Source organism: Arthrobacter sp. SLBN-100 (assembly GCF_006715305.1).
Classification (GTDB): domain Bacteria; phylum Actinomycetota; class Actinomycetes; order Actinomycetales; family Micrococcaceae; genus Arthrobacter.
Genome location: NZ_VFMY01000001.1, coordinates 2,859,118 through 2,916,788, shown reverse-complemented (window position 1 = coordinate 2,916,788; position 57,671 = coordinate 2,859,118). Strand labels below are relative to the sequence as shown.

Here is a 57,671-nt window from a genome sequence, read left to right as displayed (position 1 = left end):
CACACCGATGCGCCGATCGACCGGCTCAACGACCTTCCCCCTGCACGTGCAACTTTGTTGAACGTTGCCCCGCAAGGGCTGCTGAACATGGCCGGCCATGCCCTTCCCACCCGCTACCGGGCAGCATTGGAGTCCTTCAGGTACGGGAACGGCTCATGCAAAGTGGACTTCATCCTTTCCGGGCCGGTGCCATGGGCTGCGCAGGAACTGGCCAACGCCGGAACTGTCCACGTTGGCGGCACCAGGGCAGAGGTTGCCCGGGCTGAGAACGAAGTCAGCTCCGGCAAGCACCCGGAACGGCCCTACGTGCTGGTGGCCCAGCAGTCCCGCTTCGACTCCAGCCGGGCCCCCGCCGGCCACCACACACTCTGGACCTACTGCCACGTTCCTGCCGGATCAACGAGGGACATGACGGAGGCCATAACAGCCCAGCTCGAGCGGTTTGCGCCGGGCTTCCGGGACCTGGTGGTGGAGTCCAGGGCCATCACCGCCGCAGGGCTGGCGGAGTACAACCGGAACTACGTGGGCGGGGACTTCAGCGCCGGAACCATGGACATGCTGAACCTTGTCCAGCGGCCCGTGGTGTCCCCGGCGCCTTGGCGAACGCCCTTACGCGGCGTCTACCTTTGCTCCTCCTCCACTCCTCCAGGGCCCGGGGTCACGGGCATGCCGGGGTACCATGCAGCGAGATATGCCCTTCAGGACATATTTGGCCGGCGTATCCCGTCACTGGCGCTGGACGCAGCCTAGTCCCCGCTTCGCCGCCCTGCACCCGGGCGATGGCAAGCGGGCGGCAAAAACCGGGGGATAATGGCGCGATGGGGATATCTGCAAAACTGTCTTTGGGCATCGCTGCCGTCGTTCTTGGAGCATCGCTGGTGGCCTGCGACGACGGCAGGAGCGGCGCCGAAGCCGCGTCCAGGCAGTTTGCCACCGCGGTCTCCGGACTGGACGTGGGATCGGTGCCCTTCGATGGTAAAGACTCCGCAGCCGCCAATGATCAGCTGAAGAGCGTTTTCGCCGCACTGGATCCCCAGAAGCCGACGGTTGAAGCAGGAGAACCGACGCTTGACGGCGAGAACGCCTCAACACCGCTGAACTACACCTGGAACTTCGGCGGTGCCGAATGGAAGTACACCCTGTCCGCGAAATTCAAGAAGTCCGGGGACAAGTGGCTCACCGTCTGGGACCCTGCCGCCCTGGCACCGGGCCTGGCGGACAGCGAGATCCTGACCAAGGGATCACAATCACCCCAGCGGGCGGACATTTTGGGTGCCGGCGACGTACCCCTGGTGACGTACCGCCCGGTGGTGAATGTCGGCATCGACAAACCCCAGCTGGGCGCCGCGGATCCCGCTGATTCCGCCGGCAAGCTCGCGGCCCTCGTCGGGGTGGATCCCGCCGCCTACAGCCAGCAGGTGCAGGCCTCCGGCGCCGATGCCTTTGTGTCCGCGATAACGCTGCGCGAAGAAGGCCGCACCATCAGCAATGAGCAGATTGCAGCCATTCCCGGAGCGCGTGCCATTCCTGCATCCATGCCGCTGGCTCCAACCCGCACCTTTGCCCGCGCCGTCCTCGGCTCCGTCGGCGAGGCCACGGCCGAGCAGATCGAAGCATCGGGAGGTGAGCTGACCGCGGGAGATGTCACCGGCATCGGCGGGCTGCAGCAACAGTATGATGAACAGCTCAGGGGGACGGACGCCGTCGTCATCCGTGCCCAGCGTGCAGACCTGACGAGGGAACAGGTCCAGTCCGCCGCAACGGATCCGCGCCGGGTGCTCTTCGAAGTGAAGCCCACGCCGGGAACACCGCTGAAGACCACCCTGGACCCCACGCTGCAATCGCTGGCCGAGACCACCCTTGAAGGCGTGGAACCTGCCTCCGCGATTGTGGCGTTGCGTCCTTCCACCGGGGCTGTCCTGGCAGCAGCGTCAGGGCAGGGAAGCAACGGCTACAACACGGCAATGCTGGGCCAGTACGCACCAGGTTCCATCTTCAAAATGGTGGACTCGCTGGCGATGTTACGGAATGGCCTGACGCCGGATTCGAAAGTTGAGTGCACACCCACTTTGAATGTGGAAGGGCGGACCTTCAAGAACTCTGAGGGATACCCGGAGAGCTCCCTGGGTTCAGTGACGCTCCGTGATGCCTTCGCCCACTCCTGCAACACGGCCTTCATTGCGGCGCGGGACAAGGTCTCGCAGAGCCAGCTCGAAGCAGCAGCCCTGGCGATGGGGATCGCCGTCGAAGCGCCGACCCTCGGGGCGGATGCCTTCCTGGGATCCGTCCCCGGCGAGGCCGCCGGCACCGAGCACGCCGCGTCGATGATTGGCCAGGGCAAGGTGCTGCTCTCGCCTTTGGCAGCTGCCATGATGGCCGGCTCGGTTGCCAAGGGTGCCCCGGTTGCCCCGCAGCTTGTGGTGAATCCCGACGCCGGCGCTGCCGCCGAGGGAACCACCAGCGGAGCGTCTGTGCCGCCTGCCCAGCCCTCCGCCACGGCGAGTGCAGAGGCACCCTCCCAGGCGTCCGCGAATCCCATTACCCCTGAGGAAGCGGCCAAGCTGGCAGACATGATGCGCGCCGTCGTGACGTCCGGGCATGCGGGCTTCCTTACCAGCGTCCCCGGTGCGCCCGTGGGGGCCAAGACCGGCACCGCTGAATTCGGCAACGAGAATCCGCCCAAGACCCACGCCTGGATCGTGGCCGTCCATGGCGACCTTGCCGTGGCTGTGTTTGTGGAGGACGGGGGCTTCGGGGCAACAACCTCCGGCCCGCTGCTGCAGAAGTTCCTCACCTCCGCCGGCTAAAAATCCTGGAGGGTGCGCCGTGGGAAGATGGATTGCGTGGCCCATATTGACGTTTCCGGTATCGATTACTTCCTCTCCGACGGCACGCAGCTGCTCAACGGAGTGACCTTCAAGGTTCCGGACGGCACTAAAACGGCCCTCATCGGCCCCAACGGTACGGGCAAGACCACGCTGTTCCGGATCATCGCCGGCGACCTGACTGCCGATGAAGGCGTGGTCGGCCGGTCGGGCACCATGGGCATCATGCGGCAGTTCGTGGGCCAGGTCCGCGACGGGTCCACGGTCCGTGACCTGCTGGTGTCCGCGGCCCCGCCTGCCCTGGCTGCCGCAGCCCATGAGGTGGACGACGCCGAGCTGGCGATGGTGGAGCACGACGACGAGCCAAGCCAGATGCGCTACGCCCAGGCCATCGTGGACTGGGGGGACGCGGGCGGCTACGACGTCGAAACCGTCTGGGACGAGGTGTGCATGGCCGCGCTGGGACTCCCCTTTGACCGCGCGCAGCACCGACCGGCGTCGAGCCTGTCCGGCGGCGAGCAGAAGCGGCTGGTACTCGAAGCGCTCTTCGCCGGTCCTGACGACCTGCTGCTGCTCGACGAACCGGACAACTACCTGGACGTGCCGGGCAAGCGCTGGCTTGAGGACAAGCTGAACGAATCCAAGAAAACCGTCTTCTTCATCAGCCACGACCGGGAACTGCTGAACAACGCTGCGGGCCGCATCGTCACTCTTGAGCCCGGCATAAATGGCGCGGGAGCCTGGATCCACGGCGGCGGCTTCGGCTCCTATGTGGAGGCGCGGGCGGACCGGAATGCCCGCTTTGAGGAACTGCGCAAGCGGTGGGATGAGGAGCACGTCAAGCTCAAGGAACTGGTCAATATGTATAAAAACAAGGCCGCGTTCCGCTCCGATATGGCCAACCGGTACCACGCAGCCCAGACCCGGCTGGCGAAATTCCTGGAGATCGGGCCGCCCGAGGCGCTGCCCATGGAGCAGAATGTGCAGATGCGGCTCAAGGGCGGCCGCACCGCCAAGCGCGCCATCGTTGCCGAGAAGCTGGAACTGACCGGCCTGATGAAGCCCTTCTCCACGGAAGTGTGGTTCGGTGACCGCGTGGGAGTCCTCGGGTCCAACGGCTCGGGCAAATCGCACTTCCTCCGGCTGCTGGCCACCGGCGGGACCGATCCCGAGCGGGAGCACGTGCCGGTGTCCGACGTCGAAATCGCCGAAGTGCCGCACGAGGGCACAGTGAAACTTGGCGCCCGCATCCGCCCGGGCTTCTTTGCCCAGACGCACGTGCGGCCGGACCTGCTGGGCAAGACGCTCCTGGAAATCCTGCACCGCGGCGACGAACACCGGTCCGGGCTGGGCCGTGAGGCGGCAGCGGGTGCACTTGACGGGTACGGGCTTGCGGGGCAATCGGAGCAGAAGTACGAATCCCTTTCCGGCGGGCAGCAGGCACGGTTCCAGATCCTCCTCCTGCAGCTGAGCGGCGCCACGCTGCTGCTCCTCGACGAACCAACGGACAACCTGGACCTGCACTCCGCCGAGGCCCTTGAGCGGGCCATCGACCACTTTGAGGGTACTGTCCTGGCTGTGACCCACGACCGCTGGTTTGCCCGCACCTTCGACCGCTTCCTGGTGTTCGGATCCGACGGGAAGGTGTACGAATCGGACGAGCCGGTGTGGGATGAGAAGCGGGTGGAGCGCGCCCGCTGACCCCCAACGCTCTCTCAGTTAATGCGCGTTTTTCGTTCACGCTCTCGCACCGGTGCGGGAACGTCGGTGCTTAAGGTGCGTCAAGTGAGAGAGGATTCGGCAATTAGCCGCATAAAGTGAGAGAGCGTCTGAAGACTTTATGAGCAAATGATCAAAGCTTGTTAGCATTTGATCATGAAGACGGACGAGCGGCACCGCACCATCGCCGAAGTGCTCCGGCAGCGCCACGAGGTGTCGGTGGAGGAGTTGACCGTTGCCTGTGGCGCTTCCGGGGCGACCATCCGCCGTGACCTTGAAGTCCTCGCCGCCAACGGCGTTTTACGCCGGGTCCATGGCGGGGCCCGGAGCCTGATCGGCCATGGTGAGAATCCCGGCTACGGGCAGCGCGAGCTGGAGGACCAGGACACCAAGAAACGCATCGCCGCCGCCGTGGCCAGCCTCCTTCGGGACCGGGAGCATGTCTGGCTGGACAGTGGCAGCACCGCCACCGAGGTGGCCCGGGCGTTGGCCGGGAGGAACCTGACCCTGATGCCGATGTCACTGCGGTCACTCAACGTGCTCACGGCTGAGGAAGCCACGGCCGGAACCCGCCCCGCCCTGCTGTTGCCCGGGGGAAGCCTCGTACCCGCCGAACTGTGTTTCCGGGGTCCGCTCGCGGAATCCAACGTCCGCTCGCTGCGTTTTGACACTGCAGTGGTGACGCCCTGCGCCCTGGACCTCAAGGACGGGCTCCTTGCCCATGACCTGGAAGACGCGGCGGTGAAGCGTGCCGGGCTCGAATCAGCGTCGCGCGTGGTGGTGGCGGCCGCCGCAGCGAAATGGGAAGCACATGCCCGGGCCCTTGTGGCAGGCCTGAACCGTGTGGACATCATGGTCACGGACAAGCGGTTCAGCCCGGACGAACAGCGACGACTTGACGACAACTCTGTGGAAGTAGTGAACGTATGAGCATCAACACCGGCACGGCAGAAGAAGCTGGACTTAAGGCAGCCGCGGCTGCCACTGTTGTTGTCTTTGGCATCAACGGACTGGTTTTCGCCAGCTGGGCGGCCAGGATTCCCGCGGTTACCCAAACACTGCAGATCACGTCCGGACAAATGGGCACCCTGCTGCTGTGCACCGCCGTCGGTTCACTGCTGGCACTGCCCACTGCCGGATGGGTGGTGGGACGACTCGGTACAGCGAACACCGTCCGCCTGGGCGGACTGCTGGCCTCGGCCGCAGGGGCGGGAATCGCGTTCTCGCTGTCCATCGAGTCCATCCCCGGCACGGCCATTTCCCTGTTCTTCTTCGGTATCGCCATCGGCCTGTGGGACGTGTCGCAGAACATCGAAGGCGCTGATGTGGAACATAAGCTGCGGCGCACCATCATGCCCCAGTTCCACGCTGCCTTCAGCGGCGGGGCCTTCGTGGGCGCCCTCATTGGCGCGGGTCTGTCAAACCTCGGTGTCGACCTGCCGCTGCACCTGCTGGTCATCGTGGGCATCGTGCTGCTGGTGACCATGACCGCGCCACGCTACTTCCTCCCGCACGCCGCCGTTCCGGCTCCCGCGGAAGGCGCCAAGGCTGTCAAAGGTCCCTCGGCGTGGCGGGACAGCAGGACCGTGCTCATCGGCGTCGTGGTCCTCGGGGCCACCTTGACCGAAGGTGCGGGCAATGACTGGATTGCCAAGGCATCAGTGGACGGGCTGGGAACCTCCGAATCCACCGGTGCCCTGATGTTTGCCCTCTTTGTCCTGGCCATGACGGCGATGCGCTTCTTCGGTGGCCGCGTCATCGACAAGTATGGCCGGGTTGCCGTCCTCCGGGCCAGCATGGCCGCAGCCGCCGTCGGACTCTGCCTCTTCGTGCTCGCCGGGAATGCCTGGGTGGCCGCAGGCGGTGCCGCACTCTGGGGCGTTGGGGCTGCCCTGGCCTTTCCGATGGGAATGTCCGCCGCCGCTGACGATCCCCGGCACGCCGCAGCGCGGGTCTCCGTGGTGTCCACCCTGGGATACATCTCGTTCCTGGCCGGTCCTCCCCTGCTGGGTTACCTGGGTGACCTCACGGGAATCCACAAGGCACTGCTGGCCATCCTTGCGCCCATCCTCCTGGCGCTCCTGCTGGCGGGTGCGGCCAAGCCATTGAAGGTCAAGTAAACCGCGACGCCGGACCAAGGGCGGCTGCGCCGCCGCGTTGCTTCCGGCGGTAGGGTGAGGGCATGCAGAGCAAATGGCGCCAGAGCCATCGATGGATCAGCCGCACTGACAGGTACCTGGTCCGGCATGTCTCCCGTTTGCCCGGCGGAAACCATGATGATTTCTTCCGCAGGCTTTCCGCGGCCGCGAACCACGGAAAACTCTGGATGGGTGCGGCAGCCCTCATCGCCACCATTCCGGGCAGGCCCCGCCGTGCTGCCCTTCACGGACTGATCGCCCAAGCAGTGGCTTCCGCCGTAACCAATGGAGTCTTCAAGACGCTGTTGCCCCGCGCCCGCCCGCTCCCGGAACACCTGCCGGTTTTCCGGTTTGTGCATCCGCAACCTAAAAGTTCCTCCATGCCGTCGGGGCATTCTGCCTCGGCAGTAGCGTTCGCAGTGGGAGTCGGACTCGTGAAGCCTTCGCTCGGGTTTGCGCTGGCCCCGGCAGCACTGGGAGTTGCCTACTCCCGCGTTCACACCGGCGCGCACTGGCCCTCCGATGTGCTTTTTGGTTCGGCGATCGGAGCCGGTGCGGCCCTGGTCACGCGGCGGTGGTGGCCGGTCCGGCCGCCCTTTCCCGCGACCACGCGGACCTGGACGGCAGCGCCTGAGTTGCCGGAGGGGGACGGACTGAGCATCGTGGTGAACACCCTCGGCGGGTCCTTCAAAGAAGAGACAGCAGACGCGCTTCTGCAAGTATTCCCAAAGGCGTATGTAAGGACCGTGGAGCCGGAGGAGGATCTCCTTGTGGCGATTGCGCAGACAGCGCAACAGCCAAGTACGCGGGCCCTCGGTGTGTGGGGCGGCGACGGAACCGTGGGAGCAGCGGCCGCTGCCGCCGTGCAGCGTTCCCTCCCCTTGCTGGTGCTTCCCGGCGGAACGCTCAACCACTTCGCGCGGGATGCCGGAACCGGCAGCCTCAAGGAGGCACTTGCCGCAGCATCTAAAGGCGAAGCTGCCCTTGCCGACGTAGGCATTGTCACCGTGGAGCGCGGCCTGGCCGGCAAGCCCGAAACGGCGGAAGTGATGATGCTCAACACCTCCAGCATCGGGCTCTATCCCAACCTTGTGCGGCGCCGCGAACACCTGCAGCCTGCACTGGGGAAGCCCCTCGCCGGAGTCGTGGCCATGTTCCGCACCTTCGCGGCCGGCACCCCCACCACCCTGACGGTGGACGGCAGGCGCCACAAGTTGTGGATCGCCTACGTGGGACGCGGCCGCTACTACCCCCGCGACCACGCGCCGTTGTTCCGGCCTCTGCTGGACGACGGCATCCTGGACGTCCGCATGATCACGGCAGACGAATCCTTTGCCCGGCTCCGCCTGCTCTGGTCGGTGCTGACCGGCACGGTCGCCACCTCACGCATCACCCACCTGACAGAGGCGACGCGCGTCCGGATCGAAGCAGGCGCGTCACCCATGGCCTTGGCTGTGGACGGCGAGGCGGTGGCAGGCGTACGCAGTGTGGAGTACAGGGTACGGCCCCGTGCATTGACGTATTACTCCCCGCGCCCCTGACCTCGGGCGTTGCATCTGGCGGTCATCCAGGGGGACTACCCCGGTTAACCCTGAATCATCCCTGAGACCGGAGAATTCGGGCAGGCGGATCGGTAGCGTTGAAGATAGACATCCGTCCGAGCAACATTTCCCGCAGCGCATGCTGCCGTCCGAAGGAAACAATCCATGATTGAGGCAAAAGGCCTGACCAAGGTCTATGGCGGAAAAACCGCTGTGGCCGGGGTCAGCTTCACTGTGCAACCAGGGCTCGTCACGGGCTTCCTCGGGCCCAACGGTGCCGGCAAGTCCACCACCATGCGCATGGTGATGGGATTGGACCGTCCGACGTCGGGCTCGGTCACCGTCAACGGCCTGCCCTACGCGCGTCACAAGGCGCCACTGCATGAGGTCGGCGCGCTGCTGGACGCCAAGGCCGTCCACACGAGCCGCAGTGCGTACAACCACCTGCTCGCCATGGCGGCCACGCACGGAATTCCCAAGGCCAGGGTCCGGGAAGTCATTGAGATGACAGGCCTTGAGGCTGTGGCCCGCAAGAAGGCCGGCGGGTTCTCCCTGGGCATGGGCCAGCGGCTGGGCATTGCCGCGGCCCTGCTGGGCGACCCGCAGACCCTCATCCTGGACGAACCGGTCAACGGCCTGGACCCGGAAGGTGTGCTGTGGGTCCGGAACCTCGTCCGGTACCTCGCCAACCAGGGCAAGACCATCTTCCTGTCTTCGCACCTGATGAGTGAGATGGCCCAGACCGCAGACCACCTGATCGTTATAGGCCGCGGCCGGATCATCGCCGATGCCCCGGTGAAGGAAATCATTGCCGGAACGCGCCAGGCCAAGACGCTGGTTCGGACGGGCGCCGCACTGCAACTGTCTGCCCTCCTGGCCGGTGACGGGGTCACCGTGGACCAGAGCGAACCGGAAACCCTGGAAGTGACAGGGATGGATTCGCGGCAGATCGCCCAGATTGCCCTGGACAACCAGGTGCTGCTGTATGAGCTCACTCCACAGCTTTCATCGCTGGAAGACGCGTACTTCGACCTCACCAAGGACGAAGTGGAATACCACTCACACCTGGCCGGCGGGCCTGCCCTGGCCGCCCCGGCAGCGGCAGGAAAGTAAGGACGATGAGCGCCATGACTGAAACCCGTAACGCCCCCACCCGTTCCTCCGCAGGTTCACGGGGGGTAACCTTTGGCGGCGTCCTGCGATCCGAATGGATCAAGCTGTGGTCCCTGTTGTCCACCCGCATCCTGCTGCTCCTGACGCTCGTTGCCATCATCGGCGTGGGGGCGCTGGCTGTCCTGATCCGCTACACCTACCTGGACGAGATGATCCGCAACGCCAGGGACAGGGGCCAGACAATGACCCCCGAAATGCTGGAAAAATCGTTCCCTCCAGGCTCCGGCTTTGACCTGTACAACCTGCCCAACGCGGGGCTGCAGATCGGCATCCTGATCCTCGGCTCGCTCGCGGTCCTCTTTATGTCCTCCGAGTACGCCACCGGAATGATCCGATCCACCATGAACGCCGTCCCGCAACGCACACCCGCCTTTGCGGCCAAGGCGATCATCCTCGCCGTCATTTCCTATGTCATCACCACTATTGCCGGCGCAGCCACCTTCCTGATCGCCATGCCGGTGTTCGAGGGCATGGGCTTCGACCTCGACTGGTCAACCGGCGGCGTGCTGTACAGCATCTTCACCGGCGGCCTCTATGTGGCCGGGGTTGCGTTGATCGGCCTATCCCTGGGAACGCTGCTGCGCAACTCCGCCGGCGGCATCACTGTCCTGGTGGCAATATTCTTCGTTCTGTCCATCGCCGCAAGCTTTATGACCCTTATCCCCGGCGAGTTCTGGAAGTACGTCCCGCAGTACATTCCGAGTGAAGCCGGCGGAAGGTTCCTGTCGGTTGGTCACACCGACGGCATCATTGACCCTTGGCATGGCGGGCTGATCTTCCTGGGCTACGTGCTGCTGTTCCTGGTCCCGGCAATGATTGCGCTGAAGAAACGCGACGTATAGGACGGGCCTTGGGCGCCGTGGTTTCCGGCACATGACAGAGTTGCCTTCATGAAAACTTTTGATGCATTCTGCGGCGATTGCTTGGAGCCGCGACCTGCCCTTGCTCATTGTTTATGGTGAATTGCACAAGGCGCCACACGTGAAGGCGGGACTAGGGTAAAACAACGGCGGTGGGGTGGGTCACATTTCTGCCAGTGATCACCACCATCGCGATACCACGACCCATGCCCCAGGCGATTCTCCTACAGGACGGCACCTCCATGCATGCTGAGCAGCAACTATCAAAATCCTTGAAACCCAGGCACCTGTCGATGATCGCCATCGCGGGCGTCATCGGCGCAGGCCTGTTTGTAGGTTCGGGGGCCGCGATCCAGCAGGCCGGCCCGGGCATACTCGTCGCTTACGCGGCAGCCGGGCTGGTGGTCATCCTTGTGATGCGCATGCTGGGGGAGATGGCGGCTGCCAATCCTGAAACCGGCTCCTTCTCGACATATGCGGACAAGGCACTGGGCCGCTGGGCCGGGTTCAGCATCGGATGGCTCTACGCCTGGTTCTGGATTATCGTCCTGGGCATTGAAGCCACAGCCGGGGCAGCCATCATGCACCGCTGGGTGCCTGGCATCGACCAGTGGGTGTGGGCGCTACTGCTCATGGTGCTGCTGACGCTGACCAACCTTGGTTCGGTGAAGTCGTATGGTGAGTTCGAATTCTGGTTCGCGTCCATTAAGGTGGCAGCAATTGTCCTCTTCCTGGTCTTCGGCGCCGCCGCGATCCTGGGCCTGGTACCCGGTGTTCCCGCACCAGGCCTAAGCAACCTGATCAATAACGGCGGCTTTATGCCCAACGGCCCGGGTGCCGTCCTGGCCGGCATCCTCGTGGTGGTCTTCTCCTTCTTCGGTGCAGAGATAGCCACCATCGCCGCCGGTGAATCCGAGAACCCGGTGGATGCGGTGAAGAAAGCCGTCAAATCCACAGTCTGGCGCATTCTGGTGTTCTACATCGGCTCCATTGCCGTGGTGGTCACCCTGCTGCCATGGAACTCGGCGTCCGTCGCCAAGAGCCCCTATGTCGCAGTCATCGAACTGTTCGGCATCCCTGGCGCCGGAACCATTATGGACGTCGTCGTCCTGACCTCGGTGCTTTCCTGCCTGAACTCCGGACTCTACACCGCCAGCCGGATGCTGTTCTCGCTCTCCACACGAGGTGATGCACCGCGCTCCTGGACGCGCATCTCCAAGCGCGGGGTCCCCGCCGCAGCCGTGCTTGCCTCCACGGTGGTTGGCTTTGTCACGGTGGGGCTGAACTACATCGCCCCGGACACGGTCTTCCTGTTCCTGGTCAACACCTCCGGTGCCATCGCACTGTTCGTGTGGCTGGTCATCTCCGCTTCGCAGCTGATCCTGCGCCGCCGGATGGGCGCTGCCGCAAAAGACCTGCAGCTGAAGATGTGGCTTTTCCCGTACCTCACGTGGGCAGCCATCATCAGCATCGTGGCGCTGCTGATCGGCATGGTGATCGTGGAGTCAACCCGCGAATCGCTGCTGCTCTCCCTGGCACTGGCTGCCGTAGTTGTGGCCGTGGGCGTGCTCCGCTACCGGCGGCAGGGTGCAACGGCCGCTGGCCTGCCGGCCACAGTAGAGCGGACGCCGGCGGAGGAAGCCCGGCGCTAGACTCGGGACCATGCCTTTACCCTCCTCCGCCGCAGACCACATCCAGGACCTTGGCGCCTACGTCAGCGCATCGCCGTCGAGCTTTCATGCAGTGCATGAAGCTGCGCGGCGGCTGGGGGAGGCCGGCTTTGTCCGCCTTGATGAGCTGGAACCCTGGGAGGGCGGTGCCGGTTCGTTTTTTGTGATCCGTGACGGCGCGTTGATCGCATGGGTTGCGCCGGAGGGCGCCGGGCCCACTACCGGGTTCAACATCCTGGGAGCGCACACGGATTCGCCCTCCTTCAAACTCAAGCCCAAGCCCACCACCGGCGCATTCGGCTGGCTGCAGGCGGGTGTGGAAGTGTACGGCGGTCCACTGCTGAATTCATGGCTGGACCGCGAACTGCAGCTCGCGGGCCGGCTGGTGATGCTGGACGGCGCCGAGCACCTCACCGCTACCGGGCCCATGCTGCGCTTCCCGCAGCTGGCCATCCACCTGGACCGGGCCGTGAATGATGGCCTGGCCCTGGACAAGCAGCGGCACATGAATCCCGTGTGGGGGCTGGGGAATCCTGCCGATTTTGACCTGCTCGCCGTGCTGGCTTCGCATGTGCCGGATGCTTCCGTGGATCCGGCCCGGATTGGCGGATACGACGTCGTCATTGCAGACACGCAGGCCCCTGCGGTTTTCGGGGGGAACGGTGAGTTCTTCGCGTCCGGGAGGCTGGACAACCTCTCCGCCACCCACGCGGGGCTGGTGGCACTGATCGCGCACGCTTCGGGAACTGAAGCGGGCGCACCGATTGCCGTCCTCGCCGCATTCGACCATGAGGAGATTGGCTCCAACTCCCGTTCGGGGGCCAGCGGGCCCATCCTTGAGGACGTGCTGGTGCGCATCTCTGACGGCCTTGGTGCATCAGTGAGCCAGCGGCGCCAGGCGCTGGCGGCATCGTTCTGTGTTTCTGCTGATGCCGGACATGCGGTCCATCCCAACTATGCCGAGCGGCACGACCCCGTCAACCACCCGGTGCTCAACGGCGGCCCGCTGCTCAAAATCAATGCCAGCCAGCGCTATGCCACGGACGCGTCCGGCGCAGCTTTGTGGGCGCGCCTGTGTGCGGAGTCGGATATCCCGTACCAGGAGTTCGTGTCGAACAACGCGATCCCATGCGGATCGACTATCGGTCCGCTCACCGCCACGCGCCTGGGAATCCGGACCGTGGACGTTGGTGTTCCGCTGCTCTCGATGCACTCGGCGCGGGAGCTGTGCGGTGTGGAGGATCCACGGCGTTTGGCTGCTGTGACAGAGCTCTTTTTCCGGACCTCTGCGTAGTTTTGGCCTGGTTTCCGCCACAAAGCTGGTGCGGATACCCACATAGCGGGTCCCGCCGCCTAGTAGGGCGGTTGGGCTGAGCCTACGGTTGGGAAATACGGAAGCCCTTTGGGTTTGCGGTCCATGGTTCCGGGCTGCAAACGGGCGGGACCTTACGGTCCGGCCACCGAAAGGACCTCTGTGAAAAATGACTGACGCATCAGGCAGGGCGCCAAGCATTGGTGCCTGGCCGGCACGGGGAGTGCAGACCCCGGACTTGGCCGTCGCAGGTTGCGCCGCGACCATGGAGCCAAAATATGACGTCTGCACCTGGAGTCCTTCCCCGCCTGACCAAAAAGTCGAGCACCGCGAGCCCGGTGGTCACGCCGACCGACCTGCTCCCGCCCGCACCGACGCAGCCTCCGGCCACCGTGCGCGCACTTCCCGTGCCCATAAACCTTGGCGGTGCACTGGTCCATTTGACGGCTTTCGAGGAAGCCCTGGAGATCATCATGAAGCGTGCCGGCAGCGAGGAGAAGCCTCTTGCCGTTGCCTCTGCCAACTTGGACCACATCAAGCACTTTGGCCACGGCTCACAGTGGTCCGGCGCCCTGCGGCGGAATGGGCCTGTGGAATGGCTGACCCTCCTGGACGGTGCACCACTGGTGACCCAGGCTGAAAGGGTTACGAAGGTCCGCTGGCCACGGCTGGCCGGCAGTGACCTAGCCTTGCCCATCCTGGCCGCCGCCGCGGAAAATTCATTACGTGTGGGATTTATGGGCGGGCTGGCTGCTACGCATGATCTGGTCCGCGGGCGCCTAAGCCAGGAGCTGGGGACACTCGAAGTTGCTGGCTATTGGGCGCCTGAACGGCAGTCCCTGTCGGATCCAGGGGCATCGGAGGCGCTGGCCGCTGCAATTTCGGCCGCCGGGGTGGACATCCTGTTCGTCTGCCTGGGCAAACCGCTGCAGGAGCTGTGGATCAACAACTTCGGCCATCTCACCGGCGCCAGGGTGCTGCTGGCCTTCGGAGCTACCGTCGATTTCCTGGCTGGCAGCGTTCGCCGGGCGCCGGAACCGCTCCGCGATGCCGGGCTTGAATGGGCCTGGCGACTGGCACTTGAGCCGAAGCGTCTGGCCTCGCGGTACTTGATGGACGGCCCTCCCGCCTATGCCAGGCTCCGGTCTTTCAGTGGGGCCGAGGCCAAGGCTCCAGTCCGTCCGGAGCCGCTGCAACCCGCCTCCCCAGTTGTAGCCGGGATCCCACATTCGCCAGCTCAAAAATTCACGGCAAACGGCGATGCCGCCCAGGTTGCCGTCCTGATCGTGACCTATAACAGCCAGGACACACTTCCGTTGCTGGTGGCAGATCTCCGCAGGGAAACCGGCGAGCAGAGCATCCGGGTCATTGTCGCGGATAATTCACCGTCCACCACAACGGTGGATGCGCTCTCCGGGCAGCATGATGTGGACATTTTCCGGACCGGCGGCAACCTGGGGTATGCGGCGGGCATCAATCTTGCCATGCGACGGGCTGGCTCAGTGGATGCGTTCCTGGTCCTGAACCCGGATATTCGGATGGAGCAGGGGTGCGTGGCCAGGATGCGCACCCGGATGCAGCAGTCGGGCGCCGGCGTTGTCGTCCCCCTGCTGCGCGATGACGATGGCAGTGTATACCCGTCGCTGCGGCGCGAACCAACCGTCGCGAGGGCAGTGGGCGATGCTGTCCTGGGCAGCCGGATCCCAGAGCGCCCCGGGTGGTTGTCCGAAATGGATTTCCACCCGGACAGCTACGCGCGGGCCCACCAGGTGGACTGGGCAACCGGCGCCGCACTGCTGATAGACAGCAGGATTGCCCGAACGGTCGGAGATTGGGACGAGCGGTACTTCCTCTATTCGGAGGAAACTGACTTCATGCGCCGCGTCCGACGTGCCGGGGCCACCGTGTGGTTTGAGCCCACGGCAAGGATGGCTCATTCCCGCGGGGCTTCCGGAGCTTCGGCAGCACTGAATGCGCTTATGGCTGCGAACCGCGTCCGCTACGTCCGCAAGTTCAGGCCGGTCTCCTATGCCCGCGTCTTCCACGCGGCAGTGATCCTCAGTTCCCTGCTTCGGGCGCCCCTGCCGGGCAACCGCGGGGTCCTCGCAACAGTCGCGCACGAATCGCGCTGGTCTGACCTTCCGCATCCTGATTCGGAGCTGGACCCTTCGCTCATGCCAAGGGGGTCCGTCGTCATCCCAGCCCACAACGAGGCTGCGGTTCTTGCGCGCACACTCGATCATCTGGCTCCCTACGCGGCCGCCGGCCGGCTGGAAGTCATCGTGGCCTGCAACGCGTGTGAAGACGGCACTGAAGGAATTGCGCGACGCTACCCGGGTGTACAGGTCCTCGAACTCACCGAAGCCTCCAAAGTGGCGGCACTCAATGCAGCAGATGCACTTGCGACCACGTGGCCGCGGCTTTACCTCGACGCGGATATCGAGATTCATCCTCCAGCCTTGGCCGCACTGTTCTCCTCGCTGTCCGTCGGGCGTCTGCTCGCAGCCCGCCCCGACTTTATCTACGACAGCCGGGGAGCCCACTGGTTGGTCCGCTCATATTACCGGGCACGCTCCAGGATGCCCTCCCAGCGGACACATCTTTGGGGTGCCGGCGCATATGCCGTCAGTGCTGAGGGCCATACCAGATTTGGCTGCTTCCCCGACCTGACGGCCGACGACCTTTTCGTCGATTCGCAGTTCACCTCCGCCGAGAAGACCATCCTGACAACCAAGGCCTTGGTGGTCCGGACCCCACGCACCATCACAGGGCTGAACTCGATCCTGCGCCGCACTTACCGCGGCAATGCGGAGCAAGGGGGCACAATCAGGGTCAGCGGCAGGCTGGCGGAGCTGCTGGCCACAGTGAACGGGCCGACGTCGGCCATGGACGCCGCTGTATATACTTTCTTCGCGGTGCGGGCACGGGTTCCGGGCCGAAAGGCTGGCACGGCAGTCTGGGAGCGGGACGACAGTAGCCGCTGAAGCGGAAAATGGCCGATGGACCTATCAGTGGGATAAGTCCATCGGCCATTGCGGTTTGCGGCTGCCGGCCTGCCGGAAGGCGCCCGACATCCCCTGGGCGCGGTGAGGCCGGATCCCCGTCAGCGCGGTCTACGCGATTGGCCCAGTGATATTTCCTCTGCGCCACCCATTGTTTGCTGCCTGCGCCGGACGGGATATCGGGGTACTCTGCCGGCCACGGCAGCAGCGCCCGTACAAAGACCAAAGGCGAGCAGGACCAGCACCACCGCCGCCGCCGTGGGCCTGGAGGCGTGGTAACTTACGGTTATTGCCGAGGGTGAGCCTTCAGTGGTGATGCGCGCAGTCCCGGCCACCCCCAAGGAGTCCTGTTCCTGAACCGCCGCTGCCGCGACTTTTCCGGTCAGTTCTGCCACCATTTTTTCCACTGTGGCAGGGTCTTCCGCCACGGCTTCAACGGTGACCACGGCCCTGCCGAACGAAGGCTGCCACTGAGTCCCGCCGTTGGGAAGGTACACGGAGTAGCCTTCCCGGATCCCGGTTGAGTAGAGGCTTGCGCCGTTTGTCTTGAGCTGCGGCTCGCTGCCCTTGGCAATGGCCCGGCGTTCGATCACTGCGGCGAACTGGACGATGTCCTGCGAATCCGAGCGAAGGGGGTTTCCTGCCGCTGCCCCCGGAGGTGGCAGGAAAACCACATCCTGCCGGGCCCAATAGACTCCTTTGCTTTGGCTGGCAGCAACGACGAAGGGCGCCATCAGCAGCAATACGGTCAGGGCAGGTGCCCAGTGCCTGATGTTTCCCCATCCGCTTGTGGACCGCAGGCGCGGGAGAGCCGGAAAAGACGCTGACGGCAGGTCCCGCAGGTGCCAGTAAGCGCCACACACGCCCGTCATGAGGAAGAGACAGCCCGCCGCCTGCGGAAACGACAAGACATCGAAGAAAGCAGTCAGCGTTGTTCCGGCTGCGACTCCGGCCGCCAGCGCTGGACCGAGTTGAACATACAGCTCTTCGGTGTAGCGCTTTCGGGCGATGAGGGCAGCCGCGAAGGCCGTGACGGGAACAGCGATTAAGGCAGCCAGGCCCGCGCTACCGGTATCTATCAGGCTGACGAGGTATTGGTTGTCAAGAATCCGGTACTCGGGCAGGAACGTACCCAGGCCCCTGCCAAAGACGGGGTTCATCTGCCAGAAAGTCCACACGATGTCGTAGTTCTCGGTTCTGGATTTCAGGCTGGCGTCCTCCCCGCCGAAGAGGCCCAGCACTGTTCCCATCATTCCTGGTACCACGGCCCACACCGTGACAAGCAGGCCCAGCGCGGCAATACCCGCCTTGCAGCGGATCTGCGGGGACCAGAACGGAAAGAGTACCGCCACCGCCACCGCCAGGCCGATGATTGCCGAACGGGATACGGAGAGCATGAGGGCAAAGGCAATGGCGGCGACGGGGAACCACCGCAGGAAGACATGCCTACCGCGGTCATGCAGTGCAAGGCTGATGGAGACAGGGAAGAGCATGGACATCACGAAGGCGTACTCCAGTGGATTCCGAGCAGTGGCGGAAGGCCGGCTGAAACCGCCGCGTTCCTGAAGGGCCCCGAAATCACTGACCGACAGGCCGGGAATGGCCAGGTCTGCAACAAATGACTGGCCTGTGAAAAATTGCAGGATTCCAAGTGCCGCATACAAGCCGGCGAGGAGGCAGCACCAGCGCAGGAAGCCGATCAACCGCTCCTTGGTGGGAATTCCGTCACTGGCCAAAAACAGGACACTCGCGAATGCGGCGGTCCGGACCAGTCCGAGGTTCAGTCCATTCGTCTCGGTGGGCGTCGCTGCCCGAAGGGCGCCTGCCGCATAACTCGCCATGACACATCCTATGAAGATGAACATCGCCATCCGAACAGGCTGGATGCGGTCCGCGAGGATACGGGCATTCCGCTGCAAGTGGTACCAGCCCCACCACGGAAGAAGCACTAAGGCAAACAGTGCTGCGGGTGCTCCCGCCCCGCCCAGCGCCTCAATGGCCCGGTTGGAGGGCAGCACCAGGAGTATCAGGAAATAAATGATCAGGAAATCGACGGCGTCCCATCCCGTACGGTCCCGTTCGGGACCGCTGGCGGCTATGGAGAGCATGGAGCTCCGCGGGTCAGCGTGTCTGCGCATGCATGCGCTCATGTTCGGGGCCCAGGGTTGGGGTGCCGGGGAAGTGCTGCTGATCTTCGGACGCTTCATCCGCTTTATGAACTTGGGCGGCAACGCTACCAAGGCCTTCGGGCCGCTTACCGTTGCGGGACCCCGCCCTTGCCCGTCGCGTTCCCTTGCCTGCCCGCCGACGAAGGAGGACCTTGTCCAGTTGCCCGGTCAGCAGCAGTGTTCCAGCGATGCCCGCTGCGCCGAAGCTCAGGGTCATCCGCGTCCTGGCACTGTCATCTATCCCGGCTTCCTCATCTGAAGACAACGGCAATGACGTCACGGTGGAAGGCTCGCTGACGTTCAGCGAATCCTGCAGGCTGTTGAGGTTCTGCGGTACAGCGCCAAGGACGTCATCAAGGGCCTTCAGTGCGTCCTCTTCCCTGGCCGCGGTGACCGTAACCAGGACGATGGGCCCATTGGTCGAGGGGTCCCGGCTGGTGGAGTACTCAACTGAGTCGTATTTGCCGACGATACCGCGCTGCACGTCGGGAGAATTCAGCTTGACGGTAAGGACCCCCAGCGCCTGTTCCAGTCCGCCCATGTAAAGGAACGGGTTGTCGCCGGAGATGACGGCAGTCGGCGGGGGCACCAAAGCAACACTGCCGGTGGCCTCGTACCTCACCGGCGCCCGGCCGTAGACGACGAAGGCCAGAGCGGCGGTCAGGAGGACTCCGGCTATGACCAGATACCATCTCCGCCTTAGGCTGGCGAACAAATCACGCAGGAACATCTATCGACTCCTCAACCATCAGCGGCTGGACAGGGAACGGAACCGGGCATTGACGGAATCCTTCAGCCGGTCCAATCCCGATTTTCCGAAGGTCCCGAGAACTGCTGCCTTTGCCAGGGACCGCAACCTGTCCCGGCTCCACCTGCCAGGCCGGGCGAGAGCCAACTCATACAGCAACTCCAGCCCGGAAGGGTCCTTAACCCCGGACAACAGCTGTCCAAAAGCCTTCGGCGCCGCGCTGGCGGCAATCCGGGTCCCATGGACGCGGTTGCTCACGTTGGTTCCGTGGACCACCTGAAGCCAGCCCGCAGGGCCATCGATTTCCAGCACGGGCATAGACTTTCCGAGCCGGGTGTGCCAATCTGCCCAGCAGGTCACGGGCGAGTCCCAGGTTTCCCGAACCGAACAGAACGCATTGGTGCTGTCCCTGTTCGCGTACAGGGCGTCCCCGCTGAGAATCAGGCCGTTGACGAAGTACACGGCCGTCCGGGATGACCCTGTTGGGATCTTCTGGAGCCGTTCTACGAAGTCCGTTGCGAGTGCGTCATCGTTGTCCAAATTACTACTTATGAGCCGTTGCCCCTTGGCGCCGGTGACAGCCCTGATGTCGGAAATCCGTTCGGAATCAGAAATCTGCGACCGGTAGACAGGGGTGAAAAGCCCGCCGGTGTTGAGTTCCGCGAGTCTGGACTTGAGCCATACCGGGCTTTCCGGATCGAGGTAGATAATCCAATGGAAATCGGTACTGGTCTGGGATTGGACGGATGGCAGGCAGAAAGCCTCGAACAACGCCATCCGTTCACGGAGCCAGCCCTCCCTGGCGCGGACCCGGCCTTCTATGCCGGCCGTGGGCACATTGAACCTGGTCAGGATCACATGGTCAGTTGTGTGGTTCATAGCTTCACCTTGTAGACGTGGTAAGCGGATTCATGGGCGAAGGAATCCGAGAAGCGCCCGCGGCCGTCAACCGGAAGGGAACGGCCCTCGAAAAGGACCTCCACGGTGTCCGCCTTGATGTCCGGCGGAAGGGAGAAGTGCCGGCTTCCGGGTACGGACTCCCCTGTGGCCATCGCGAAAATGTAGGCGGCGCCGTCGTAGGTCTTCAGCATGGTGTCCAGACCCTCGCCGAAGGAATAGTCATAGGACTGCGTGTTGAGTACCGGTGCCATCTCATGAATCTGGGAGTTGATGTTCTTCATGCCCTCGATCTGCGGGGCGCCACAGTATTCGGCGGTCACCTGGGCCAGCCGCAGAACGCTGCCGCCACCGCAAGGGCCGGAAAGGCTTTGGTTGAAGTAGATGATGCCCCGGGCTTCATTGATGACCGAACTCATGACCGCCCCCTCCAGCTGTCCCGGGCTGATGTTGGCTACGAAGGGCCCCTCGCCGGGACCACCGTTGAGGTTCTCCACGAACTGCCACAGCGGCTGCAATTTCCCGTCCGCGGCGTCTTGCTGGCGCAAGGCCTCCATCGTCTTCCCATAACTGGACGCAGTCCGGCACGTAGCTTTGTCGACAGGGACCAAGTGGGTGTTCTGATACGGCTCAAGGCTGCAGTAGGGGATGGTGTACCAGTACATGTCCAGGGAGACGGCGTCCGTGTAGCCGTTCACGAAGGCTTGGGCGTCGGTGGCCGGCATGTACTGGCTGATGACCATTTGCGTGAAGTTGGCGTACTTGAAGAGACCTGCAGGGGCTGCATCGGCGAGGCGCTGCAGATGCTCACGGCCGTCCTCGGGGGTGAAACGGCCATCGACTTCGTCGTCCAGGAAGGCACCCACCCAGTTGGTCCCGGAAGGAGTGAAGCTCTCGTTGAGTTTCCCGCCGATCCAATAGACGCCGTTGCGCTCAAAAATTGAGTAGGGAGTGCTGCTGTCCATGCCCATGTAGGTGTTAATTCCGTGCTCTTTGTCGAAGCGCACTTCCTCATCGCTGCTGATGCCGTTGTACCAAATTGCCACAGGAAAGAAGGAGGGTTCGTCCCAACCGGCGGCGTCTGCATTGGTAAAGGATTTCCAGTAGTCCGGGCCGCCTTCCCAAGGAATCCTGGGCAGATTCAGCCCTGCGCCAGTAATGGCCGCAGGTTTCATCTCTTCATTGGTGCCGGGCACCGGAGGAGCCCCTGCGACGGGAGTGCACGCAGCACAAAACAGTCCGATAATTCCGAATATTGCTGCAGCCGTGCTGCGGACGTAAGTGCTCATGGCTTGCCACTTCCTTCAATGATGGACATCAGGCGACGGGCCCGTTCGTGCCAGGAATGTCCTGCGGCGAACGTCCGGCGGTCAGCCTCCGCTGCAGTGTCTGGCGGGGCGGCCAGTTGCTGCTGGACTTGTCGGACAAAGTTTTCGGTCCCATCGCAGACGGTCACCAGGTCTGTCTCCAGCCAGCGGACCGCAGGAAGGTCGGTCGCCACCACCGGTAGACCGGCCGCCAAATAATCGAGGGTCTTGAGGGGAAAAGACGCCCGGTTGAACGCGTTGTCACGGTAAGGGGTCAGGCCCACTCCAGCGGTAGCCAGATGCTCCTGGGTTTCGGGGAGTGGAACCCTGCCCAGCCATGAGACATTGTCGGAGGCCAGGAAAGTATCCAGCCGGCGGCGTACTTCGGGATCACGGTCGGTGCGTGGTCCTATAACCAGGAGCGGAACATCCGCTTCGTCCAATGCCTCCAGCAGGTCCATGTCCAGGCGTTCGTTCAGCTGTCCGACCAGCGCCGCGGTAGGCGTCCGGACGGGTGCGGGCTCTTGGAGGGCTGTAACGGCGCAACCGTTGGGAAGCACTGCGGTCGAATGCCGGTTTGCCTTCATCCGGGAATCAACCAAGGCGGCCAATGCTGGTGAAACTGCTGCCGTGTGTCGTGCTGCAGCCAGGTTGGCTTGCAAGGTCTTTTCCACCAGCGCAGGCGCCAGTCGCATCATTCCCGCGCCCGCCGACCAATCATCTGTCACGTAAAGCATGGTGGGACCTGCGAGCCCGGGCGGGAAACGTGAGACTGGCGAGGACAGCAGGGTGGCCCTGGCCTCCACACCTAGCCGGGCAAGACCAGTCCGGATGTCCGCTGACAGCAGCCGGCTCGTCAAGGGCATCACCAGCCGACGGGTAAATCCGGGCAAAGACACGGACCGCAGGCGCGTGACGCCGTCAGCAACCTCTGAAAGTTCAAGACGGCCCTGGGGGCGGTCAGGCGACCGCAGGGCGTGATGGAACGGCAGGGGCGGATCGACCCAGAGCACCGGAACCAACTCTGCCAGTGCTACGGCAAGGTGGTGGTCGGTGCCACTGACGTTTTCCCAGCGGCTGCCCGGGATGAAAACCAGCACTGCCCTTTCGTTCCTCATCCCCGTACTCCCTTCAGCAAGCGCTGCATGGTGGCCTGGCGCTGGCCGGGCCGTGGTGCGTTGAAGTCGTCCTCCGCGGCGCAACCCCGCAGTTGCCGGGCATGTTGGGCCACCTCATGGGCGACAAACCGGCCGGCAGCTCCCAGATTGTTCCGTAGCTGCACTTCCACCCGCTCCTGCATGGCCCGCCCGTAGCAGGCTTCCTGCAATTCGGCCGCCCGTGCCAGCGAGAAGCGCCGGGTGACTGTCGCGAGGCCGAAGGCGGATAACTCGCGGCGGCGGTCCGGGTTCCGGTGAATCTCCACCAGTAGTCCTGCGAGCCTGCCGGCTCCGGTTTCCGTCGCTGGGCCGGTGCCAAACCACCCCTGCTGCAGGAAAAGCGGCAGGGATTCCGGAGTCAGCAGCTCCCAGAATCCCTGTTCACCCTGGACCACGAGAGGTTTGGCGAAAGACATGGCCCGCAAAGCTGAACCTCCCATGCCGAGGACAAGATCCGCGGTGGCGTAAGCCGGCCGGGGATCATCCAGTTGGCCCACCAACACGACAACCCGGCGTCCTATCCCCTGGTTCAGTTCTTTGGCGGCCGCCTCGACGATGTTGCGCGCGGGGCCGCTGCCAGCAATGAGGTACTGGACGGGAATCTGGTGGGCCACCCTGCCCACTGCCTCGATGGCGGACAGCACGCCTTCCAGTTTCAATTCAACTGCGAGGCGGGTGACTGTTGAAACAATAAAGGATGAGCTTTCCAGCCCCCACTGGCGGCGGAAGGCTTCCACCCCGACGTCGATGCCGGGATTGTTATGGGCAAGGTCAACGGGAGGTTCCATCAGCTCAGCGCGCGTCCTGCCGAAGTTCTGCTCTGCTGCCAGGATGTTGGCCGTTCCGACCATCAGGGGCAGGTGTTTGGGGATGAAAGGAGCAACTGCCATGGACATGACAGTGCAAACGGCCACCGCGCGTGTTTTCCGGGCGGCGAGCACGCATTCAAGAGTGGGCGGCCATTCGTAGCCGTGCAGGACATCGAAATTACGTGAACGGACCAACTGTTTCAAGGCGCCAACGATTGCCGGAGTGGGGCGGTGCGAGGGCCGGGGGGATTCAACGAATTCGAGTCCCAGTTCGCTGATCCGTGCATTGAGTGCACCCCTTTTGCCAAACATGACTACTTCGTGGCCCCTTTGTTGCACTGCAGCCGCTATCTCGATGGCATTGATTTGGCTGCCGCCGATTTCGAGGTCGTGAGGGAAAACCAGAATTTTCATGCGACCGCCCCGGCAGTTTGAGAAGCATTTCCAATGGTGCGCAGGAGTCCCAGCGAGGTTCGGCGCAGGTAGAGCAGGCCCAGGGCAAGGGCTCCTGCGACCAATCCCGAAGATGCAACTGCGGGAAGTGGATCAGGTTGCACCGTTGCCATCAGCCAGGCGAAGGCGCCAGCTGCGAGCCCGGCACTGGCTGGAAGACAGCTGCTCCTGGCCATGGGTGCGAGATTGACGCCTGCTTTGCGCACCTGGCGCAGGTAGCAGGGGAGGACGACGAGGCCCGTGACCAGCGCCTGTGCTGCCGCGAGGCCAGCCAGCCCGAACAGGAGGGCGCCGGAGATAAGCGCGGGTATGAGGACCACCAAGCTCACGGCCTGGATCATGAAGACCGTGCCGGATCTTCCCAGGACCACCAGGAAGTCGTACGCCAGGTCGCAAATGATCTTTGCAAACGCAGCTATGACGAGCCAGGACAGCACGGCGGCCGCTGGGAGCCAGGCCATCCCGTAGAGCAGGTTGACCACCGGTTCGGAGCTGGCGGCAAGGAAGACCATTGGCGGCAGTGTGACGCATAGGAGGACAGAGAAGATGGCACCCAGCGTGTCATTGAGTCTGGACGGGTCATTTTGCAGGGACGAGAACGCGGCGGGCGCCACCCTTCGCAACGGTTGCGCCAGGATGCTCACGGGCCAGCTGGCGAGGTTGAAGGCCAGGACGTAGAACCCCAGCCCTGTTGTTCCCAGCAATATTCCGGCCGTGAGCTGGTCACTGTAGCCCACCGCGAAGAATATTATGCTCGTCCCAGCCAAAGGCAGGCCGAAGCGAAGCAGGGGGCCAACCAGCGTACGGTCCAGGCCAAACCGGTACGGCAGTGGGGAAGCCTTGAGGAACATCACCGCTGAGATGAGGCTCCCCGCAACCCGGCCCACCGCCAAAGCCATGGCTCCCATACCTGCAACTGCCAAGGCGAGCGAAAGGACCGCCCCAACCCAGACATTCGCCTGGTCGATCCCCATTCGGGTTTTCTCACGGAAATCACGCTGGAGCAAAGCGGCCGGCGAGGCCACGATCCCGTTGATAAAGACACTAAGAATCAACACACGAATCACACCGGTGGCGTCCGGGTCGCCGACAGCCGCGGTAAACACCGGTGCGGCAAAAATTGCGGCGGTGCAGAATAGCGCACTGCCGGCAACGGATATCGTGTTGACCGTGGGCACGATCCTGGAAGGGTCCCCTGGCCAACGCACAATAGCCAGTGATACCCCCAGCTCGTTAAAACTGAGGACCGCCATAAGCGCGACCAATGCCACCGCGAAGGTGCCGAAGGATTCAGGTCCCAGGACGCGGGCAAGCACGATTCCGATTCCAAGCGTTCCTATCCGGGACAACACTGTGTTGAGCACGCTCCAGCCGAAGGCGCTGGAAGCGCCGGGGCGGGTGGTGGTACTCGTCACGATGCCTCCAAGGCGTCGCGCAGCGCCTCCACAACCCGCTCCTGTTGCCCGGCGGTGATGTGCGGGTAAAGGGGCAGGGACAGTATCTGTCCGGCGGCTTCCTCTGCAACAGGGAAGGATCCCGGCAGCGAGCCGTCGGAACCGTAGGCCCCACTGAGATGCACCGGAACCGGATAGTGGATCCCGGCCTGGATCCCCGCCGAGTGAAGAGCAGCTAGAACAACATCTCGCTGGGGTACCCGCACCACGTACAAGTGCCAAACATCGACATTTCCGGGCGCCTCGCGAGGGACAACAACACCGGGAACATCAGCGAGCAGCTCCGAATATCGTTCAGCCGCCGCCCGCCGCAGGAGGTTCCAGGACGCTAACCGCTCCAGTTTGGCCTTGAGCACCACCGCTTGAACGGTGTCGAGCCGTGAGTTTATGCCAATAGCATCGTGGCGGTACTTCTCCGAGCTGCCATGGGCACCCAACATCCGCACCCGGGCGGCAACGCGCGGGTCATCTGTCAGCACCGCACCAGCATCACCGGCCGCACCAAGGTTTTTCCCCGGATAGAAACTGGTGCCGGCAGCAAGGCCCAGCGTGCCGGCAGCACGGCCAAAGCGCCTTGCCCCCTGCGACTGGGCAGCGTCTTCGATAATCACAGCCCCGCAAGCATCAGCGATAGGGACCAACCGCTCTACGAACGCCGTCTGCCCGAAGAGGTGAACCGGGACAATAGCCTGGGTCCGGGACGTCACGGCCGCGGCGACGGCAGAGGGATCCATCAGTAGGTATTCCGGGTCCACATCCACCGGAACTGGTACCGCCCCGATCCGGCTTACGGCCTCGGCCGTAGCAATGAAGGTGTTGGCGGGAAGAATGACCTCACCCCCAGGTGTGACACCGCCTGCCCGCAGGGCCAGCTCCAGCGCATCGGTACCGTTGGCCACACCAATGCAATGCCTGGTTCCGACGAACGAAGCGTAGGCAGCTTCGAAGTGGGCCACAGCCGGACCACCTATGAAGGACGCCCCTTTAAACACCTCGGCCAGTTCCGCCATGACCTGCTCGTGGACATCCGCCTGCTGCGCCGCCAGGTCCACCAACGGCACCGTTGAATCAGCCCGGACTTCAACTTCCGCACTCACCGCACACCCCCAAAATGGAAACTTTCCCGTTCAATTTCATGAGCCGGTACACCCACCCAGGTCTCGCCGTCGGGCACATTGCTGAGCACCGCGGCACCCATGCCCACCGTCGCGTACGCACCCACCGACGTCCGTTCACGGACGCTGGCGTTCATACCCAGGTAAGCAGCCCTGCCGATCCGGACTCCGCCGCCCAGGGACACTCCCGCAGCGAACGTGGCAAAGTCCGCCACGTCGTCGTCGTGCGTGAATGTCACGGACGGCATGGCCACCACGTGCGAACCGAGAGTGACCGAGGCAGTCATGGTGACGTTGCGCAGCAGGATGCTCCCCCTTCCGATCCGGCAGCCCTCCGGGTAGTGCACGGAGGGGTCCACCGCCGTGGCGTAGCGCGCCTCATTAAGTCCCATCCCCGTAAGCCTCGACACCACTGCTTCCCGTGACTTCCCCGAGCCGATGCAGACCAGGATCAGCGCGTGCGTGTAGTTGACGGCATCGTCGATGGTCCCAAGCACCGGAGCACCGTCCACCGTTACGCCGGCCATCTCCTTGTCGTCATCCAGCAAACCCACGACGTCGTACTGTCCGCTGGCCCGCACCATCGCCAGGACTTCCCTGGCCAGGCCGCTCGCCGCAATCAAAATCAGCTCGCTCATGTCGCCCCCCCTGTGGCGGTATCGCGGATGGCGCAGATGATCCGGCTGAGGCTTGCATCGTCGAGTTCGTGGAAGACCGGAAGGATCAGCGTCCTGTCGTTGAGCCGTTCGGTGTTAGGCAGCAATGAATTGCCGGTGTCCCGCTTGCGGTACGCCGGCTGCCGGTGTGCCGCCATGATGCCCCTGCGGGCGGAGATGCCCGCTTCCGCGAGGCGTGCCAACAGGCCTTCACGCGTTGTGCCGAAACCGGGCAAGACCTCCAGCCACAGCGACTGGAAGTTGCTGGTCCCGTAGGGCGGGTCGGACACCAGCCGCAGCCCCCGCAGGCCAGCGAGTCCGGCGACATACCGCGCCGCAATGTCCCGGCGACGTTGTACCACCTCGGGCAGCCGCCCCAGTTGCACAATTCCGACGGCGGCCTGCAGGTCCGTCATCCGGTAGTTGAACCCCACCTCAAGGTAGACCTCCGGCATTGCCAGCAGGGAGCCGTGCCGGTCCGTGGCGGACACGCTCATGGAGTGCTCCCGGAGAGTCCTGGCCCGGGCTGCCCAATCGGCCCGGTTGGTGGTGAGCATTCCGCCTTCGCCGGTGGTGAGGATCTTGCGGGGATGGAAGGACCACACCGCCACGTCCGCTCTGGCACCCACCGGCCGGTCCTTGTAGGTGGAGCCAACAGCGCAGGCAGCATCTTCGACGACGGTAATCTCATGGCGGTCACAGAGTTCGCGGATCGGGTCCATGTCCAGGGGTACGCCGCCCTGGTCCACCACGATCACAGCCCGGGTATCAAGGGTCAGGGCCGCGTGGATGGTTTCCGCGGTCACGTTGCCTGTTGCCGGATCGACGTCGCAGAACACGGGGCGGGCCCCGACATAGGTGACAGCGTTCGCCGTCGCGATAAAGGACAGCGACGGCACCACTACGTCGTCGCCCGGGCCGATGCCCGCCACCACCAGCGCCAGGTGCAGGGCAGTAGTGCAGTTGGAGGTTGCGACGGCGTGCCGAACCCCCTGCGCGGCGGCGAACGCTGCTTCGAACTCCTTAACCTTCGGTCCCTGGGCCACCCAGCCGGAGGCAACCACTTCCGCCAGGGCCCTGGCTTCTTCTTCCCCAAGCCAGGGCTTCATGACATTGATCCGGGAAAGGACCGCATCCGTGCTCATTTGGCACCGACCTTCCTTGTCGCCGCGATCTCGTCCCTGAGCGGCTTCCACCAGGCGACGAGCTCCCGCAGTCCTGCCTCGAGGTCGGCTTCCGCCTTGAACCCCAGATCACGGGCAGCCGCGGAGATGTCCGCAAGGCGGCGGACCACGCCGTTGACCTGCCGCGCCTGCCCGTGCTCAACCACCAAATCCGAACCCATGACCCGCAGCAGCGCCTCCGCCATCTCCAGCAGGCTGGTCTCGGTTCCGCTGGCGATGTTGTAGATTCCGTTCGTGACGTCGCTGGCGGCTGCGAGGACATTCGCCCGCGCCACGTCGGCCGTATAAACGAAGTCCATCGTCTGCAGCCCGTCCCCGAAAATCAGCGGGGGCCGGCCGTCCATGATCCTCTCCATCCAGCGCACCAGGACTTCGGTGTACAGCCCGTGGACATCCATCCGCGGGCCATAGACGTTGAAGTAGCGGAGCATCACGAAATCCAGGCCGGTCATTGCGTGGAAGCTGCGGGCCATTCCTTCGTTGAAGGATTTCGCGGCCCCATAAAAGGTATCGTTATTGGCGTGGTGATGGCTTTCGCGGGTGGGAAATTCCTCCGCCATGCCGTACACCGAGGCGCTGGACGCAGCTACCAGCTTGTCCACCTTGTGCTCGGCGGCGGCTTCGAGGATGTTGAAGGTTCCGTCCACCATGACCTCCAGCGCCAGTCGCGGTTCCTCAGCGCACTGGGTGATCCGGATGGCCGCCTGGTGGAACACCAGATCCTTGCCCCTGGTCAGGTCATGGACCAGGTCACGGTCCCCGATGTCTCCGTACACCAGCTCCACCTGCCCGCTGGCCAAGGCTCCGTCCAGGTTGTCCAGGCGGCCGCGGACCAGGTTGTCCAGGACCTCCACGCGTTCAACGCCCGCTTCGAGCAGCGCGTCCACCAATGTGGAACCGATGGTTCCCGCTCCTCCGGTTACCAGGACGTTGGCCCCCTGCAGCCGGCTCACCGCACACCCTCGAGTTCGACGCCGGAAGCTGCGGCCTCTGCTGCACCGGTACCTTCAACAGGGGAGGCCTGGCCGTCCAGACTGAGGCTGCGGCTCACCGCCTCCAGGACGGAAAGGACCCGAAGGCCCGATTCGCCGCCGGTCCGCGCCTCCTGGCCGTTGCGGATGCAGAAGGCGAGTTCGGCGACCACCTGTCCCAGCGCCTCGCGTTCCGGCAGGGCGGGCGACCAGGTGTCCCCGAGCCGGTAGGACACAGCGTCGGATGCCTTCTCCCCGGCCGACTTCGGCTGCCGGTCCAGGCTGACGCCCCGGTCGTACACGCTGAGCCGCTGCTGCGGGTTCAGGTCATCCCACACGAGGGTGCGGAGGGATCCGCCGATCACCATCTGCCGGATCTTGGTGGGGCTGAGCCAGTTCACGTGCACGTGGGCGGTGGCATCATTGGGAAGCCGGAAGTTCAGGTGCCCCACGCAGTCCCGCCCGGTTCCCAGCGGATCGGCGCCGAAAGCCGAGACTTCGGCCGGGTTCAGCCCGCCGGGGAGGACGAAATCGAGGATGGACAAGTCGTGCGGCGCCAGGTCCCAGAACACATCAACGTCCGGCTGGACGAGCCCCAGGTTGATGCGGGTGGAGTCCACAAACAGGATTTCACCCAGGGACCCTGCCTGCACCAGTTCCTGCATCTTCAGCACTGCCGGTGTGTAGCAATAGGTGTGGTCCGCCATCAGCACCAACCCGTTTGCCCGTGCTTCGGCCACCATTTCCAGTCCATGCGCCCGACTGTCTGCCAGCGGCTTCTCCACCAGGACGTGCTTTCCGGCGCGCAGCGCCGTCATGACCGTCCCGTGGTGGGTGCGTGCCGGCGTCGCGATAGCCACGGTGTCAACATCAAACGTGTCCAGCATCTCGTCCAGCGACTCGACCACTGGAATGTCGCCCAGTGTGGCAGCCAACTTGCGGGCCCGCTCAATATCCAGGTCGCAGATCGCCACCAGGTCCCAGTCGGGGCTTGCCTGCAGGTTGCGCGCCAGGTTCGGGCCCCAGTACCCGGCCCCCACGACGGCGATCTTGAGTTTGGGGACGGGTTGCCGGGGGGTAGGGGTGTGGAATGGATTGTGGAATGTCCTCATATCACTTTCTTTCCCGAGGGTGCGGTTGTTTAGTAGGCGCCGGACGGCTTGATGACTGCGCGGAAGGTCCGCCACAGGATCAGCAGGTCGCCGGCGATTGACCAGTTTTCGACGTAGTAGAGATCCAGCCGGACGGCTTCATCCCAAGAGAGGTCGGAGCGGCCGTTGATCTGCCACAGTCCAGTGATTCCGGGTTTGATCAGCAGACGGCGGTGGGTGTGCCGCTCGTAGGCGCTCACTTCGCGGTCCAGTGGAGGCCGCGGACCCACCATGCTCATGTGGCCAAGCACCACGTTCCAGAGTTGCGGGAGTTCGTCGAGCGAGTATTTGCGCATCCAGCGCCCGCATCGCGTCACCCGCGGATCGTCGCGCATCTTGAAGAGGACGCCCGCGCCCTGGTTCTGCCCGTTCAGCTCCGCCAGGCGGGCTTCGGCGTCCACCACCATGGACCGGAACTTGAGCATTCCGAAAACACTTCCGCCCCTGCCGATTCTGTCCTGACGGAAGAACACCGGGCCGGGGCCGTCCAGGTGCACTATCAGGGAAAGCACCAGGAGCAGCGGGGACAGCACCAGGAGGGCGGCCAGGGCCATTGCCACATCCATGACCCGCTTCAGGACATGCTTGGCGCCGCTGTACTGCGGGATGTCCACGTGCATCAGGGGCAGGCCCTCCACCGGCCGCCAGTGGATGCGCGGTCCGGCCACGTTGGTCAGCGTTGCCGCCAGGACCATCTCGGCGGAGCACTCTTCGAGCTTCCAGCCGAGTTCCCGGATGAACCGGTTGCCCCCGGGAAGTGGTCCGGCCACAATCACCGAGTCGGCTTCCGCCAGGCGGACGGCCCGGGCGATGTCGTCCGTGGAGGACAGGACTGGCACCAGGGTGCTGTCCACGCGGAAGCCGGTGCCGCGGCGTGCTCCGGGGAGGCAGACACCGAGGATGTTGTAGACAGGCCCGGACTTCCGCGCTATCTGCTGGACGACATACCGGACGTCTTCCGGGTCACCCACAACCACTGCCCGTGAGAGGTGGCGTCCCTTTGCCTTTTCGGCTGTGAGCCGCCGTCGGAAGAACCAGCGGTTGGCTGTGAGGGATACCAGTCCCAGCGGCAGGGACACTGTGACGAAGGCCGCGGCGCCGTGGACGGAGAAAACAACTGCGGCGATAGCCAGCAGCCCGAAGATCCGCAGGCTTGCTGATGCCACGCGCTTGTATTCGTCGGCGCCCACCCCCAGCACCTTCGCGTCGCGGGTGCGGTAGATCTCCAAGGCGGAGGGCCACAAAAGGGCGACGGCGGCAGCCGTGGCCAGGGTGCCACCATCGCCGGGACTCTCGGACGCCACAACGACACTGGAGAGCTGGTAGCCGGCAAACACGGCTGCCAGGACCAGGAGCGAGTCGGTGGTGCGGAGGAAGTTGATGTGCCTGGCGAGCCATGAGGCCGCCGCCTTGCGCAGGGGAACGAAGGGTGCCTGCGGTGCAGTGGCTGGTGTTCGGGCTGCTGGCCTTCCCGGGATTACAGGTGCTGGAGTGCCCGTTGGCGGCAGCAGGAACCGGGTTCCTGCGGTTTCCGCCGCCGCCAACGGCGCTGTTGACAACCGCTGTGCAGCAGCGGGCGCAACGGGCCAGCCCAAGGCGGGGCGACGGGATCTGGCCACTGGTGTTTCTGCCATGATGTCCTCTTCCCGGCGTGTCCGCCTGTGCTTTGACCGTGGAGCAAAATTAGCCTCGGAATGACTGCCGTAGCGGGGAAAGGAAGGGCGATTGTGGTCTGGCGGACGTACAGTGTGGATACTGCGGGTACCTGCAAAAGCAGGAATTTGCGCCTAAAGTACGGGCAGTACGTACGGTTCGCGGGCCGTACTGTCCTTGCTGGCAGCAAGGGCGGTGAGTTGAGCGCGTGACTCCACGCCGAGCTTGCGGTAGATGGCAGTAAGGCGCACTTCGACGGTCCGGACGGACACGTAGAGGGTGGCAGCGATTTCCTTATTACGCATCCCGCGGGCCACCATCTGCGCCAGCGACCGTTCATGGTCGGCAAGCATCAGCATCGCCGGGTTGCCTTTGGGACGCGAAGGCTCCACGCGTTCGTCCAGCAGCAGGGAATCCACGCGCTGGGCCCAGGCATCGGCTCCAGCCTCATCGAACATGACTTTTGCCCGCAGCATCGCGTCGCGGGCCTCCCGTGCCCGGCCATCGGCGCCCAGCCGCTCTGCGTAGCACAGCATGGTCCTGGCTCGTTCCAGCAGCGAATCGTAGGCATTCCTGCCCTCCAGTGCCTGACTGAAAAGCTGGAGTGACTGATCCCCGTCGGCCAACATGGCCCGGCTCCGGGCAACAGCCGTCATGAGCCAGGGGGACCGCAGCCCCACGGACCGGCTCTCCAGCCGGAAGAGCGCCTGGGTGGCTTCCCGGTGCCGGCCCAGCCGCACCAGGGCCTCCACGAGGTCCCCCTCGCACCGAAGCAGCGTTGGGTTCTCGAACTCCAGACCCAATTCGGCCGCACGTGAGAGTTGGGCGAGCGACTCCGCGAGGTTGCCGCGCATCAGTTCAAAGTGGCCTTGGATGGCTGCGAGCTGGGCGGTGATGGAGTGGTGGCTTTCCGCTCCCGAGAAGTGCTGGGCGTCTGCTGCATATACCCGTGCCAATGCTTCATCACCCAGGGCGTGCGCCCGCCACACGCGGAAGACGCACCGCATCCCGCGGTGGTATTTCATCTCCGGTTCCTGGAGTTCGAGATCTTCGATGAGCTTCACCGCAGTCCGGACGTTGCCGGCGCGGATCTCGTTGTCCACGGCGAGGAATGCGGCGGTTTCCCGCCAGTTGACCTGGCTTGGTTCTGCGGAGTTCCGCACCATGGCGAAGGCCTCCCGGGCGAGGCCGGGATGCTCGGCGTAGCTCAGGGCGCGGCCGTGCACCAGCAGGCCAGCCAATCCGGCCTCTCCAACGGAATCATTCTTGCGCCGGAGGTTTTCGGATTTCCCGCCGATCGATTCGATAAGAAGCCTGGCCCGCTCCGCCACAGCCAGGCACTCGGAGGAAGCCGCGGCGCGGAATTCCTCTGCATGGCGCAGAAGTGCGGCGGCGTCCTTGAGCTCCCAGCGTTCTGCGAAGTGCAGCGCACCGATGGCCAGCAGGTTGGCCGAATACGCCGGGTCATGCTGTCCAAACTCCTTGACCAGCCGCAGCACCATCCTGGCCCGCACTGCAGCGCCCTGCATGAACTCGATTTCAAAGGAGAGACCGGTCAGCCGGAGTATCAGGGCCGGGTTGCGGGTGACCCGCCGGGCCCAGTCCAGGTAGCGCCTGGCGTAGACAAATTCTCCTCGGTTGAACAGCAGCTCCGCCACAGTAGTGAGGCGCGCCGCTGTCTCCGCTTCCCACGGATTGATGGTGAGTGCCCGCTCGATATACTCGACGGCGAAGGACACTTCCCCTGCCCTGATGAGGTTAACGGCGTAGCGGAGGAGGCCAAACGGGGTCTGCCGCTCCAATGCCGTGAAGCTCAGATGCCACCTGCGCGCGTGGGGGTCTGAGTCGGTGGCCGCCTCTGCCAGGGCACGGTGGCTGGCAGTCCGTACGGCCGGCGTCATGGCAGCGAAGACGTAGCCACGGAGCAGCTGGTCCCTGATGCCCAGGTACGGCCCTGACCGGGTGACCAGCCCGAAGACCAGGAGCTCGTCAACCCCGCTCCAAACGTCGCCGTGGACCTTCTCAAGGGTTGCGACGTCGCTCCGGAACGACAGTGACAGCAAGTCCAGGACCTGCCGCGATGCCGGAGTGAGCCCAGCGACGGCCGCCGCGAACCCAGCCTCGAAGCTGCCCTTGGAGGGCAGGGGAACGGGAAGGGCGTACTTTCCCTCCGACTGCCGGTCCAGTAGTTGAGAATAAAGTTCGACGGCGGCGAGCGGGTTGCCCTGGGTGGCTGCGGCAACTGCATGGACGGCTGCCGTCGCTGTTTGCCGCGCTGGAATTGCTTCAAGCATACGGACGGTGTCGTTGTAGCTGAGTGCATGCAGTTGCAGGGCGGGCAGGCTCATGAAAGGGCTGTCCGCTGAGTCTTCGCGCATGCTGATGAAGACGGCGAGGTCGGTTCCCGTCAAGCGCCGGGCGAGGAAGCCGATGACCGCCTGGCTGCTGGGGTCCAGTTGGTCCGCATCGTCGATCACGACGACGGTCCGTGAGGATGAGCGCTGGTGCAGTCCGTTGAGCAGCATGATGGAAACGGCAGGCACATCCAGGGAACCGGAAGCATCATGGAGGAGCTGATCGGCAATCCGGTTGAGGACCGGATCGTCCATCCCGTCCAAAAGTGCAGTCAGTCCGGACAACGGCCAGTCCGATTCCGAGGCGCTGGCCCGAAGGAAGACAGTCCGGCAATCCGAGAGCCGCGGGATTTCGGATAACAGGGCCGATTTTCCCATGCCGTGGGGACCAGTGACCGTGAGAGCCGCGTCCTTGGGGCCCCGGATCACAGAAAGGATCCTGTCCAGTTCCTTGCTTCTGCCTATCAATGACATGAGGTCCCCATCCGTCGAAGAAGGAGACCACTTTTCTTTGCGTCATCAGTTCAAGCACTGTTGCACTGCACCATCCGGTCATTTGGCATGCCCGGTGGTCCAGCCCGCTGTCCGCTCGTCACGTTCAGCACGGTACCCAGCCGTGGAGTCAATATAACGGCACGTCATTGCACCGCGCCACCGCTTAGGCGCTGGATTTCATCAAGATTTTCTCGATGCTTGAGAGAAATCAGCTGACTCATGGAGCGCCTGCAAGGTGGAATAGCGCAGGAACCGGTCGACTGCATTTTTGTGCCGATGCACAGCACCATTGTTTTGCTGCGGCGTCCGGGCTGCGGAAACCGGACCCCGACACGGGGCAAGCCAGGATATTACCGCAGGCATGGAAGCCTCAGCTTGAGCCGCCTGCCGTGCCGGCGGTTTTCCACATAGCCCGTTTTGTTCTGCCGCCTGCACAACCACGGGCATAGCCTTGGAGTCAAGACGAATCGCCTATCCAGTCCAAATGCACTAAGATAGTGAAGTCTGTGCTGCGTCCTGCTTCCATTCCTGGCGGCAGGGCCTCGCATGGCATCGCAAATGAACCTCCTGTTACGGAAATGCCGTAACCGCTTAGCCCAAAGGAGGTGGGTTCACATATGCGTCCTTACGAATTGATGGTAATCATCGACCCCGAGGTCGAAGAGCGTACCGTTGAGCCGTCGCTTCAGAAGTTCCTGAACGTCATCACCAACGATGGTGGAACCATCGAAAAGGTTGACATCTGGGGCCGTCGCCGGCTGGCTTACGAGATCAAGAAGAAGTCCGAAGGTATCTACGCCGTGGTGAACTTCACCGCCAAGCCGGAAACCGCCAAGGAACTTGACCGCCAGCTGTCTCTTAACGAGACCATCATGCGCACCAAGATCACCCGCCCCGAAGAGCAGAAGGTTGTTGCTGAGTAATTTCAGCACCAGTTCTCATTCTTTACCCCGCAGGCAACGAACTCTTCACCCAGGATCGAACAAGGAGGCAGTAGATGGCAGGCGAGACCACCATTACGGTCATCGGTAACCTCACCAATGACCCGGAATTGCGGTTCACACCGTCCGGTTCGGCAGTAGCGAACTTCACCATCGCTTCCACCCCCCGCACCTTTGATCGCCAGTCCAACGAGTGGAAGGACGGGGAAACCCTGTTCCTCCGCGCCGCTGTGTGGCGTGAAGCGGCCGAGAACGTCGCCGAGTCCCTCACTAAGGGCATGCGCGTGATCGTTACCGGGCGCCTGAAGAGCCGTTCCTACGAAACCAAAGAAGGCGAAAAGCGCACCGTTATCGAGCTTGAGGTCGACGAAATCGGCCCGAGCCTGCGCTACGCCAATGCCAAGGTCAACCGCACCCAGCGCTCCGGCGGCCAGGGTGGACAGGGCGGCTTTGGCGGCGGCAACAGCGGCGGTGGCTTCGGCGGCGGCAACTCTGGTGGAAACCAGGGCGGCAACTCCGGCGGAGGCTGGGGCGGCGGCAACCAGCAGGCTGCACAGGACGACCCCTGGGCTACGCCCGGTGTCTCCAATGCGGGCGGCTGGGGCAACGGCCCCGATTCCGAACCTCCCTTCTAACAACCAATAAGGGCCCGACGCCGGGACCCGCCCAAAGCGCCATACGGCACCAGGGCGGAAGCCGCCGTCGGACCACCACCATCCCGTGGATCAATATCCACGGGCTCCCTAGAATAGGAGCTCCACGATGGCTAAGGCTGAACTCCGTAAGCCCAAACCAAAGTCCAACCCCTTGAAGGCCGCTGACATCACTGTCATCGACTACAAGGACGTAGCATTGCTGCGCAAGTTCATCTCCGACCGCGGCAAGATCCGCGCCCGTCGCGTCACTGGCGTCACGGTGCAGGAACAGCGCAAGATCGCACAGGCAATCAAGAACGCCCGCGAAGTTGCCCTGCTGCCTTACTCCGGCGCTGGCCGCGGCTAAGGAAGGGATTAACTAAAATGGCAAAGCTCATTCTGACCCACGAAGTAACCGGTCTCGGTGCTGCTGGCGACGTTGTTGAGGTCAAGGACGGTTACGCACGTAACTACCTGCTCCCCCGCAACTTCGCCCTGACCTGGTCGAAGGGTGGCGAGAAGCAGGTTGAGTCCATCAAGACTGCCCGTGCCGCTCGCGAGCACGCTTCCCTGGAAGACGCTCAGAAGCAGGCCGCTGCACTCTCCGCCAAGCCGGTCAAGCTCGTTGTCAAGGCTGGCGAGACCGGACGCCTGTTCGGCACCGTCAAGCAGGGCGACGTTGCTGACGCTGTTGAGGCCGCAGGCCTTGGCCGCATCGACAAGCGCAAGGTTGAACTGCCGGCGCACATCAAGTCGGTTGGTTCCTACCAGGCCAACGTCCGTCTGCACAACGACGTTGCTGCTGTGATCGAACTCGACGTAGTGGCAGGCAAGTAGTCTTTACGGCTACCCGTTCCTGAACTGCACGAAGACCCCCGTTGCCGGATTCCGGCGGCGGGGGTCTTTCGTTTTAGCGGACCACACCGGGTCAGAAACTGCCCAGTTCCGCCATACGCGCTCGTAGCCCGCCCGGGTCAGTCATCCCAGCACCGGTGATAGCCTGCACCGGTGACTTCACCATCTCCGCGCAGCCGCCTCTTCCATCAAGTCGACGTCTTCTCGCCCGAGCCCTATCGCGGCAACCCACTGGCCGTCGTCCTTGACGTCGAGGGCCTGACGGCCGAACAGATGCAGCAGTTTGCCAACTGGACCAACCTGTCCGAGACGACATTCCTGCTTCCCCCGACAGATCCCCGCGCCGATTACCGGGTGCGGATCTTCACTGGCAGCGAGGAGTTCCCGTTTGCCGGGCACCCGACCCTCGGCTCGGCCCACACCTGGCTGGAATCCGGGGGAGTGCCGAAATCCGACGGATTTGTCGTGCAGGAATGTGCCGCCGGTTTGGTCAGGGTGAAGCACGACGGCGGGCGGCTGGCTTTCGCTGCGCCGCCGCTCACCCGCTTCGGTCCGGTCGATGCCCTTGTACTCCGCCAGCTGGCCGCCGGCCTGCGGATTCCCGTATCCGGCATCGTGGATGCTTGCTGGCTGGTCAACGGGCCTGAATGGATTGGCGTGCTGCTGGAATCCGCCGAGCAAGTGCTGGCCGTCCAGCCCGACTTGATGGCAATGGGCGGGCTGAAGGTGGGTGTCATCGGCCCGCACGAACCAGGCGCAGACGCCGACTTCGAGGTTCGCACCTTCATCCCAGGTGACGCGATGATGGAAGACCCCGTGACCGGCAGTTTCAACGCCGGAGCTGCACAGTGGCTGATCGGCAGCAGCCGGGCTCCCCGGGAGTATGTGGCTGCCCAGGGAACGGCTCTGGGCCGGGCAGGCCAGATCCATGTTACGGCTGACGAGGGCGACATCTGGGTCGGCGGACACTCCACTACCTGTATCCGCGGCCTGGTGCAGGTGTAACGGCGCAGGTGTAAGAACTGCCCTACTCCTGTACGAAAGCGGGCCGGGAATACTGCGGCACCTTGCCCTGTTTAGAAGGTAGATGTATATGCATATGCATATACGGTGCAATGAACGAGCAATAGGAGAAATGCCATGGAAACCCGCCGCATCACAGTCCTTTCAGCCGGACTTGGCGTACCGTCGTCCAGCCGCCTGTTGGCTGACCAGCTTGCAGCGTCAGCTGAGCGGCAGCTCCGTGCGGCAGGTTACGGCGTGACCGTCGACATCGTCGAGCTCCGGGACCTCGCCGTGGACATCGCCAACAACTTCGTGACCGGTTACGCCGGTCCCCGGCTGGCAGACGTGATTGCCGGCGTTGAAGCATCCGATGGCATCATCGCCGTGAGCCCGGTGTTCAGCGCGTCTTACAGCGGCCTGTTCAAGTCCTTTATCGACGTCCTGGACCCCAAATCCCTGGACGGGAAAGCGGTCCTTCTCGGGGCCACCGGCGGCACGGATCGCCACCAGATGATCCTCGACTATGCCATGCGCCCGCTGTTCAGCTACCTGCGCACCCGGACGGCTGCTACCGGTGTCTTCGCCGGACCACAGGACTGGGGAACCGCTGAAGATGGCGGTTCCTCGCTTGCCGGCCGGATCGACCGCGCTGCCGGGGAGCTCACGCGGCTGCTGGAAGGACCCCAGCCGGGTCGGAAACCCTCTCCCATGGAGTCCCTGCCCTTCGAGCAGCTGCTGGCCGGCATCTCCGGGAACGGCTGATGGGGGTTCAGGGGCATCACAAATGGGGGGGTTACGGGGATTGTCTTTGATCCCCTAGCCACTGACACTGAACGAACTGGGCAGTGGCTCTGACGTTCAAATCCGGGGAGTAAAGTTGCTAAATCATCCGTTTTTATACGATGGCGAGTGTGATAGAGGTCCGAGGAGTTCCTGGCTTTTCGTGAGGCGGGGGGTTGATCGCTCAGCTGGTCCTCGTCCACGCGGGTGGCCGAAGCTTCGGCTCCATGCACTCCTGACTGCGCTGCTGCTTGGGTTGGCTGCTGTGGTGGTACCAGTTCCAGCGTCAGCGGCTACGGGTGATGTTGGAGTACAGGGTCCGTCTCATTCGGGTACGGGGACACCGACGGGTACCAAGCGGGCCACGAGTGCGCTGTGGTTCAACGACGGGGCCTGGTGGGGAAACCTGTGGGACACTGCCAGCTCGGATTTCCATATCTTCCGGTTCAACGCCGCCACGAGTTCGTGGGTCGATACGGGTGTGCTGACGGAGTCGCGGGCAAGCACCCATCATGATGTGCTGTGGGACGGAAGCACGTTGTATGTGGCCAGCTATCGGTTCGTCAACGACGGCCTGCCGGCTGAAGCGAACTACCCGACGACGATGCGGCGTTACAGCTACGACTCAGGTACCAAGAAATACACGCTGCTCGGTTCTTCACAGATCAACAACTCCAAAGTTGAAGTTCTGACCATTGATAAGGACTCGACTGGCAGGGTGTGGGCCACATGGCAGCAGGGGAACCGAATCTATCTGAACGTCACTGCCACGGATGGCAAGACCTGGGGGACCGCGTTTGCGCATCCTGCGTCGTTGAGCAACGTGTCCGTGGACGACACGTCGGCTCTGATCGCGTTCGACGGGAAGATGGGTGTGATGTGGAGCCGGCAGGTTGGTGACTCCACGGACGGCATGTACTGGAGCTACCACGTCGATACGGACTCGTCGAAGACCGCCTGGACCGCACCTGTGGCGGCAGTGAAGGGGCAACGCAGCGGCGATGACCATATGAATTTGAAGTGGCTGGACTCCTCGGCTGGTGGGGTTTTCGCTGCTATTAAGACGTCGTTCACGTCGGCGTCCCAGCCGCTGATCCAGCTGTTGGCATTGAATGGTACGACCTGGTCGGCGCACACCATCGCGACGGTGTCGGAGTGCCCGAACCGGGTGATCGTCCTCATCGACGAGGCCGCGGAAAAGATCCGTACCTTCGCTACCTATCCGAAGCCGAGCGGCACGACGAACGCTGGTGTCTGCACCAGCTCCGGAGGTGCGATCTACGAGAAGTCCACGTCGTTGAGCAACATCAGCTTCAGTAGTGCGAAGACGACTCGTATCGTGGATGCCGACCAGTATGTCCACAACGTGACGTCGACCAAGCAGAACCTGAATAATAAGACGAGCACGGCCAACAGCGGCCTGCTGGTACTCGCTGATGTGAACGCCACAAGCCGGTACTGGCATTACTACGACGGCACCGGCGGGACCGCTGGTGGTGGCAGTACTACTGACACTACGGCTCCGACTGTGACAGGTACGTCTCCGACTAATCTTGCGACTGGCGTCGCGGTGGGCGCGGATGTGACAGGGACGTTCTCGGAACCGATGAACACGTCGACGATCTCGTCGAGCACCTTCACGTTGACGGGGCCGACGGGGACGGTGGCGGCAACTGTGACGCCCGACAGCACGGCCAAGGTGGCGACGTTGAACCCAACTGCGGATCTTGCAGCGGGTACGACCTACACGGCCACGATCAAGGGCGGGTCCAGCGGGGTGAAGGATGTTGCCGGTAACGCGTTGGCTGCGGACAAGACCTGGAGTTTCACCGCGGCTGCCACTGCAAGCGGCGGCGGCACATCGGAGACCGCTACGCTCACAGCCATCGCTGACACCTATGTATCGAGCGCGACGCCTGATACAACCCTTGGCACAAGCACACTTTTGGGGGTGGACTTCAGCCCTGTGGAGCTCACGTACTTGAAGTTCGACCTGCCTGCTGCTCCCGCGGGCAAGACGCTGCAGAGCGCGACGTTGCAGCTGTGGAGCGCCGGGAGCGGGTCCACGGGGAAGCAGAACATCAAGCTTGTTGCCAATGACGCTTGGACCGAGACCGGGATCACGTACAACAACAGAAACACTTATCCGTTGGGCAGCAGCATCATCGGAACCCTCGGCCCGACAGCCACCAACACCAACTACACTGTTGCGCTGACCGCCAGCGCCGTGGCCGGTGAGCTCGGCCAACCGCTATCTCTTGGTCTGGACTCCAGCAGCAGCGACGGCCTGGACCTCAACTCCAGGGAGGTTGCCGGCAAAGCACCCACGCTGGTGCTGACCTTCGGTTAGGTCCGGCAGAAGGGACTGAGGTGGCCGGGACTGCATCCGCAAGGATGGGGTCCCGGCCACCTTCTGTGTGTGCTTGCCCCAGAGCGGTCCGCGGCGCCGGGGTCGGCCCTCCAGCCGGCTATGGAACGAGAAATCAGTCGTCCAGCAGTTCGATAAACTCCCGGGCCTGTTTCAGGGAGATATCAGAGTGCCGGCTGAGCGCCGTGGCGGCAGCCTCCGTGTCCCCATTCCGGGCCAAGGTACGGATCCTGCCGTAGATTTCGTCATTGAGCATGTTGCTGCTGACCTCCCGGGTCACGTCACCCTTGCTCGCAATTGCCCGGTAGCGGTAGGGGAAGCGCTGCGGCTCGTCGTCGTCGTCATCTTCTGCGGCGGCCAGCGGCGCCTCAGGAGCCCGGTAGGGCTGGGGGTGGGCCGCCAACGCACCCACCGCATCACGTGACGCCCTCAGGCCTTCTCCCGTGGCCTCGTAGTACAGCTTGATCGCAGCCATCGCCTGCCCCTGCGCAATCAGGGCATAGAGCCTGCGATGTTCCTCTTCCGAGAGTTTGGCGGCGGCCGTGCGCGCCAACTCAACGGGGGTTGGGGCAGGCACCGCCCTTCCAGCGCTGCGGGCGGCCTTCCGCCTGCCGATGACGCGGATGGCCAGTATTACTCCGGCTACCACTGCCAGGAGGATAAGGGCCGGGGCCACAAGCGATTCCATGTCTAACGCCGTTCTATGTGCTTCCTGGCAGCAGCCAGGTCCGATGTTGCCTGGGAGTTCTGGCTTGGCCTGGTGTTCCGCTCGAGTTGGGCCCGGGCAGCGGTGGCTGCCTGGACTTGGGCCGCATAATGCTGCGCAGAGCGCTCCGCCAGGTCACGCTGGTATTTTTCGGCGTCAGACATTCCCGAGTCGCGCGGGCTCAGGGCCGTAAAGAGGCCCCAGATGAGCGCCACCAAGACGATCGCAGGCAACAGGACCAGCAGTAGTTCGCCCATGCATAGAGCTTATGCCAGATCCGATTTATCCACAGCAATATTCACTTGGTCGTATGGAGGCGGGCCGGAAGCAGGGGCGGACCTCCCGGATGGAATATGAGGGTCGTCACAGCGCTGCGCAGCCCCCGCCGGGACCGAGGGCGGGCGTTTCCCCGGCAGCGTACGGCGACACGCGCTGTGGATGAAATTCCAGCAAAAGAAATATTTACTCCACACGCCTCGATCGACGTTTCTGCAGGTCAGCGCTATGGACGCTCAGAAACTTTTTTTGTTTCCACAGGTTTCCCCACAGGCTGTGCACAAGCTATGCCCCGTACTGCACAGGTTATCCACACCCCTCGACGCATACTGGCTTTGAGGCTGGACCCCTGGCGGCTAGCGTAGCGGGGTACCTGTTCTTCGGTGCCCCCGACGGCTTCACAGACGGGCATCCGGCACGACGGGAGAGAACCGCTGATCCAGGAGGAAGCATCCTTTGTGGAAAACCTGTGGATAGTGGGGATAACTCCTTTTTGCAGCCAAGGCCGCGGCCTGCGGGCAGGATTGTCAGACCCCGCCGGTAGAACCGAACAGGTGGCGGAGCACGGCTTTTCCACGCAACGCGTTAGCAGGATGGTTAGTCATCGGGCACCCAGGTTCCCGGTACACAATGGAGGACGGCAGCTTTGTCTATAGCGCATCTGGACCCGGTCGAGGCCACCCGAGGATCGGACGCGAGCCGGAAGCCTCCCCAGGATATTGCCGCGGAGCAGTCTGTGCTCGGCGGCATGATGCTGTCCAAGGACGCCATCGCCGACGTCGTTGAAATCCTCCGCGGCCAGGACTTCTACCGGCCGGCGCATGAAACGATTTACGAGGCCATCATTGACCTGTATGGCCGCGGTGAGCCCGCTGATGCCGTCACCGTGTCCGATGAGCTCACCAAGCGTGCCGAGATCAACCGGATCGGCGGCCCCGCCTACCTCCACGAGCTGATCCAGACCGTCCCTACCGCAGCCAACGCCGGTTATTACGCCGAGATCGTTGCTGAGCGGGCCGTCCTCCGGCGGCTCGTGAATGCCGGCACCAAGATCGTCCAGCTGGGCTACGGCTCGGACGGGGAAGTGGAGGACCTGGTCAACCAGGCCCAGGCCGAGGTCTACGCTGTGGCCGAGCGGCGGACCGCCGAGGATTACGTGGTGCTCAAGGACGTTATGGAGTCCACCGTGGACGAGATCGAGGCGTCCGGTCACCGCGGTGAAGGCATGACCGGTGTCCCCACCGGCTTTTATGAGCTTGATGAGCTCACTCACGGACTCCACCCCGGCCAGATGATCGTTATTGCCGCACGTCCGGCCGTGGGTAAGTCAACCTTCGCCCTGGATTTCGCCCGCTCCGCGGCGATCAAGAATAACCTGTCCACCGTGATGTTCTCGCTCGAAATGGGTCGGAACGAGATTGCCATGCGCCTGCTCTCGGCCGAGGCAACCATTGGCCTGCAGGACCTCCGCAAGGGAACCATTAAGGACGAGCAGTGGTCCAAGATCGCCACCACTATGGGCCGGATGAACGATGCCCCGCTGTTCATCGACGACAGCCCCAACATGTCCCTCATGGAAATCCGGGCCAAGTGCCGCCGCCTGAAGCAGCAGCATGATCTCAAGCTGGTGATCCTCGACTACCTTCAGCTGATGAGCTCCGGCAAGAAAGTGGAGTCGCGCCAGCAGGAAGTTTCGGAGTTCTCCCGTGCTCTGAAGTTGCTGGCCAAGGAACTCCAGGTTCCGGTCATCGCGCTGTCCCAGCTGAACCGTGGGTCCGAGCAGCGCCAGGACAAACGGCCCATGGTGTCGGACCTCCGTGAATCAGGCTCCATCGAACAGGACGCCGACATGGTGATCCTGCTCCACCGCGAGGACGTCTACGACAAAGAATCACCGCGCGCGGGGGAAGCGGACATTCTGGTGGCCAAGCACCGTAACGGCCCCACCAAGGACATTGTGGTTGCTTTCCAGGGCCACTACTCCCGCTTTGCCAACATGGCGGCTGATGCCGGCGGGGGCGGCTTCTAAGGCGTCAGCCCTTGGTTGCTTCTGTCCTGGCTGGTGGAGCCCTGGGCCAGCAGGTGGTTGGGCAGCCGGTTCCCCGGCGCCTTTCCCCTGATTTCCAGCAGTTCGCGGGCATGCGCGTGAAGCCTTTTGTCCTCATCGCTGACCGGTACCCAGGCGGGGACCGGCACTGAGTTGCCCTCGGCGTCGCGCGCCACCATCACCGTGAGGCAATAGGTGGTGAGGTTCATGTCCCGGCTCTTGGGGTCGCCGGAACGGACGTGGACGGCAATATGCATGCCCTTGGTTCCGGTGTACACGAGGCGGGCCTCCACCTCCACCACGTGGCCGATCAGCAGCGGGCGGTAGAAGCGGACGCCCCCGGAGAACACGGCCACGGTGTCCATTCCGCAGTAGCGGGAGGCGCAGACGTAGGCGGCTTCGTCGATCCACTTCATCACGATGCCGCCGTGGACCTTTCCGCCCCAGTTCACGTCCGTGGGAGCGGCCATAAACCGAAGGGTCACCCGCTCCGCCGTGCCTGCATCGGTATATTCCTGCCGGTTCATCGCTTCCACGATCTGCTCGCGGATCTTGATGCGGGCCAGGGCATGGTCGCGCTGCTCGATCTCTTCAACGGTGACGGGCTCAAACTGCTTGACCGGGATGGGTTTCCCATCCTCCCCGACTGCAACAAAGATCACCATGCACTGGCTGCGCATGGTGGCGGGGCCGCCCCTGGGATCCCCGGAGGACACAACGGTACGGATATGCATTGACGACCGCCCCGTGTAAACAATGGTGGCCTCAACCTCCACCATGTCCCCGCTGTTCACCGGGTCCGCGAAGTGGATGTTTCCCACATAGGCCGTGACGCAGTAGGACTTGGCCCAGCCCACTGCAGCGGCGTACGCGGCCTTGTCCACCCACTCCAGCACCGTTCCGGCGTCCACCGATCCGCTGTGGCCCACGTCCATGGGGGCGGCCAGGAAGCGGAGGGTCACGGAGTTGGATGTTCCGGCATCAGTCATGGTGCGATCATACTGACGCTCCGGGTTACCGGCCGGTTGGACCTGCAACAAAGCCATGCCGCCACGCGGGGACAGCCTGAACGGAGGCCGGGACCCGGTTTGACGAAGCCGCCCCGCCCGCCGGAAGGCGGACGGGGCAGCGGTGGATCAGCAGGCTAGCCGGCGCGTGTGTACACGATATCCGGCTGGGCCGGAAGTTCCATGCCCTCCCCAATGAAGAAGCTGGGGTGCGGCGGCTGGTTGTAGGAGACGTTTTCCCGGGCAACTGAGAGTCGGTACGCCGGATCATGCATCAGCGTGCGGAGCCGAACGTCGGTGCCGGCGGTGGTGGTGTAGATCCGCAGCTCCGTGCTGTCGGCCGAAGGCCAGGCGAGCTCCTCGCGCCAGTCACCCAGGAGGTCGGCCTGGACGGCGGGCGTGCCCTTGGTGCTGTTGTTGGATTTCGCGCCGGTGGCGGTCAACAGCCGGTCGCTGGCCTGCGTCTCCCAGTTCCATTTAGCAATGCTCGGCGTTCCCGTGTTGGCCGATGCATTCCAGTCATGGTCCACGATTTCACGCAGCAGGTCGCCGTCCCACCAGGCAAGGAAGTTGGCTGCCGGGATGTTGTTCGCGATCAACTGTCCCTTGGCTGACCGCAGCTCACCCACAGGGGAGTTCCAAGCGGCGTCGCCGCCGATGGCCCAGCCCTCTGCACCGGGGAAGCGGGGGTCGATGTCTCCCGCTGCAGCACGTCCGGTGTCCTTGGCGGCCGGGATGCTCCACAGCACTTCGCCGGTACGTGCATCGCGGAAGGTGGCACCCTTGTTGCCGCTCGAGCCCATTTCCTCGTGGGCGGCGAACGTCTCGAGCCCCGGACGGGACGGGTCAAGGTCGCTGGTGTGGATGGCGTCACCGTGGCCGAGGCCCGTGGTGTACAGCGGCTTGCCGTTGTCATCGATGGTCATGGAACCAAAAACAAACTCGTCCTTTCCGTCGGCGTCCACGTCCACCACCGAGAGGTTGTGGTTGCCCTGGCCCCGGTACTGCCCGCCCGCGATGTCCGAATCGAAGACCCAGCGCTTGGTGATCTGGCCACCCACAAGGTCGTAGGTGGCCAGCACGGCGCGGGTGTAGTAGCCGCGGCTGAACATCATGGACGGGTGTTCGCCGTCCAGGTAGGCCACGGCACCGAGGAAGCGGTCCACCCGGTTGCCGTAGGTATCGCCCCACGCCCCCACATCACCCCGGGGCGGATCGTAGGCAACGGTGTCCATGATCGTGCCGCTGGCTCCGTGGAACACCGTCAAGTATTCCGGCCCGGTGAGCACATAGCCGCTGCTGTTGCGGTAATCGGCGCTCGGGTTGCCGATCACGGTGCCGGCGGCGTCACGCGTGCCGTCCGCCGTCTTCATCGCAACTTCCGCCTTGCCGTCGCCGTCGAAGTCGTAGGCGAGCAACTGGGTGTAGTGGGCGCCTGCGCGGATGTTCGGGCCCATGTTGATGCGCCAGAGCTTGGTGCCGTCCATCCTGTAGGCATCCACGTAGACGGTGCCGGTGTAGCCTGCCTGCGAGTTGTCCTTGGAGTTGGACGGGGACCACAGCTGGAGGACTTCGTACGTGCCGTCGCCGTCCAGGTCAGCGACGCTGGAGTCACCCGCCGAGTAGCTGTACGGCTGGCCGTCCTTGGTGTAGTCGTCGGCAGGCTTGTCGAGCTTGATGGCAAGGTAATCCTGGGCGAGGGGCGTGAACTCCGCAGTGAGCTGGTCCCCGCCGTTGCCCACTGCCTTGACCACGTACTTCGAGGCCGCGGTTCCGTCCGGATCAAGGAACGTGGTGCTGTTGTGGATCGGCTCATCGGTGAGCTGGACGCCGTCGCGGATCACATGGAAGCCGATCTGCTCCGAATCAAGGCCGAGCATCCGCCAGCCTACGCGGACGCCTTCGTCGGTCAGCAGTGCAACCGGGGCGCGGTCCAGCTTCTCCATTTGCCGGTTCACCACAGTCACCTTTTCGGTTCCCACTACCGGGGACGGGGCGGATTCGCCGCCCTTGTTCACGGTGGTGACGCGGTAGTAGTACTTGATGGTGGTCAGCACGGTGTAGTCCGTGTAATTCACCTCGGTGGCGCGGCCCACGTACTCAAAGGGGCCGTCCGGGGAGGTGGACCGGTAGACCTGGTAGGCGGCAGCGCCGGAAACCTTCTGCCACTTGAGCGTGACGCTGGTCTTTTCCACTGCCTTGACGTCCACCTTGACGGTGGCCGCCGGGACCGGGGTGTTGGGATCCACCAGGGCCGTTTCCAGCGTGTTGGAGGGGACGGATTCCAGTCCGGTGCTGTCCAGAGCGGTGACGAAGTACTTGTACTTCAGGCCCGCGAAGGCGGTGGCGTCCTGGAACGACGCGGCAGTGACGTTTTCGGCGATCAGCCGGGGTTCGGCTTCGAACGATGCTTGGCGGAACACCTTGTAGCTGGCCGCGTCTGCCACCGCGTCCCAGGCAAGGTCAACGGTGGGTGGTTCGGAAGCTGCGTCAAGGGCAGCCATGTGCAGGTTGGTGGGGCCCACCAGCAGCGGGGTGACCTCCAGGCCGTTGAGCCGCTGGCCGGAACCGCTGACGGTGAGGTTCAGCTGTCCATCCGACACCAGGACCTGGTTGATGATTTTTGTTGCTGACGACGCTTTGCTGGAGGACACCTGGCCGAAGGGTGTTCCTTCGGCAGCAACGTCGGTGCGGGTTGAGCCGATCCAGTCGCTGTGGTAAGTCTTCAGGGCGTAGGTGCCGTTGGGGACATCGAGCTTGAACTCGAAGCTGGAGCTGCTGAGGACGAAGTCGCGCAGCAGGTTGCTGGTGACTGCGCCGCGGTCCCGATCGCTAAGCACCGAGGTGTCCTTGAAGCCGAAGCCGCGCTCGGGGGTGTAGGCCATGGTCCGGTTGACTTCGGTGTAGCCTGCCTCAACCGGCGCTCCCACGGGCCCTAAGTCGAACTTGTACTTTGCCTGTTTGGTGGTCAGGTTGAGGGCATCACTGGGCTCGGAGAGGCCCTTGCCGTTCATCGCGGCCACCCGGACGTTGTACGCGGTCCCTTCGGCCAGCCCGGACAGGGTGGCACTTGGGATGGTGGAGGTGGTGGTGAGCTTGTAGGCGCTGTCCGCTTCGGAGGCCGGTTTGCGGTACACCTTGTAGATGTCGGCGCCGTCCACCGGCTGCCACTTTAAGAGCGCTCCGGCGTTGGAAACGCTGCCGGCCACGAGGCCTTGCGGCTTGGCGGGAACGGATGACGGCGGTGCGATGTCCTTGGCGCGGGCGGCCAACGGAAGGCTGAGCTGCTTGACTCCATCGGCCACGAGGCGGGCGATCTGGATGGCGCCGTATTCCTGGAAGTGGGTGTTGTCCACCGTGCCGGCAGGCCTGTTGGGGTAGACGCCGGCGTCAACGTGAAGGAAGACGGACTTGGTGTCCTCCGGGCCGATGGCGTCGTAGTAGGCTCGGCTCGAGGCGGAGAGGTCCACCAGGGCGACGTTCTCCTCAGCGGCGAGTTCCTGCACCTTCGCCACGTACTCAGGGAAGCTGACGTTGAACTTGCCGGTGGCTTCGTCGTAGTCCCGGCGTCCCACGGGGGTGACCAGGACGGGCGTTGCGCCGCGCTGGCGCGCGCCGTTGACGTACGTGCGCAGGTATTCCTTGTAGTCGGCTGGGGAGGCGTAGCGGTCATCGACGCCGATAGTGGCGTCGTTGTGTCCGAACTGCACCATCAGGTAATCACCGGGGTTGATGACCCTCAGGATCTCGTCCAGCCGGCCCTGGGTGATGAAGTTCTTGGAGCTGCGGCCGCCGATGGCGTGGTTCTTGAAAGAAATCTTCTCATCGAAGTAACGGTCGATCATCTGGCCCCATCCGGCCTGGGGGACGAAACCGGGGTCATACGTCTGCACCGTTGAATCGCCGGCGAGGTAGACGCCTGGGTCCGTGGTGGCGGTGCGGGGCGCCCGGGCGGAGATAATCAGCGCATTGATCTTGGCAGCGGTGCCGCTGAAATCGAGGTTGAGCTGGCCGTCTACCAGCGATATGGGGAACTCCATTTCCAGGTACTGCCCGGCGGTCTTGTCCGTGGCCTGGACCTTCGCCATGGTCTCGGCGGTAATGGCGATGTTCGTTGCCTCGGTGGCGTCGCCGGCGATGAGTTTGACGGTGTAGTCGCCGTTGGGCAGGTCCACCAGGAACGTGCTGCCCTGGGCCTGGACAAAGTCCGAACGCAGCGGATCGCCCGTACCGCGGTCCGCACCGGAGGTGACGGCTGTGTCGGTGAAGCCGAACTTCGTGGCGGCCGAGTACTGCGTGCCGGCGGCGACAGACGTGTAGCCGTCCGCTGTGGCGCCGGGGCCGAAATCGAACTTGAAGCCGCTTCCCACCGGCGGCAGGGCAGTATCGGCCTGGACGGCAGGGAGCCCGGTAAAGGCGATGGCAGCTGAGGCCACAGCGGCCGTTATGGCTTTGGCGCCGGCAGGGATCCGGCGCTCCCCGTGTGGCGGTGGTTGCTGGGGTTGTGGGGTCACTTGCGGGGATTTGTTCACGGACATCTCCTTCGATGAGCAGTGGCAAGGCGGTACCCAGGAAGGTTGGAACGATTCAAAGACACGATGGCGCCAACGGTGGCGCAATGCAGTTGAGGTTCCGAGTGATGATTCGGGAGTAGCTGAGACCTGGGAGTGATGCAGCTCTCGCTGCAGCACTCACTGGTTTATCAGCCTGCAAAGGATTCTGGCAAGCGTTTTCCCAACTTTCCCGTGACCTATTGGTGCCGGATGTTCCGCTTTGTTCACTGCCTCCGCCCGCGCGGGCGCCAACGGGACGGGGCGGGCCGGTGCCCGAATCGCCGGAAAGCGCCCGCTTCGCCGTTCCGGAACGGCGACTTCGCACGCTTCCGGCGAATCCGGCGCCGGCAAGAGTTGTTTCAGGAGCTGCAGCCGTCGCTTCCCGCGAATCCGCGGGCGGGGGCATGGCGCCGCTGGCCGGATGGTGTTAAATGCCGACGGCGGCTGCGCACCAGGGTGCCCACCCGCCGTCGACCGTTTTCCCGCCGAAGTCCACTGCCGGCTGGAGGGGATGTAAGGGTCAGGCCAGGGCGGCCAGCTTCGAGTTGCTGCGGCCGAAGAGGGCGCGGTCCACCGAAAGACGCCCTGCGCCGGTCAGTGCCAGGGCGAACGCGGCCGCAGCGAGGAGCAGGACCAGTTCGTAGCCGCCGTTGGCGGCGAAAACGCCGGCGGATGCGTGCACCATAAACAGGGCGCCGAGCATGTCCAGGACCAGGAGTGCTGCAACCACGCGGGTGAGGATGCCGAGGATCAGGGCGATGCCTCCGGCCAGTTCCAGCACGGCAATGGCAGGTGCCACTGCTTCTGCTGCAGGAACGCCCATTTTGGCAAAGGATGCCTGCGTGCCCGCGATGGTCCACTCGTTGAACTTCTGCCAACCGTGCGCTGCGAAGAGGAAGCCCAGGATGATGCGGAGGGCGGTGATGGCGGTGGTGGTAAGTCTTGACTGGTTCATGGAGTTAACTCTTCCTGCAAGATGGTTGAACTGTCAACTAACTGCGGCATAATGTGGGCTTTGTCATGCCGGCGTGGAGGCAACCGGACACCCGATTAGGCTGGCAAGGTGCCCCACTTACCTGCTTCGGCGCCAGCCGCCCCACCGAAAGGACATGCCCGCGAGATCCTTCGGCTGGCAGTTCCCGCCTTTGGCGCCCTCGTGGCCGAACCGCTCTTCCTGCTCGCGGATTCGGCGATCGTTGGCCACCTTGGCGTGGCGCAGCTGGCGGGCGTTGGACTGGCAACGGCTGTGCTGCACACCGCCGTCGGCCTGATGGTTTTCCTCGCCTACTCCACCACTCCCGCGGTGGCCCGCGCCGTGGGGGACGGGCAGCCGGGCAAGGCTATGGCGGCCGGGCGCGACGGCGTGTGGCTGGCCTTGCTGCTGGGCACGGTTCTGGCCGTGGCCGGATTCCTGGCAGCCGACCCGTTGATCGGCCTGCTGGGCGCTGACGGCGAGGTGCGTACTTTCGCCGTCGACTACCTTCGCTGGTCCATGCCCGGACTGGTGGCCATGCTGCTCATCTTCGCAGGCACCGGCCTTCTCCGTGGCCTCCAGGACACCCGGACGCCCCTGGTGGTGGCCACGGCCGGTTTTGCCCTGAACATTGTCCTGAACTTGTGGCTGGTTTACGGTCTGGGCTGGTCCGTCGCGGGCTCGGCCGCCGGCACCAGCGTGGCCCAATGGGCCATGGCCGCCGTCTACCTGGTGATGGTGAAGCGGAATGCGGCGGTCCACGGCGTGAGCCTGCTGCCCAGCTGGAGTGGTATCAGGAGCATGACGCGTGTTGGTTCATGGCTGATGCTGCGCACGCTCAGCCTGCGCATTGCAATCCTGGCCACCGTTCTTGTAGTCACCGCGCAGGGTGCCGTCAACCTCGCGGCACACCAGCTGGCCATGACCATCTTCTCCTTCCTGGCCTTCGCCCTGGACGCCCTCGCCATCGCTGCCCAAGCGCTGATCGGCAAGGAGCTGGGAGCCTCCAACCCGGGCAAGGCACGGCTGCTGACCAGGACCATGACCCGGTGGGGACTCGGTTTTGGAGTGGCCACCGGGGCGCTCCTGGCCGCTGCCGCCCCTTGGGCGGGCCCCCTTTTCACGTCCGATCCGGAGGTCCAGTCGGTCCTTGCCATTGCTTTGTGGGTCCTCGCCGCCGGCCAGCCCATCGCGGGATATGTCTTTGTGCTTGACGGGGTGCTGATCGGTGCCGGGGACGCGAAATACCTGGCGCTGGCCGGTGTGGTGAACCTGGCCGTGTACGTGCCGCTTCTGATTGCCGTGGCCCTGTCAAATGCCCTGGGGGCGCCGGGACTGGGCTGGCTGTGGGCCGCCTTCGCACTCGGTTACATGGCTGCCCGCGCCATCACTCTTGGCGTCCGTGCCCGTTCCGACCGTTGGATGGTGCTGGGTTCGCCCTAGCGCGGACCGCCACTAAACTGGACCGGTGACCCAACCGAGAACCCCCTCAGCCGCTGCCCCCGGAACGGCTCCCAGGGCTGACCTGTGGAAGCCGGTCCTCCTCCGCTCCGCAGCTGCATTGGTGTTTGGGGCTGTCACCATTTTCTGGGCGGCACCATCGGTAGCTGTTATGGGGTGGTCCGGCGGCCTCTACCTGCTGGCCACCGGCGTCCTCCTGGTCTGGGGGATCCGGGCAGCAGGCTTCGAGAAGGAAAGCGCACCCGGCAAAATGCTTTCCGCGGCCGGATCTGTTCTCGCCGGCGCAGGGTTTGCGCTGCTCCTGCTCCACGGGGACCTGCTGTTTGGGGTCATTGCTGCCCTGGGCCTGGCGGTGGCCGGGGCTTTCGAGCTGTCCTGCGGCCTGAAATTCCGCGGCAGGCACGTGCTGGCCCGCGACTGGATTGCCTCGGGAATCATAAGCCTGGGTACAGCAGCCATCCTGCCCTTCTTCATGGGCCTGGGCGCCCATGCCCTGCTAGGCGTGGCCGGCGGCGGCGCCATCATTTCCGGTGTGCTGTGGGCGCTTGCCGGGCTGACGATCCGGCACGATGCCCGCAGCGCTGCAGGAACGCCGTAAACTAGGAGGTGTCCGGTTCTACTTCTCGTAGAAAATTGGTCCGGACGCACTACCGCATCATGCAAAACCAGGCCGGCCGGAGCGCCGCCTGCAGGGAGGAATCACCGTGGCAGACCAGCAACCAGGACATCCGCGCAAGGTGCGGACCTCGGTGAAGGGCCCGTTGATGTTCTCCGCGTTTTGGGCCGTCGTTGCCTTTGTGGCCGTAGTGGTCTTCGCTTCCGGCGGCAGTGCACGCGCCCCCCGTTTCGACCTTGCTTTCACTGCCGCCGGCATCGCCTTCATCGTCACCCTGGTAATAGCGGCGATGCTCTCCATGAGCCACAAGGAGAACGCCGAGCACCTGGGTAAGGGGTCGGGTGTAAACCTCAGTTCAGCGCCCAAGCCGTCCCATGGCTTCGGCTCTCCGGGCTCCCAGGGCCCTGCCGCCCCCGAAGATCCGGACAACCCCGGCAGCCGTTGACCATCTGCTATGCCGATGCGGCCTGGCGGGCCCGATAGGCGGCCACGTGCGCCCGGTTGGCACAGTTTCCTGTATCGCAGTACCGCTTTGACCGGTTCCTGCTGAGGTCCAGCACCGCAGCATCGCAGTCCTCCGACTCGCAGATGCGCATCCGGTCCATCTCCTTGCCGCGGATTACGTCCGCCAAGGCCATGGCGGCTTCGGTGCTCATCCTGTCCACCAGCGGGGCCTCCGGGGTGGTGGCGTGCAGATGCCAGTCCCAGTCGTCATGCTTGACTAACTGCGGCAGTGCATTGGCGTCCCGCAGCAGGCGGTTCACGGTCTCGACGGCGGATCCTTCATTCGCCGTCCACAGCTCCGCGAGTTGTCGACGAAGCCGGCGCACGCTCGTGAGTTCGTCGTCATCCCGGGTGCGTGATCCCGTGAATCCTTCAGCTGCCAGGAACCGGTCAAGGTCCGTCGTGGACGCGAGTCCCTCACTTCCGTTTGCCGCCGAGTTGATCAGGTTAACCACGGTGCGCAGGGCCACCTCGGTGTCAGGGGCAAAAACCATCTTGACTCCTTACAGTGCCGTCCCGTACTGTCATGACCATTACCCCACTTTACTCCTGACAGGAGGCGACGATGCCTGCCGCACACAACAGCACCCCGACGCTTGGGATGCAGGCCAGCAAGCGCAGCTTCCTCGCCTCCGGCCTGGGCATTGCGCTGTTCTCGTCCGCAGTCTTCGGCACCTCCGGATCCTTTGCCAAGGCTTTGCTGGAAACAGGATGGTCTCCGGGCGCAGCCGTGGCCGCCCGGCTCACCGGCGCAGCTTTGATCCTCGCCGTGCCGGCGGTTCCCGCGCTCCGTGGGCGCTGGCATCAACTCCGGGACAACTGGATGACCATCCTGCTCTTCGGGCTGATCGGCGTTGCGGCGTGCCAACTGTTCTACTTCAACGCGGTGGCCAGACTCTCGGTAGGTGTTGCGCTGCTGCTGGAATATCTGGCACCGGTGCTCATCGTGCTCTGGATCTGGGCAGCCGGCCGGAAGCGGCCCCGGGTGCTGACTTGCGGAGGAACGCTGCTTTCGCTCGCCGGCCTGATCCTGGTCCTTGATCTCACGGGCGCGGTCAAAATCGATTCTGTGGGTGTCCTCTGGGGCATCGCAGCCGCGGTCTGCCTTGCCGTCTACTTCTTTATCACCGCAAAGGAGAACGACTCGCTTCCGCCTATCGTCCTGGCCTCGGGAGGGCTCCTGGTAGGCGCCGCCGTGATGTGGCTCTCGGCAGCAACGGGACTGCTGCCCATGACCTTCAGCACTGCGGACACTGCGCTGGGCCCATGGGTCACGCCGTGGTGGGTATCGCTGGCGGGGCTGGTCATCCTGGCCACTGTGCTGGCGTACGTTTCGGGCATTATGGCGGCCCGGGCGCTGGGCTCCAAGGTGGCGTCCTTCGTGTCGCTGACCGAAGTCCTCTTTGCCGTTATCTGGGCGTGGCTGCTCCTGGGCGAACTTCCCGGCGCCATCCAACTCCTGGGCGGCGCGCTGATCGTCGGCGGCGTCATCCTGGTCCGGCTCGATGAACTCGGGGGCGCCGCAGTTGAGCCAGCAGGCGCGGGCGTGGCGGCACCCAAGGCGGCGTCCCCGCTGGAACACGCGAACGACGTCGAGCCCGTGCCTTAACTGCCGCACGGGAAGGGCGCCGTGCGGTTAATGCGGTTAAACAGTAGGGCCGGATACCTGGCGGTGTCCGGCCCTACTGTTGTTCGCAACTGAAGGCTACTGGCCGTGGGAAGCGCTGGACTGCTCTTCAGCGTTCTTCCTCGCCTTCTGGCCGGCGTCCCTGAGTGCTTCAGCAACCTTGTTCAGCATCGAGGTGTGCTCGCCGGTCCACTGGTCGCGGAACCTGTCAGCGTCAGGTCCCTTCCAGTCGGTGGAGGTCAAAGCGTTCGTGAGGGAATTGCGCTGCGACTCGATCTCGGTCGCACCTGCCTGAAGCTTGCTGCCGAGCTGGCGAAGCTGGTCAACGTCTGCACCCCAAATAGCCATGAGTTTCTCCTCGTAAATCGTGGATCCGAACCAGGTCGGCGTCCCCAACGGCCCCCCGGCTTCTCCGGAAGATCCAATACCTAGAACCTATCCCGGCCCGCAAAACAGTGTCGATGGGCACCCCTGCCCATGCCCTGCTCCCCATGGACAAGGAGACCCTAAACCTTCGGGGAGGGGTCGATCCTTGGCGATCCAGAGCCTAGCATGGCGGTATGTGCCGGAATATCCGAACCCTCCACAACTTTGAACCGCACGCCACCTCGGAGGAGGTGCATGCCGCGGCGTTGCAGTACGTGCGCAAGGTCAGCGGCAGCACCAAGCCGTCCAAGGCCAACCAGGAGGCCTTTGAAGAGGCAGTCCACGAGATCGCCCACATCACCCAGCACCTCCTGGATGCATTGGTAACGCAGGCTCCGCCCAAGGACCGGGAGGCCGAGGCCGTGAAGGCGAGGGCCCGTGCGGCCGTGCGGTACGGCGCCGCCTGAGCCCTTGGTTGCTGCCTGAGCCTTGGGTGTCAGGCCTTCATCCCGAAATTGCGCAACCGCAGCGAGTTGGCCACCACCAGGACCGAGCTCGCCGCCATTGCGGCGCCGGCAATCATCGGGTTGAGCAGGCCCAGGGCGGCCACCGGAATGCCCACGGCATTGTAGAAGAAGGCCCAGAACAGGTTGGTTTTGATGGTGGCCAGGGTCCTGCGGGAGAGTTCGATGGCCTGGACCACCTGCGAGAGGTCATTGCCCATCACCGTCAGATCGGCCGCCTCGATCGCTACATCCGTGCCGGATCCCATGGCAATGCCAAGATCAGCCTGCGCCAGGGCCGCAGCATCGTTAACCCCGTCGCCGGCCATGGCCACGGTGGCGCCGCCAGCCTGCAGGGTTTTCACCACTTCCACCTTGCCCTCTGGCAAGACGCCTGCGTAAACGTCTGCCGGATCAATTCCGACGGCGGCAGCCACCTGTGCGGCCACGGCGGCGTTGTCTCCCGTCAGCAGGAGGGGCCGCAGGCCCAGCGCTTTCATTCGTTCGACGGCCGCCGCTGAGCCGGGCTTGACGGTATCGCGAAGGCTGATGATGCCGGCAACGGTCCCGTCCACGGCCACCCAGGTAGCGGTGGCGCCGGTGGCTTCCGCCGCTGCCTGGGCCTGCGCCTGCTTGGAGGTGATGGTAATACCGTTGTGCTCAAGCCAGCCGGTGCGGCCGGCCGTGACCTGCCTGCAGCCAACGGTTCCCGCGACGCCGCCGCCCGGCGCCGATCTGAAGCCCTGCACCGCCGGCAGGTGTCCGTTGTCGTGCGCCGTTGGTCGATCCGCGGCTGCTTCCTGGGCGGCAGCGGCGATGGCGCGGGCGACCGGGTGTTCCGATGCTGCCTCGACGGCGCCGGCCAGCCTTAGGACCTCGCGCTCTTCAAACCCTGCGAAGGCAAGGGTGGAATCCACTGCCAGCGCCCCGGTGGTGACCGTGCCGGTCTTGTCCAGCAGGATGGTGTCCACGGTTCGCGTATCTTCCAGCACCTGCGGGCCCTTGATGAGGATGCCCAACTGGGCCCCCCGTCCCGTCCCGGTCAGGAGGCCAACGGGAGTGGCAAGCCCCAGGGCGCACGGGCAGGCGATCACCAGGACGGCGACGGCGGCGGTAAAGGCGGCGCGCAACCCTCCGCCGCTGGCCTCGGGACCTGCAAAGAGCAGCCAGAGGACGAAGGTGAGTGCGGCGACGGCCAGGACCACGGGAACGAACACGGCGCTGATGCGGTCTGCGAGGCGGGCGATGGGAGCCTTGCCCGTCTGTGCCTGGGACACGAGGCGCGCCATCTGCGCCAGGGTGGTTTCCGAACCCACGCGGGTGGCCTTGACCAGCAGGCGGCCGGACGTATTGATGGTTGCGCCGGTGACCCGGCTGCCCGGTCCAACCTCCACCGGCACCGATTCGCCGGTCACCAAGGAGGCGTCAACGGCAGACGTCCCGTCGCTGACTATGCCGTCAGTGGCAATCTTCTCGCCGGGACGGACCACCAGCACGTCGCCCGCCTGGAGCAGTTCCGCGGGAACCCTCCGTTCCCTGCCGTCATCCAATATGGTGGCATCCTTCGCACCCAGGCTCAGGAGGGCGTGCAGGGCGTCGCCGGCCTTCTGCTTGGCGTTGGCCTCAAGGTGGCGGC

Annotated in this window: 46 protein-coding genes (2 of these 46 only partly in view); 24 read left to right on the top strand and 22 right to left on the bottom strand. The window is 64.1% G+C overall.

From position 1 onward, the window contains the following. The 11 genes from FBY31_RS13480 to FBY31_RS13430 all read left to right on the top strand — a co-directional run. A protein-coding gene (locus FBY31_RS13480; RefSeq protein ID WP_142041777.1) for a phytoene desaturase family protein crosses the window boundary here: on the top strand, nt 1-750 show its 3' portion. Its footprint begins 699 nt before the window's first position; the window shows 750 of its 1,449 coding nt (coding positions 700-1,449); its start codon lies beyond the left edge, outside the window; it ends in the stop codon at nt 748-750. A gap of 68 nt (nt 751-818) precedes the next feature. Beyond that, nucleotides 819-2,807: a penicillin-binding transpeptidase domain-containing protein gene (locus tag FBY31_RS13475; protein ID WP_142041775.1), complete on the top strand. Its 1,989-nt coding sequence runs from the start codon at nt 819-821 to the stop codon at nt 2,805-2,807. Between the two features lie 36 nt (nt 2,808-2,843). Next, nucleotides 2,844-4,526 (top strand): ABC-F family ATP-binding cassette domain-containing protein, encoded by a 1,683-nt coding sequence (locus tag FBY31_RS13470; RefSeq protein WP_142041771.1) that lies wholly within the window; start codon nt 2,844-2,846, stop codon nt 4,524-4,526. Between the two features lie 174 nt (nt 4,527-4,700). Further along, on the top strand, nt 4,701-5,474 hold the full coding sequence (locus tag FBY31_RS13465) for a DeoR/GlpR family DNA-binding transcription regulator (protein WP_142041768.1): 774 nt from the start codon (nt 4,701-4,703) through the stop codon (nt 5,472-5,474). After that, nucleotides 5,471-6,664, top strand: a complete 1,194-nt coding sequence (locus FBY31_RS13460) for an MFS transporter (protein WP_142041765.1) — start codon at nt 5,471-5,473, stop codon at nt 6,662-6,664. Before FBY31_RS13465 ends, FBY31_RS13460 begins: the two co-directional genes overlap by 4 nt. Nucleotides 6,665-6,726: 62 nt before the next feature. Beyond that, a complete protein-coding gene (locus FBY31_RS13455) occupies nt 6,727-8,223 on the top strand; it encodes a bifunctional phosphatase PAP2/diacylglycerol kinase family protein (RefSeq protein WP_142041762.1) in 1,497 nt (498 codons plus the stop codon). A 165-nt stretch (nt 8,224-8,388) separates the two neighbouring features. Continuing rightward, a complete protein-coding gene (locus FBY31_RS13450; protein ID WP_142041759.1) occupies nt 8,389-9,336 on the top strand; it encodes an ABC transporter ATP-binding protein in 948 nt (315 codons plus the stop codon). 5 nt (nt 9,337-9,341) lie between these two features. Further along, nucleotides 9,342-10,238 (top strand): ABC transporter permease, encoded by an 897-nt coding sequence (locus FBY31_RS13445; RefSeq protein WP_142041756.1) that lies wholly within the window; start codon nt 9,342-9,344, stop codon nt 10,236-10,238. A 260-nt stretch (nt 10,239-10,498) separates the two neighbouring features. Further along, nucleotides 10,499-11,908 (top strand): amino acid permease, encoded by a 1,410-nt coding sequence (locus FBY31_RS13440; protein WP_142045372.1) that lies wholly within the window; start codon nt 10,499-10,501, stop codon nt 11,906-11,908. Nucleotides 11,909-11,918: 10 nt separating this feature from the next. Then, complete coding sequence (locus tag FBY31_RS13435; protein ID WP_142041754.1) at nt 11,919-13,220, top strand: M18 family aminopeptidase; 1,302 nt, start codon at nt 11,919-11,921, stop codon at nt 13,218-13,220. Between the two features lie 296 nt (nt 13,221-13,516). After that, nucleotides 13,517-16,222, top strand: a complete 2,706-nt coding sequence (locus tag FBY31_RS13430; protein ID WP_142041751.1) for a WecB/TagA/CpsF family glycosyltransferase — start codon at nt 13,517-13,519, stop codon at nt 16,220-16,222. 119 nt (nt 16,223-16,341) lie between these two features. Here the strand turns inward: FBY31_RS13430 and FBY31_RS13425 are convergent, their stop codons facing one another. From FBY31_RS13425 to FBY31_RS13360, 14 genes are all read right to left on the bottom strand, one after another. Then, nucleotides 16,342-18,378, bottom strand: a complete 2,037-nt coding sequence (locus FBY31_RS13425; RefSeq protein WP_160142465.1) for an O-antigen ligase family protein — start codon at nt 18,376-18,378, stop codon at nt 16,342-16,344. Beyond that, nucleotides 18,362-19,138, bottom strand: a complete 777-nt coding sequence (locus FBY31_RS13420; protein ID WP_142041745.1) for a hypothetical protein — start codon at nt 19,136-19,138, stop codon at nt 18,362-18,364. Before FBY31_RS13420 ends, FBY31_RS13425 begins: the two co-directional genes overlap by 17 nt. Nucleotides 19,139-19,156: 18 nt before the next feature. After that, nucleotides 19,157-20,035 (bottom strand): glycosyltransferase, encoded by an 879-nt coding sequence (locus FBY31_RS13415; RefSeq protein ID WP_142041742.1) that lies wholly within the window; start codon nt 20,033-20,035, stop codon nt 19,157-19,159. Then, the gene (locus tag FBY31_RS13410; protein WP_142041739.1) at nt 20,032-21,342 is read right to left on the bottom strand and encodes a hypothetical protein; all 1,311 of its coding nucleotides are present in this window, start codon (nt 21,340-21,342) and stop codon (nt 20,032-20,034) included. Before FBY31_RS13410 ends, FBY31_RS13415 begins: the two co-directional genes overlap by 4 nt. After that, nucleotides 21,339-22,478 carry a glycosyltransferase gene (locus FBY31_RS13405; RefSeq protein WP_142041736.1) on the bottom strand — a complete coding sequence of 380 codons (1,140 nt, stop codon included), beginning with the start codon at nt 22,476-22,478 and terminating at the stop codon, nt 21,339-21,341. Before FBY31_RS13405 ends, FBY31_RS13410 begins: the two co-directional genes overlap by 4 nt. Then, the gene (locus FBY31_RS13400) at nt 22,475-23,740 is read right to left on the bottom strand and encodes a glycosyltransferase (RefSeq protein ID WP_142041733.1); all 1,266 of its coding nucleotides are present in this window, start codon (nt 23,738-23,740) and stop codon (nt 22,475-22,477) included. Before FBY31_RS13400 ends, FBY31_RS13405 begins: the two co-directional genes overlap by 4 nt. Continuing rightward, the gene (locus FBY31_RS13395; protein ID WP_235013053.1) at nt 23,737-25,194 is read right to left on the bottom strand and encodes an oligosaccharide flippase family protein; all 1,458 of its coding nucleotides are present in this window, start codon (nt 25,192-25,194) and stop codon (nt 23,737-23,739) included. Before FBY31_RS13395 ends, FBY31_RS13400 begins: the two co-directional genes overlap by 4 nt. Further along, entirely contained in the window at nt 25,191-26,330 is a 1,140-nt protein-coding gene (locus FBY31_RS13390; RefSeq protein WP_142041729.1) for a DegT/DnrJ/EryC1/StrS family aminotransferase, read from the bottom strand. Before FBY31_RS13390 ends, FBY31_RS13395 begins: the two co-directional genes overlap by 4 nt. Then, nucleotides 26,327-26,986, bottom strand: coding sequence for an acetyltransferase (locus tag FBY31_RS13385; protein ID WP_142041727.1), 660 nt, complete (start codon nt 26,984-26,986; stop codon nt 26,327-26,329). The genes FBY31_RS13390 and FBY31_RS13385 overlap by 4 nt, the downstream gene beginning before the upstream one ends. Then, nucleotides 26,983-28,149: a DegT/DnrJ/EryC1/StrS family aminotransferase gene (locus FBY31_RS13380; protein WP_142041724.1), complete on the bottom strand. Its 1,167-nt coding sequence runs from the start codon at nt 28,147-28,149 to the stop codon at nt 26,983-26,985. The genes FBY31_RS13385 and FBY31_RS13380 overlap by 4 nt, the downstream gene beginning before the upstream one ends. Further along, nucleotides 28,146-29,141 carry an NAD-dependent epimerase/dehydratase family protein gene (locus FBY31_RS13375; RefSeq protein WP_142041721.1) on the bottom strand — a complete coding sequence of 332 codons (996 nt, stop codon included), beginning with the start codon at nt 29,139-29,141 and terminating at the stop codon, nt 28,146-28,148. Before FBY31_RS13375 ends, FBY31_RS13380 begins: the two co-directional genes overlap by 4 nt. After that, entirely contained in the window at nt 29,138-30,271 is a 1,134-nt protein-coding gene (locus FBY31_RS13370) for a Gfo/Idh/MocA family protein (RefSeq protein ID WP_142041718.1), read from the bottom strand. Before FBY31_RS13370 ends, FBY31_RS13375 begins: the two co-directional genes overlap by 4 nt. Nucleotides 30,272-30,300: 29 nt before the next feature. Beyond that, nucleotides 30,301-31,944: a sugar transferase gene (locus FBY31_RS13365; RefSeq protein ID WP_235013052.1), complete on the bottom strand. Its 1,644-nt coding sequence runs from the start codon at nt 31,942-31,944 to the stop codon at nt 30,301-30,303. Between the two features lie 153 nt (nt 31,945-32,097). Further along, nucleotides 32,098-34,791 carry a helix-turn-helix transcriptional regulator gene (locus tag FBY31_RS13360; protein ID WP_142041714.1) on the bottom strand — a complete coding sequence of 898 codons (2,694 nt, stop codon included), beginning with the start codon at nt 34,789-34,791 and terminating at the stop codon, nt 32,098-32,100. Between the two features lie 638 nt (nt 34,792-35,429). Between FBY31_RS13360 and rpsF the strand changes: the two genes are divergently transcribed. The 7 genes from rpsF to FBY31_RS13325 all read left to right on the top strand — a co-directional run bounded on the left by rpsF (nt 35,430) and on the right by FBY31_RS13325 (nt 41,378). Continuing rightward, the gene (gene rpsF / locus FBY31_RS13355) at nt 35,430-35,735 is read left to right on the top strand and encodes a 30S ribosomal protein S6 (RefSeq protein ID WP_013602900.1); all 306 of its coding nucleotides are present in this window, start codon (nt 35,430-35,432) and stop codon (nt 35,733-35,735) included. Between the two features lie 74 nt (nt 35,736-35,809). Continuing rightward, the gene (locus FBY31_RS13350) at nt 35,810-36,388 is read left to right on the top strand and encodes a single-stranded DNA-binding protein (RefSeq protein WP_079597906.1); all 579 of its coding nucleotides are present in this window, start codon (nt 35,810-35,812) and stop codon (nt 36,386-36,388) included. A 127-nt stretch (nt 36,389-36,515) separates the two neighbouring features. After that, nucleotides 36,516-36,755, top strand: coding sequence for a 30S ribosomal protein S18 (rpsR, locus tag FBY31_RS13345; protein WP_003800144.1), 240 nt, complete (start codon nt 36,516-36,518; stop codon nt 36,753-36,755). Nucleotides 36,756-36,772: 17 nt separating this feature from the next. Beyond that, a complete protein-coding gene (gene rplI, locus FBY31_RS13340; RefSeq protein ID WP_142041711.1) occupies nt 36,773-37,225 on the top strand; it encodes a 50S ribosomal protein L9 in 453 nt (150 codons plus the stop codon). 171 nt (nt 37,226-37,396) lie between these two features. Continuing rightward, nucleotides 37,397-38,248 (top strand): PhzF family phenazine biosynthesis protein, encoded by an 852-nt coding sequence (locus tag FBY31_RS13335; protein ID WP_142041708.1) that lies wholly within the window; start codon nt 37,397-37,399, stop codon nt 38,246-38,248. A gap of 135 nt (nt 38,249-38,383) precedes the next feature. Beyond that, complete coding sequence (locus tag FBY31_RS13330) at nt 38,384-39,010, top strand: FMN reductase (protein WP_142041705.1); 627 nt, start codon at nt 38,384-38,386, stop codon at nt 39,008-39,010. A 535-nt stretch (nt 39,011-39,545) separates the two neighbouring features. Further along, the gene (locus tag FBY31_RS13325; RefSeq protein ID WP_235013051.1) at nt 39,546-41,378 is read left to right on the top strand and encodes a CBM96 family carbohydrate-binding protein; all 1,833 of its coding nucleotides are present in this window, start codon (nt 39,546-39,548) and stop codon (nt 41,376-41,378) included. 133 nt (nt 41,379-41,511) lie between these two features. On the opposite strand, the gene FBY31_RS13320 is transcribed toward FBY31_RS13325, so the two are convergent. Together FBY31_RS13320 and FBY31_RS13315 are read right to left on the bottom strand one after the other, a co-directional pair. Further along, the gene (locus FBY31_RS13320) at nt 41,512-42,084 is read right to left on the bottom strand and encodes a hypothetical protein (protein WP_142041702.1); all 573 of its coding nucleotides are present in this window, start codon (nt 42,082-42,084) and stop codon (nt 41,512-41,514) included. 2 nt (nt 42,085-42,086) lie between these two features. After that, on the bottom strand, nt 42,087-42,359 hold the full coding sequence (locus FBY31_RS13315; protein ID WP_142041699.1) for a hypothetical protein: 273 nt from the start codon (nt 42,357-42,359) through the stop codon (nt 42,087-42,089). A 665-nt stretch (nt 42,360-43,024) separates the two neighbouring features. On the opposite strand from FBY31_RS13315, the gene dnaB reads away from it, so the two are divergent. Continuing rightward, nucleotides 43,025-44,407 carry a replicative DNA helicase gene (gene dnaB, locus FBY31_RS13310; RefSeq protein WP_138133581.1) on the top strand — a complete coding sequence of 461 codons (1,383 nt, stop codon included), beginning with the start codon at nt 43,025-43,027 and terminating at the stop codon, nt 44,405-44,407. Here the strand turns inward: dnaB and FBY31_RS13305 are convergent. The 3 genes from FBY31_RS13305 to FBY31_RS13295 form a co-directional block, all read right to left on the bottom strand. Continuing rightward, nucleotides 44,404-45,414 carry an acyl-CoA thioesterase gene (locus FBY31_RS13305; RefSeq protein ID WP_142041696.1) on the bottom strand — a complete coding sequence of 337 codons (1,011 nt, stop codon included), beginning with the start codon at nt 45,412-45,414 and terminating at the stop codon, nt 44,404-44,406. The genes dnaB and FBY31_RS13305 overlap by 4 nt on opposite strands. 155 nt (nt 45,415-45,569) lie before the next feature. Then, nucleotides 45,570-49,970, bottom strand: coding sequence for a rhamnogalacturonan lyase family protein (locus tag FBY31_RS23675; RefSeq protein WP_142041693.1), 4,401 nt, complete (start codon nt 49,968-49,970; stop codon nt 45,570-45,572). A 535-nt stretch (nt 49,971-50,505) separates the two neighbouring features. Further along, nucleotides 50,506-50,940 carry a DoxX family protein gene (locus FBY31_RS13295; protein ID WP_142041690.1) on the bottom strand — a complete coding sequence of 145 codons (435 nt, stop codon included), beginning with the start codon at nt 50,938-50,940 and terminating at the stop codon, nt 50,506-50,508. A 108-nt stretch (nt 50,941-51,048) separates the two neighbouring features. Here FBY31_RS13295 and FBY31_RS13290 point away from each other — a divergent pair, with 108 nt between their 5' ends. The 3 genes from FBY31_RS13290 (at nt 51,049) to FBY31_RS13280 (ending at nt 53,480) form a co-directional block, all read left to right on the top strand. Continuing rightward, a complete protein-coding gene (locus tag FBY31_RS13290; protein ID WP_142041687.1) occupies nt 51,049-52,401 on the top strand; it encodes an MATE family efflux transporter in 1,353 nt (450 codons plus the stop codon). Between the two features lie 25 nt (nt 52,402-52,426). Next, entirely contained in the window at nt 52,427-53,017 is a 591-nt protein-coding gene (locus FBY31_RS13285) for a hypothetical protein (RefSeq protein WP_200833368.1), read from the top strand. A 106-nt stretch (nt 53,018-53,123) separates the two neighbouring features. Then, entirely contained in the window at nt 53,124-53,480 is a 357-nt protein-coding gene (locus FBY31_RS13280; RefSeq protein ID WP_142041684.1) for a hypothetical protein, read from the top strand. A 7-nt stretch (nt 53,481-53,487) separates the two neighbouring features. Here FBY31_RS13280 and FBY31_RS13275 read toward each other — a convergent pair whose 3' ends face one another. Further along, nucleotides 53,488-54,033, bottom strand: coding sequence for a CGNR zinc finger domain-containing protein (locus tag FBY31_RS13275; RefSeq protein ID WP_142041681.1), 546 nt, complete (start codon nt 54,031-54,033; stop codon nt 53,488-53,490). 71 nt (nt 54,034-54,104) lie between these two features. Here FBY31_RS13275 and FBY31_RS13270 point away from each other — a divergent pair, with 71 nt between their 5' ends. Beyond that, nucleotides 54,105-55,148 (top strand): EamA family transporter, encoded by a 1,044-nt coding sequence (locus FBY31_RS13270; protein WP_142041678.1) that lies wholly within the window; start codon nt 54,105-54,107, stop codon nt 55,146-55,148. Nucleotides 55,149-55,244: 96 nt separating this feature from the next. Here FBY31_RS13270 and FBY31_RS13265 read toward each other — a convergent pair whose 3' ends face one another. Beyond that, nucleotides 55,245-55,514 (bottom strand): WXG100 family type VII secretion target, encoded by a 270-nt coding sequence (locus tag FBY31_RS13265; protein WP_142041675.1) that lies wholly within the window; start codon nt 55,512-55,514, stop codon nt 55,245-55,247. A gap of 212 nt (nt 55,515-55,726) precedes the next feature. On the opposite strand from FBY31_RS13265, the gene FBY31_RS13260 reads away from it, so the two are divergent. Beyond that, a complete protein-coding gene (locus FBY31_RS13260) occupies nt 55,727-55,999 on the top strand; it encodes a DUF2277 domain-containing protein (protein ID WP_142041672.1) in 273 nt (90 codons plus the stop codon). Nucleotides 56,000-56,028: 29 nt separating this feature from the next. On the opposite strand, the gene FBY31_RS13255 is transcribed toward FBY31_RS13260, so the two are convergent. Continuing rightward, nucleotides 56,029-57,671, bottom strand: the 3' portion of a protein-coding gene (locus FBY31_RS13255) for a heavy metal translocating P-type ATPase (RefSeq protein ID WP_142041669.1). It continues 628 nt past the right edge of the window; only the last 1,643 of its 2,271 coding nucleotides appear in the window; its start codon lies off the right edge, out of view; its stop codon occupies nt 56,029-56,031.

Bases quoted from the DNA above. Each gene is read 5' to 3' on its own strand.
- FBY31_RS13330 (WP_142041705.1), top strand. From the start codon at position 38,384: ATGGAAACCCGCCGCATCACAGTCCTTTCAGCCGGACTTGGCGTACCG.
- rpsR (WP_003800144.1), top strand. From the start codon at position 36,516: ATGGCTAAGGCTGAACTCCGTAAGCCCAAACCAAAGTCCAACCCCTTG.
- FBY31_RS13275 (WP_142041681.1), bottom strand. From the start codon at position 54,033: ATGGTTTTTGCCCCTGACACCGAGGTGGCCCTGCGCACCGTGGTTAAC.
- FBY31_RS13450 (WP_142041759.1), top strand. From the start codon at position 8,389: ATGATTGAGGCAAAAGGCCTGACCAAGGTCTATGGCGGAAAAACCGCT.
- FBY31_RS13370 (WP_142041718.1), bottom strand. From the start codon at position 30,271: ATGAGGACATTCCACAATCCATTCCACACCCCTACCCCCCGGCAACCC.
- FBY31_RS13405 (WP_142041736.1), bottom strand. From the start codon at position 22,478: ATGAGGAACGAAAGGGCAGTGCTGGTTTTCATCCCGGGCAGCCGCTGG.
- FBY31_RS13270 (WP_142041678.1), top strand. From the start codon at position 54,105: ATGCCTGCCGCACACAACAGCACCCCGACGCTTGGGATGCAGGCCAGC.
- FBY31_RS13455 (WP_142041762.1), top strand. From the start codon at position 6,727: ATGCAGAGCAAATGGCGCCAGAGCCATCGATGGATCAGCCGCACTGAC.
- FBY31_RS13385 (WP_142041727.1), bottom strand. From the start codon at position 26,986: ATGAGCGAGCTGATTTTGATTGCGGCGAGCGGCCTGGCCAGGGAAGTC.
- FBY31_RS13420 (WP_142041745.1), bottom strand. From the start codon at position 19,138: ATGTTCCTGCGTGATTTGTTCGCCAGCCTAAGGCGGAGATGGTATCTG.
- FBY31_RS13445 (WP_142041756.1), top strand. From the start codon at position 9,342: ATGAGCGCCATGACTGAAACCCGTAACGCCCCCACCCGTTCCTCCGCA.
- FBY31_RS13410 (WP_142041739.1), bottom strand. From the start codon at position 21,342: ATGAGCACTTACGTCCGCAGCACGGCTGCAGCAATATTCGGAATTATC.
- FBY31_RS13320 (WP_142041702.1), bottom strand. From the start codon at position 42,084: ATGGAATCGCTTGTGGCCCCGGCCCTTATCCTCCTGGCAGTGGTAGCC.
- rpsF (WP_013602900.1), top strand. From the start codon at position 35,430: ATGCGTCCTTACGAATTGATGGTAATCATCGACCCCGAGGTCGAAGAG.
- FBY31_RS13440 (WP_142045372.1), top strand. From the start codon at position 10,499: ATGCATGCTGAGCAGCAACTATCAAAATCCTTGAAACCCAGGCACCTG.
- FBY31_RS13265 (WP_142041675.1), bottom strand. From the start codon at position 55,514: ATGGCTATTTGGGGTGCAGACGTTGACCAGCTTCGCCAGCTCGGCAGC.
- FBY31_RS13460 (WP_142041765.1), top strand. From the start codon at position 5,471: ATGAGCATCAACACCGGCACGGCAGAAGAAGCTGGACTTAAGGCAGCC.
- FBY31_RS13350 (WP_079597906.1), top strand. From the start codon at position 35,810: ATGGCAGGCGAGACCACCATTACGGTCATCGGTAACCTCACCAATGAC.
- FBY31_RS13295 (WP_142041690.1), bottom strand. From the start codon at position 50,940: ATGAACCAGTCAAGACTTACCACCACCGCCATCACCGCCCTCCGCATC.
- FBY31_RS13360 (WP_142041714.1), bottom strand. From the start codon at position 34,791: ATGTCATTGATAGGCAGAAGCAAGGAACTGGACAGGATCCTTTCTGTG.
- FBY31_RS13475 (WP_142041775.1), top strand. From the start codon at position 819: ATGGGGATATCTGCAAAACTGTCTTTGGGCATCGCTGCCGTCGTTCTT.
- FBY31_RS13305 (WP_142041696.1), bottom strand. From the start codon at position 45,414: ATGACTGATGCCGGAACATCCAACTCCGTGACCCTCCGCTTCCTGGCC.
- FBY31_RS13465 (WP_142041768.1), top strand. From the start codon at position 4,701: ATGAAGACGGACGAGCGGCACCGCACCATCGCCGAAGTGCTCCGGCAG.
- FBY31_RS13260 (WP_142041672.1), top strand. From the start codon at position 55,727: ATGTGCCGGAATATCCGAACCCTCCACAACTTTGAACCGCACGCCACC.
- rplI (WP_142041711.1), top strand. From the start codon at position 36,773: ATGGCAAAGCTCATTCTGACCCACGAAGTAACCGGTCTCGGTGCTGCT.
- FBY31_RS13380 (WP_142041724.1), bottom strand. From the start codon at position 28,149: ATGAGCACGGATGCGGTCCTTTCCCGGATCAATGTCATGAAGCCCTGG.
- FBY31_RS13430 (WP_142041751.1), top strand. From the start codon at position 13,517: ATGACGTCTGCACCTGGAGTCCTTCCCCGCCTGACCAAAAAGTCGAGC.
- FBY31_RS13315 (WP_142041699.1), bottom strand. From the start codon at position 42,359: ATGGGCGAACTACTGCTGGTCCTGTTGCCTGCGATCGTCTTGGTGGCG.
- FBY31_RS23675 (WP_142041693.1), bottom strand. From the start codon at position 49,970: ATGTCCGTGAACAAATCCCCGCAAGTGACCCCACAACCCCAGCAACCA.
- FBY31_RS13400 (WP_142041733.1), bottom strand. From the start codon at position 23,740: ATGAAAATTCTGGTTTTCCCTCACGACCTCGAAATCGGCGGCAGCCAA.
- FBY31_RS13425 (WP_160142465.1), bottom strand. From the start codon at position 18,378: ATGCGCAGACACGCTGACCCGCGGAGCTCCATGCTCTCCATAGCCGCC.
- FBY31_RS13435 (WP_142041754.1), top strand. From the start codon at position 11,919: ATGCCTTTACCCTCCTCCGCCGCAGACCACATCCAGGACCTTGGCGCC.
- FBY31_RS13365 (WP_235013052.1), bottom strand. From the start codon at position 31,944: ATGGCAGAAACACCAGTGGCCAGATCCCGTCGCCCCGCCTTGGGCTGG.
- FBY31_RS13415 (WP_142041742.1), bottom strand. From the start codon at position 20,035: ATGAACCACACAACTGACCATGTGATCCTGACCAGGTTCAATGTGCCC.